The following is a 51,492-nucleotide window of genomic DNA, read 5'->3' as shown; positions in this document are numbered from 1 at the left end:
CGTCCACAGCATCCGCCCCGGCCTCCCACGCCGCCAGATACGTCGCCAACTGACCACCCGGAGTGTCGTGGGTGTGCACGTGCACCGGCAGATCGAAATTCTTCCGCAGCGCCGACACCAACGTCGCCGCCGCCGGCGCCCGAAGAAGCCCCGCCATGTCCTTGATCGCCAACACGTGCGCCCCCGCGTCGACGATCTGCTCCGCCAGCCGCAGGTAGTAGTCGAGGGTGTAGAGCTTCTCGTCGGGATTCGACAGGTCACCGGTGTACGACATCGCCACCTCGGCGATCGTCGTTCCCGTCTCGCGGACCGCGTCGATCGCCGGGCGCATCTGATCGACGTTGTTCAGCGCGTCGAAGATGCGGAAGATGTCGACACCCGTCGCCGCCGCTTCCTCGACGAACGCTGTCGTCACCCGCTCCGGGTACGGGGTGTACCCGACGGTGTTACGCCCGCGCAGCAACATCTGCAGGGCGATGTTCGGCACTGCCTCCCGCAGTGCCGCCAACCGCTCCCACGGATCCTCGTGCAGGAACCGCAACGCCACGTCGTACGTCGCACCGCCCCAGCACTCGATGGACAACAGTTCGGGGGTGGTGCGTGCGACGTAGGGGGCGACCATCAACAACCCGGACGTCCGCACGCGTGTCGCCAGCAGTGACTGGTGGGCGTCACGGAACGTGGTGTCGGTGACTCCCAACGCCTTTCGCTGACGCAGATCGCGGGCGAAGCCTTCCGGGCCGAGTTCGAGCAACCTTTGGCGTGATCCGTCGCGCGGTGCGACGGAAAGGTCGATGTCGGGGAGCTTGTCCTGCGGGTACACGGTGCTGGGGCGTTCACCGTGCGGCTTGTTCACCGTCACGTCCGCGAGGTAGGTGAGGATCTTGGTACCGCGATCGCCGGACGACCGCGCCGTCAACAGCTCTGGTCGCTCCTCGATGAACGACGTCGTGACGTTGCCCGCACGGAAGTCCTCGTCCTGCAGAAGTCCCTGCAGGAAGCCGATGTTCGTCGAGACACCGCGGATGCGGAACTCCGCCAACGCCCGCCGCGACCGCGCCACCGCATCTTCGAACGTGCGTCCACGACAGGTCAGCTTCACCAGCATCGAGTCGAAGTACGCCGACACCTCCGCACCCAGCGTGGTCCCGCCGTCGAGACGGATCCCGGCACCGCCCGGGGTCCGGTACGCGGTGATGCGGCCGGTGTCCGGGCGGAACCCGTTCGCCGGGTCTTCGGTCGTGATGCGGCACTGCATCGCCGCACCGCGGATTCGGATGTCTTCCTGCCGCAACCCGAGATCCTCGAGGGACTCCCCCGAGGCGATCCGCAACTGCGACTGCACCAGGTCGACATCGGTGATCTCCTCGGTCACCGTGTGCTCGACCTGGATCCGCGGATTCATCTCGATGAACACATGATTGCCGTCCCGGTCCACCAGGAACTCCACCGTGCCCGCACACGAGTACCCGATCTTCCGCGCGAACGCCACTGCGTCACTGCACAACCGGGCACGCAGTTCATCCGAGATGTTCGGCGCCGGCGCCAGCTCGACCACCTTCTGGTGACGCCGCTGCACCGAGCAGTCCCGCTCGAACAGATGCATCACGTTGCCGTGGGTGTCCGCGAGGATCTGCACCTCGATGTGGCGCGGCTCGACCACCGCCTGCTCCAGGAACACCGTCGCATCACCGAACGCCGACTCCGCCTCCCGCGCCGCCGCCTCGATCGCCTCTCGCAACCCCGACGGCTCCGCGACGCGCCGCATCCCGCGGCCACCGCCGCCGGCGACCGCTTTGACGAATACCGGGAACGTCATCGACTCCGACGCCGCCACCAACGCATCGACATCCGTCGACGGCTCCGAGGACGCCAACACCGGCAGCCCGGCATCCTTCGCCGCCGCGATCGCCCGCGCCTTGTTGCCCGTCAGCTCCAGCACCTGCGCCGACGGGCCCACGAACGTGATGCCCGCCTCCGCGCACGCCGCCGCCAACTCCGGATTCTCCGACAGGAACCCGTACCCCGGGTAGATCGCGTCGGCACCCGACCGCTTCGCCGCATCGACGATCAGATCCACCGAGAGGTAGTTGCGGACCGGATGGCCCGGCTCGCCGATCTCGTACGCCTCGTCGGCCTTGGTCCGGTGCACCGAATTGCGGTCCTCGAACGGGAACACCGCCACCGTCTGCGCCTCGAGTTCGTACGCCGCACGAAACGCTCGGATCGCGATCTCGCCGCGATTGGCCACCAACACCTTGGAGAACATTCCGGTAAACCTACCTTCAGGACGGCGCGGGAGAGGGTCATGACTTGTCCAGATATGAGACGCCGGGATCGTAGCGCCGATCACGGTCACGCCGCCCGTACCGGTCATGCAGATGTGTCAGGGACCTGATTCTCCGCGGACCGGCACATGAGTCGGGTTCGCGAGTCGGCGACGATCATCACGCCTTGTCCAGATACGACACACGGGTGGCATCGACGGCGGATCGCATCATCGCGGCGAGTCCGGGGTGCTCGACGAGTCCGGGATCGCGCTCGACGACATCGCGAGCGAACTCCTGCGCCGCCGTGATGATGTCCAGGTGGTCGAGCAGTGAGAGCAGCCTCAGCGTCGTCGTGGTTCCGGACTGCGCGGCGCCGAGCACATCGCCCTCTCGCCGTTGCCGCAGATCGAGCACGGCGAGCTCGAAACCGTCCGTCGTCGCGGCGACGGCGTCGAGTCGGGCGTAGGTCGGCGACGCCGGGCTCAGTTCGGTGAGCAGGATGCACAGACCCTGGTGCCCGCCTCGTCCGATGCGGCCGCGGAGCTGATGCAGCTGGCTGACGCCGAATCTGTCCGCGTCGACGATCACCATGACCGTGGCGTTGGGTACGTCGACACCGACTTCGACCACCGTCGTGCAGACGAGTACGTCGATGTCGCCGGCGTTGAATGCCGACATGACGGCGTCCTTCTCCTCCGTCGGCAAGCGGCCGTGGAGCAATCCGACCCGCACGTGGGACAACGCCCCGGCGCTCAACGCCTCGTAGACGTCCACCGCCGACGCGGTGTCCGGTGTGTCCTTGCCTGCGTCGTCGGGCTTCTCGTCGCCGATCCTCGAGCACACCACGTACGCCTGACGCCCCGCGGCGACCTCCTCGGAGATGCGACTCCACGCCCGGTCCACCCACGCCGGCTTGTCCTTGGCCGGCACGACGCTGGTGCGGATGGGAGCACGTCCGCGCGGGAGCTCACGAAGGGTGGACGTCTCGAGATCACCCAGCGTCGTCATGGCGATGGTCCGCGGGATCGGAGTGGCCGTCATGACGAGCAGGTGGGGACTCACACCGTCTCTCGCCTTGGCCCGCAACGCGTCTCGCTGCTCGACCCCGAAGCGGTGCTGCTCGTCCACGACCACCATGCCCAGATCGAAGAAGGACACGGTGTTCTGGATGAGGGCGTGCGTACCGATGACGATGCCGGCGTCCCCGGTGACGATCGCCAACAGTGCGGCACGTTTGGCAGCCGTGGACATCGACCCGGTGAGGAGGACGACACGGGTCGCCTTGTCCGGCGCACCCAGTTCGCCTTCCGTCGCCAGCGGCCCCAGCTGGGCGCTGATGGACCGGTAATGCTGTGCGGCAAGCACTTCGGTCGGAGCGAGAAGGGCGCACTGCAATCCGGCGTCGATCACCTGCAGCATCGCTCGCAGCGCCACGATCGTCTTGCCGGAGCCCACCTCGCCCTGCAGCAGCCGACTCATCGGACGCGACCGGGTGAGATCCTCTCCGATCTCCTGCGCGACATCCTTCTGGCCCTCGGTGAGCTCGAACGGCAGCATCGAGTCGAACGCGGCCGCCACGCCGTCGGCGACCGGTGGGCACGCCGGCGCGGTGCGGACGGACACCGAGTGACGTCGTTCCGCCATCACCAACTGCAGGGCCGTCGCTTCGTCGAAACGCAGCCGGTAGCGAGCGCGCTCGATGTCGTCCTCGGACTCGGGAAAGTGGACGATCCGCAGCGCCTCGTCCAGACCGGTCAAGCCGTGCTCGGTGCGCACCGACTCCGGAAGCGGATCCTCGACAGGGTCGAGTTGGTCGAGCACCTGCCGTGCACAGCGGAGGAAGGTCCAGCTCTCGACTTCCCGCGTCGCCGCGTACATGGGGAGGAACGGCAACGCGAGCATGGACATGTTGACGGCGCCGGAACTGTCCGTCGCGCCGCGGGCCATCCCTGCCAGCTGCCCACCGCCGTGGGTCGTGCCGACGAGGTCGTCCTCGTCGTCGGTCAGCATGAGGTAGCCGGGGTGGTTCAGCGACCAGGACGTCCTGAACCATTTGACGGTGCCGGAGAACATCGCGCGCGAGCCCGTGGTGATGTTGTGGCGCACCTTGTGACCGTTGAAGAAGGTGGCCGACACACTCTGGCCGTCGCAGTCGAGGACTACCTTGAGCATGTGGCCCTTGCGTTGACGCATCGGAACGAGATCGGCCTTGGCCACCGTTCCGACGACGGTGATGCGTTCACCGTCCTCCGGGTCCTTGCGCGCCAGTCCCTGCCCCTGGGTGACGTATCGGAACGGGTAGTGGCGCAGGAGATCCTCGACGGTCTGCAGCGAGAACGAGTCGGCGAGCGGTCCGGCTACCTTGGTTCCGAGTACGTGGTCCAGCCGGTCACCGAGTTGGACCACTGCATCGCTCCGTCCTGCCGTGCGCCCCACGCCGTGCGGGTGCCTACGATCCTTCCATCAGCCGGCGACAGACATGGCGTGCCGGACCGGTTTGGACTCACGGCACTCGGACCGCTAGTCTTGCAGGGTTGCGTCTGACGCGTCCGGCATGTCCGGAGGTGCCGGGCGCAGTTGTACGAAGATCTTGCCCTGCTCCAGACGCGGTCTCCATCGCGCTCTGGTTTCACCTCGAATACCAAGGAGTTCGCGACTATGGCTGCCGTCTGCGACGTATGCGCCAAGGGACCCGGCTTCGGTAAGTCGGTTTCGCACTCGCACCGCCGTACCAACCGTCGCTGGAACCCCAACATCCAGACCGTCCGCGCGCAGGTCGCGCCGGGTAACTCTCGTCGGCTCAATGTGTGCACCTCGTGCCTCAAGGCCGGCAAGGTGGTCCGGGGCTGACGTTCCCGCACGATTCATCTCTGCCTCGATGCCCCGGTACTTCGGTACCGGGGCATCGTCGTGTTCCGCGACTCTGTTCTATGGTCGGACGATGACCGATCCTTCTGCCACGCCCCCGCTCGTGTCTCTCGACGACGGCGTGTTGTCGATCCGCATAGCAACCCCTGCCGGAGGCAACGTCCTCGACGGGAACGCCATGAGCGAGGGCGCCGCAGCACTGGCAGACCTCGACGACTCGGTCGGTGCGGTGCTGCTCGTGGGAGCCGAGGCCAATTTCTGCGCCGGCGGGAACGTGCGCGCCTTCCATTCCGCACCCGACCGCAGTGCGTTCGTCCGGTCGCTGGCCGAGAGCTTCCACGACTTCGTCCGCGCGCTGACCGCAGTCCCCGTGCCCGTGATCGCAGGTGTCCCCGGGTGGGCCGCCGGCGCCGGCATGTCGCTGGTCTGCCACGTGGACATCGCCATCGGAGGACGGTCCACTCGACTTCGGCCCGCGTACCCCGCCCTCGGTTTCACACCCGACGGCGGTCTCACCTGGGCTCTGCCGCGCATCGTCGGTATCCGACGCGCACGGGACATCCTGCTGAACGACTCCGTCCTGGGGTCGGACGAGGCCTTCCGGCTCGGACTGCTCACGCGCCTGGTCGGCGACGACGTGATCGCCTCGGAAGCCGAACGGCTCGCCCGGTCGCTGGCCGCCGGCCCCACGAGCGTCACCCGAGCCACCAAGCGACTCCTCCTGGCATCGGATTCCGCGACGCTGTCCGATCAGCTCGACGCCGAGACCGACTCCATCTCCGCGATGGCGTCGACGCCGAACGGTATCGAAGGCGTCGACGCGTTCGTCGAGAAGCGGCGCCCGTCCTTCGGTCGGTGACCGTCAGTCCAGTCTCCAGTCGACGGGCTCCTCGCCCAACGCGACGAGGTTATCGTTCACCGAGCTGAACGGGCGCGATCCGAAGAAGCCCCGCGACGCCGACAGCGGAGACGGATGGACCGACTCCACCGTGGGAATCGATCCCAGCAACGGTTTCGCCGTGGCCGCGTCGCGGCCCCAGAGAACGGCCACCAACGGTTTTCCGGGGCGGTTCGCCAGTGCTGTGATCGCGTGCGCGGTCACCGCTTCCCACCCTTTGCGACGGTGCGATCCCGCCTGGCCCGGCTCCACGGTCAGCACCCTGTTCAGAAGGAGCACTCCCCGATCGGCCCACGGTGACAGGTCACCGGTGGACGGCGTCGGGAAGCCGAGGTCGGCGGTGTACTCGGTGAAGATGTTCACCAGGCTGCGCGGCACCGGCCGCACGTCGGGAGCGACCGAGAAGCTCAGTCCGACCGCGTGTCCCGGCGTCGGGTAGGGGTCCTGGCCGAGAACGAGGACGCGAACGTCCTCGAACGGCCGGGTGAAGGCTCGCAGGACGTCGGCGCCGTGCGGGAGATACCCACGCCCGGCGGCGTTCTCGGCGCGCAGGAAGTCGCCCATCCGGGCGATGTCGTCGGCGACGGGAGCGAGCGCGGCGGCCCAACCCGGATCTGCGACGGGCGCCGTCATCGAATCTCGCGGAGCGCGTCGCGGTAGTAGTCGGCGTTGGCGCGGTACATCGCGACGTTCCTCTCGACATGGCCCTCCGCCACCACATGTCCCTCCCGTACGCGGGCCGGAACACCCAGCGCCATGGCGCGTTCGGGCACCACGGCGTCGAACGGCACCACGGCGCCCGCCCCGACGACGGCACCTCGACCGACGGTCGCCCCGTTCAACACGACCGAGCCGGACGCGATGAGGCACGAGTCCTCGATGATCGCGCCCTCGACGTGTGCGTTGTGCCCGACGACGCAGCCCGCGCCGATGACGGTCGGGTGAATCGGCGTGCAGTGCACCACCGTGCCGTCCTGGATGTTCGTGTTCTCCCCCACGGAGATGGTTCCGTAGTCCCCGCGCAGCACGGCACCGGGCCATACCGACACGCCGGCCGCGAGAGTCACCGCTCCGATCACGACGGCGTCGGGATGGACGTAGGCGGTCTCGTGGATGTCGGGTTCGCGATCACCGAGTGCGTAGACGGTCATGACTGCCAGCATGACATCACCCGCGGCGACGGTGTCGTCAGCGGTGGAGTTCCTTGGCCATGCACACCGACTGGTCCTCGTCGCGGTACAACCCGAACTTCGGTACCAACGGCGTGTATCCACTGGAGGTGTACAGGCCGATGGCTTCCGGTTGGCGCAGTCCGGTTTCCAGGACGAGCCGTCGTCGTCCCGCGGTGGCCGCCGTCTGCTCGATGGCAGCGAGGACCGCCCTCGCGACGCCGAGCCCTCGCGCGTCGGCGCGGACGTACATGCGTTTGATCTCGGCATCGCCGGGGCGCAGGCCTACCGCCTCGGGACCCCCGCCCTCGTGCACTCGCCATCCACCCATTCCGACGACGGCCCCGTCCCGGACGGCTTTCAGGATCACTCCGGCGGGCGGGAGGAATTCCGCCACGTCGAGAGGCGTCTCGTCGGGACCGCCGTACCGACGCACGTACTCCTGCTGCACCTCGTCGATCATGGCGACGACGTCCTCGTCGTCCAGGCGTGTCGAAACGACGCTCAGAAACTGGTCCACGCGGACGACCCTTTCCACGTCTCGCCGTCGACCGTCACGCCCGATCCTGCGTGGACCGACCCGATGACGTGCCAACTCGCCGGAACATCGCCCGGAGCGAACGTCGCCAGGAGGACGTGGTCCTCGCCTCCGGACAGTGCCCACTCGACGGCGTCCTTGCCGAGCACCGTTGCTGCGCGGCGCATCTCGTCGGTGACGGGCATCGCCTCGGACCGGATGTCGAGGCGGACGGCGGAGGCGGAGGCAAGGTGCGCGGCATCACCGACGACGCCGTCGGACACGTCGCACATCGCGGACGCCCCTGCCCGTGCGGCGAGCGGGCCGTCTGCGGGATCGGCGGTCGGAACCCGATGCGCTGCACGGAGATCCGGGAAGTCGCCGTTGCCCGCACGATACGACGCCAGGCCCGCGGCCGACTGCCCGACGACTCCCGACAGTGCGAGCACGTCCCCGACGCGTGCGCCGGACCGAACGACCGCCGAGCGGCCTTCGAGATCGCCGAGTGCGGTGATCGACAGCACCAGACGTTCTCCCCCGGTCACGTCGCCGCCCACGATGGACGCGCCGACACGGCCGGCCTCCTGCCACAGCCCGTCGGTGAGTCGATCCAGATCTGCCACGGCCGTGTCCGACGGGCAGGACATCGACACCAGGAACCCGGTGCACCGAGCCCCCATGGCGGCGATGTCGGCTGCGTTCTGCGCGATCGCCTTCCGTCCCACGTCGTGGTGATCGGACCAGTCGAAACGGAAGTGTCGACCCTCCACGAGCATGTCGGTGGTGACCACGACTCTGCCGTCCGGAGCGTCGACGACGGCAGCGTCGTCACCCGGACCGATCGACACGGATGCAGGCCACGTGCGTCCCGCGGTGGCGCGGGCTATCAGGGCGAACTCTCCGATGGCCGCGACGGACGGTTCGTGGTCGGACAACTCGCACCTCTCGCTGGGAAACGGACACCGGCGCCGACGGAGCGCAGCGTGCTGCCGGAAAGCCTACGGCTACCGCGCGGGTAACGTTTTCCCGAGACCACCGTTCGCGGACAGATGCCACGAGATGAGGAACGACGCATGACGCAGGACCAACCGTCGGTGACCGACGAGTCGGCGACGGGCCTGCATCCGGCGCTCGTCGCGACCGCGATCGCACTCCCGGTCGCACTGGTCGTCGGCGTCCTGGTGGCAGCGGTGATGGCGAACAGCACTCCCGTCCGTGAGCCGGTTGCGGTCGGCGCCGTTCCCGCTCCACTGTCCGAGAGCACGCAGTGCGCGGATCTGCTGGGCGCGTTGCCGGACTCGTTCGACACGTTCTCGCGGGCCGAGATGGTCCAGCCAGCACCGCCGGGGGCAGCCGCGTGGCAGTCGGACGAGACGACGGAGCCGATCGTGCTCCGGTGCGGACTCGACAGGCCGCTCGAATTCGACCAGGCCGCACGACTCGACGTCGTGGACGGCGTCCAGTGGTTCCAGATCTCGGGCGCCGACCAGGGACTCACGGCGAGCACCTGGTACGTCGTCGACCGGGCTGTCTACGCGGCAGCCACGATCCCGGACGGAACGGGACCGACACCGATCCAGGCGTTGTCGGCCGCGGTCACCGCCGCGCTCCCCCAGACGCCCCTCGATCCCGCGCCGATCAACTAGCCTTTTACTAGCGCAGTCCGGTTCCGCGGGCGAGAGCGGTGTCGACGAGCGTGCCGACCAGGTCGGAGTACTCGACGCCGGTGGCTCCCCACATGCGCGGGTACATCGAGATGGCGGTGAACCCGGGCATCGTGTTGATCTCGTTGATCACCGGGCCGTCCTCGGTCACGAAGAAGTCGACGCGAGCCAGACCCTGCAGGTCCAGAGCGGCGAAGGCGCGGACGGCGATGTCGCGGATGCGATCGGCCACACCGGACTCCAGCCTCGCGGGAATGTCGAACTCGCAGACGTCGTCGAGGTACTTGCTGTCGAAGTCGTAGAACGCCGCCTCGGTACCGGCGTCCTCGGGCATCCGGATCTCGGCGATCGCGCTGGCGCGCACGGTGCCGTCCGGCATCTCGAGAACACCGCATTCCACCTCGCGCCCGACGATGCCGGACTCGATGACCACCTTCGGATCATGCTCCCGCGCAACGGCTACGGCGTGATCCAGTTGCTCCCAGTCGGTGATGCGGGTGATACCGATCGACGACCCGCCGCGTGCGGGTTTGACGAAGGCCGGGAGTCCGATGAGGGACCGCTCGTCGTCGGTGAGGGTCGACCGGTCCCGGCGCAGAACGATCTGGGTGCCTACCGGCAGGCCCTCGGCCGCGAGAAGCTTCTTCGTGAATTCCTTGTCCATCGCGGCCGCGCTCGCCAGGACGCCGGGTCCCACGTAGGGCACTCCCGCCACCTCGAACAGACCCTGGACGGTTCCGTCCTCGCCGTACGCACCGTGCAGGACGGGGAAGACGACATCGACGTCCGCGACGACCTCACCGGACTCCACCCGCGTGATCCGACCGGGACTGCGAGGGTCGACACCCAGTGCGAGCGGTGCGGCGTCGGCCACGCTGGGGAGTGTCCGGTCTCGGATGCGCAGGGACTCGAGGTCCGACGTGCCCTCCACCCAGGTGCCGTCCCGGGTGATACCGACGGGAATCACGTCGAAGCGGTCGGAGTCCAGTCGGTGCATGACGCTTCCGGCGGACACGCAGGACACGGAGTGTTCGTTGCTGCGTCCGCCGTACACCACGGCCACCTTGATGCGATCGTTCACGGGAGAACCGTACCGGCGACCCGATCGGTCGGCACGACGCGGATCGCCGACACTCACTCGGGCTTGTGTCGACGCCCCAGCAGCGAGTGCACCGCGTCGGGCACGGACAACCCCTCGTGGCAGACGCGGTGGACCGCGTCGGTCAGCGGCATTTCCACGTCGTACGCCTCGGCGAGCGCCCGAATCGATGTGCAGGACTTCACACCTTCGGCGACCTGACCGTGCGCCGCTTCCTGCGCGCTCTCCAGCGAACCACCGGATCCGAGACGTTCGCCGAAGGTGCGGTTCCGCGAGAGCGGTGACGAGCACGTGGCCACCAGGTCCCCCACTCCCGCGAGCCCGGCGAGCGTGGAGGGATTCGCGCCGAGAGCGACGCCGAGGCGAGTGACCTCGGCGAGCCCGCGGGTGATGATGCTCGCTACCGAGTTCTCCCCGAACCCGACGCCCGCCGCCATGCCGCAGGCGAGGGCAATCACGTTCTTGCACGCACCGCCGATCTCGCAGCCGATGACATCGGAGTTGGTGTACGGCCGGAAGTAACTCGTGGCACAGGCCGACTGGAGCGCGATCGCCCGATTCGAATCGGGGCACGCGATGACGGTGGCGGTCGGCTGCTCGGCGGCGATCTCCTTGGCCAGGTTGGGGCCCGACAACGTGCCGACGCGGCTGGGATCCGCGCCGGTCACCTGACAGATCACCTGCGACATGCGCATCAACGTCCCGGTCTCGATGCCCTTGGCGAGCGAGAGCAACGTGACGTCCGATCCCATCAGCGGCGCCCACTCGGCGAGGTTGGCGCGCAGGGCCTGGGACGGCACGGCGAGGATCACCGTGCACGCGCCGTCCAACGCTTCCGCGGCGTCGTGCGTCGCACGGATGGCCGGCGGCAGGTCCACGCCGGGCAGATAGTCCTCGTTGCGGTGCTTGCTGTCGATGGACCTCGCGAGTTCCTCGCGCCTGGCCCACATCGTCACCTCGGTGCCCGCATCGGCCAGAACCTTGGCGAATGCGGTTCCCCAGGAACCGGAACCGAGCACCGCTGCCTTCACCATGGCCGAGCCTTCCGTCGTTCGTCGTCACTGTGGGCCGCCCGGAACGTGTCCCGCCGCGGGCCCTGGCGGCTCACAGTAACCATGTCCGAGGCCCGCCGAACGAAGTCTGCAGTAATGCCGACTGGCAGGATCGACGCTCATGAGCACGCCCAGTCCCATCCCGACCGACATCGAGCCCCGGCCCGGTGTCCATCTGGTGCTCGCGGTCAAGAATCTGGTGGATGCCAAGAGCCGCCTGGCCACCACGTTTCCCGGACAGGAGCGCGCCGAGCTGGTTCTGGCGATGCTGCGGGACACCCTCGAGGCAGCATCGGCCGCGGAGGCGGTCACGGGCTGGTCGGTGGTGACTCCCGACGCCCGCGTCGCCCGCATCGCGGAATCGCTCGGCGGCCGCACCGTGTCCGAACCGGAGTCGGCGGGACGCACGACGGTCGAACGGCTCAACAGAGCACTGTCGGCCGCGGACGACGACGTGCGTCACGCCCACGGCGGTGACGTCATCGCGCTGCAGGCAGATCTTCCCGCCCTCACCACGGCCGAACTGGTGCAGGCGTACGCTGCCGCACCTCCCGACACCCGGTCGGTGGTCGTCGACCACACGGGAACAGGAACGTCCGCGCTGATCGTGCGTGGCCACCCCCGACGCCTCGAACCCCGGTTCGGGCCCGATTCCGCTACCCGCCACGTCGATTCGGGCGCCCTGCCGCTGGCCGGCGAGTGGCCCGGACTGCGACTCGACGTCGACACCGCCGACGATGTCCGCGCGGCGCTCGCACTCGGCGTGGGGCCACACACCACGCGAGTTCTCGCCGAGCTGGGGTGGCGGGGAGTGTGACGGCGGAACTCGCGTCCGGTCGACTACTCACCGGAGCCGCGAGTGGGGGATGATCGACGCGTGAACAACGAGGCGATCGAGAAACTCCCCCCGGCCACCGCGCCGGAGAAGACCACCGAGCCCGCCGCCGACGAGTCGAGCGTGCCGCACGACGGCCGTCGCCCGTCCGCACCCACCGCCCCACCGGCGGCGACGTCGGACACTCCGGTCCCCGTCGATCTCCTGCCGGAGGACCGTTACCTCAATCGCGAATTGAGTTGGCTGGACTTCAATTCTCGAGTTCTGGCCCTTGCCGAGGATTCCTCGCTTCCGCTTCTCGAGCGCGCGAAGTTCCTCGCGATCTTCGCCAGCAACCTCGACGAGTTCTACATGGTGCGTGTCGCCGGGCTCAAGCGTCGCGACGAGACCGGACTGTCCGTGCGCTCGGCGGACGGACTGTCTCCGCGCGAGCAACTCTCATTGATCGCCCGGCGCACCCAGGAGATCGCGGATCGCCACGCCCGCACCTTCATCGACCGCATCCTGCCGGAGCTGGCGAACGAGGGCATCTCGGTCATCCGGTGGTCGGAAGTGACCACCGACGAGCGGGCGCGGCTCACCCAGCACTTCACCGAGCAGGTGTTCCCGGTGTTGACACCGCTCGCCGTCGACCCCGCCCACCCGTTCCCGTACATCAGCGGCCTGAGCCTGAACCTTGCTGTCACGGTCAAGGATTCGACCACCGGCGGCGAGCACTTCGCTCGTGTCAAGGTGCCGGACAACGTCGATCGGTTCGTCCAGCTGCGACGCGGTGACGCACCGGCCATTCCGGCATTCCTCCCCATGGAGGAGCTCATCGCGGCTCACCTCGACGTTCTGTTCCCGGGACTGCAGATCGTGGAGCATCACGCGTTCCGCATCACCAGGAACGCCGATTTCGAGGTGGAGGAGGACCGCGACGAGGACCTGCTGCAGGCGCTCGAGCGCGAGCTCGCCCGACGCCGTTTCGGCTCCCCCGTGCGCCTCGAGGTCGCCGACGACATGACCGAGCACATGCTCGATCTCCTGCTCCGCGAACTCGACGTCGATCCGGGTGACGTGATCCAGGTGCCGGGACTGCTGGACCTGTCGTGCCTGTGGCAGATCTACGGCGTCGACAAGCCCGTACTGAAGGACGCACCGTTCGTCCCGGCCACGCACCCCGCTTTCGGCGAACGTGAGACTCCGCGCAGCATCTTCTCCACGGTGCGTGACGGCGACGTACTGCTGCACCATCCCTATGACTCGTTCTCCACCAGCGTCCAGCGATTCATCGAGCAGGCCGCCGCCGATCCCCATGTGTTGGCGATCAAGCAGACCCTCTACCGGACGTCCGGTGACTCCCCCATCGTGAACGCCCTGATCGCCGCCGCCGAGGCGGGCAAGCAGGTGGTGACGCTCGTGGAGATCAAGGCGCGCTTCGACGAGCAGGCCAACATCGCCTGGGCGCGCAAGCTCGAGCAGGCCGGGGTGCACGTCGTCTACGGCCTGGTCGGCCTCAAGACGCACTGCAAGACCTGCCTGGTCGTGCGCCGTGAAGGGTCGACCATCCGCCGCTACTGCCATATCGGCACCGGCAACTACAACCCCAAGACTGCGCGCCTGTACGAGGACGTAGGTCTGATCACCGCGTCCGACGAGATCGGCGCCGATCTGACGGACCTGTTCAACTCCCTCACCGGATACTCGCGCAAGGAGCACTACCGCAACCTCCTGGTGGCTCCGTTCGGCGTCCGGGCCGGCATCGTGGAGCGCATCGAGGCCGAGGTTCGTGCCCACCAGGAGGGCAAGGATGCACGCATCCGCCTGAAGGCCAACGCTCTCGTCGACGAACAGGTCATCGACGCGCTGTACTGGGCCTCCACCCAGGGCGTCCGCGTCGAGGTCATCGTGCGCGGCATCTGCGCCCTGAAGCCCGGTGTGCCGGGTCTGAGCGAGAACATCGAGGTCCGCTCCATCCTCGGACGGTTCCTCGAGCATTCGCGAGTGCTGCATTTCAAGGCTCTCGACGAATTCTGGATCGGCAGCGCGGACATGATGCACCGCAACCTCGATCGCCGCGTGGAAGTGATGGCCCAGGTGAAGGATCCGCGCCTGTCCGATCAGCTGAACTCGGTGCTCGATTCCGCCATGGACGTGACGACGCGGTGCTGGGTGTTGCAGTCCGACGGGGCGTGGACAGCGTCACCGGCCGGCGGTGAGAAAGTCCGCGACCACCAGGTGTCCCTGATGCGGCAGCGCCGCTACACCGGTTCGTGAGGGTGGGGCGATGAGCACGTCGCGTGGAGGCCGCGACATCGAACCGATCGCGGCGGCCGGTGCGGTGCTGTGGAGGGCGTCGGCCTCCGGCGACGAACCTGTCGTCGCGCTCGTGCACCGGCCGCGCTACGACGACTGGTCGTTGCCGAAGGGCAAGGTCGAGGCCGACGAGGTTCCGGCGGTCGCCGCGGTGCGAGAAGTACACGAGGAGACGGGTTTCCGCTGCGTTCTCGGCCACAGCCTCGGAAGTACCACCTACACGATTCCGCGATCGAAGAAGACGAAGCACGTGGACTACTGGGCCGCGCGCGTGACCGACGGCGAGTTCGCCGTCAACGACGAGGTCGACGAACTGCAGTGGCTCACCCCGGCCGAGGCTCGGGAACTGGCCACCTACGACGCCGATCGCGACGTCGTGGGCCGGTTCGCCCAGAACCCCGTACCCACCAGTACCGCTGTGCTGGTGCGTCATGCACGGGCCGGCAGCAAGGCGCGCTACAAGGGTGACGACGCCGAGCGGCCGCTCGACAGCGTCGGGGTGCGGCAGGCAGCTGCGCTGGTGCCGCTGATCCAGGCGTTCGGTGGCACGGACGGATTCACCGCCGAGCGGACCCGGTGTATCCAGACCATCGCCCCGTGGGCCGAGTCCGTCGGTGTGGACCTGACCCTCGAACCGACACTGACCGAGGAAGGCTACGCGCGCGACCCGGACAGAGGTCGCCGCCGCGCGAGGGAGATCGCGGGCGACGTGACCGGTGTCCCGGTGATCTGCAGTCAGGGCAAGGTCATTCCCGACCTCATGCAGTGGTGGGCCGACAGCGACGGAATCGAGCTCAGTCGGACCCGCTCGCGCAAGGCGAGCGTCTGGGTCCTGAGTTTCGTCGGAGGCGTTCTGGTGGCCGCCGACTACACCGACTCACCGCTCCCCCGCCGCACCGACTCCTAGCTGTCACGACCGCGACGAGCCCCGGTCCGTGAGGACCGGGGCTCGTCGGCGTATCGGGGTCGAGCGAAGGTTACTTGCGCGCAGTACGTTTCGCCGGAGCCTTCTTGGCCGGAGCCTTCTTCGCCGGTGCAGCCTTCTTCGCGGGAGTGGTCTTCTTGGCCGCGGTCTTCGCCGGAGCCTTCGTGGCCGTGGTCTTCTTCGCGGCCGCGGTGGTGGTCTTCTTCGCAGCGGTCTTGGCGGGCGCCTTGGCTGCCGTCGTCTTCTTGGCGGCGGTCTTGGCGGGCGCCTTGGCTGCCGTCGTCTTCTTCGCTGCAGTCTTGGCAGGGGCCTTGGCGGGAGTCTTGGCCGCGGTGGTCTTCTTCGCTGCGGCAGTGGACTTCGCCGGCGCCTTCGCGGGTGCCTTGGCCGGAGTCTTCTTGGCGGCTGCGGTCTTCTTCGCGGGAGCGGCGGATGCGCCACGCTTCACGGCGGGTCCGGTGGCGGACAGCTTCTGTCCACCGGCGATGACGGCCTTGAACTGAGCACCGGGACGGAAGGCGGGAACCGAGGTCGGCTTGACCTTGACGGTCTCACCCGTGCGCGGGTTGCGAGCGACGCGAGCAGCGCGACGACGCTGTTCGAAGACGCCGAATCCCGTGATGGTCACCGACTCCCCGCGGTGCACGGCACGCACGATGATGTCCACGATGTTCTCGACTGCGTCCGTGGCGGCGCGACGATCCGCACCGGTTTTCTCGGTCAACGCATCGATGAGTTCGGCCTTGTTCATCGGTATTTCCTCCGGTAACTGATTGGCCCGTCGTCGGACCGACTGAGTACCACGGTAAACCGGAAATGCCGAGTAGTCCACGAGCCACGCCAAATCGGTGTGTTAGCCGTAAACGTCGCGGACACAATGAGTGTCGCGCAACGGCCGCGGAGAGACCCGGAGAATTGCTAACGACCGGGGGCCGGAAGCGTCACCGGCTTCCATTCCGGGCGGGACTTCTCGAACTCGGAAATGGCCTCTACCTGGCGCAACGTCAGTGCGATGTCGTCCAGACCCTCGAGCAGACGCCACCGGGTGTAGTCGTCAATATCGAAGCGCACCACCAGGGTTCCGGCGCTGATCGTCTTCGTTTCCAGGTCGACCGTCAGTTCGAGACCGGGCTGCTCGTCGAGCAATTTCCACAGCAGTTCCACATCGGATTGCTCGACAACGGCGGCGAGAAGGCCCGCCTTTCCGGCGTTTCCGCGGAAGATATCGGCGAATCTGGAGGCGATGACGACCCGGAAACCGAAGTCCGAGAGCGCCCACACGGCGTGCTCGCGCGAGGACCCGGTACCGAAATCCGGACCCGCTACGAGAACCGAACCCCGGTCGAACGGAGCAACGTTGAGGATGAAGCCGGGGTCGGTGCGCCACCCGGCGAACAGACCGTCCTCGAAACCCGTTCGGGTGACTCGCTTGAGATAGACGGCCGGGATGATCTGATCGGTATCGACGTTGCTGCGACGCAACGGGACGCCGATTCCGGTGTGAGTGGTGAACGATTCCATGATGCGATCCTTTTCGGCAGCAGTACGCGAGAATGGTCGGGTCAGGTCAGATCCGCGGGAGCGGACAGACGTCCGCGTACCGCGGTCGCCGCGGCGACCGCGGGAGAGACGAGGTGGGTCCGACCACCTTTGCCCTGTCGCCCTTCGAAATTGCGGTTCGACGTCGACGCCGACCGCTCACCGGGGGCCAGTTGATCCGGGTTCATCCCGAGGCACATCGAGCACCCCGCCTGACGCCATTCCGCGCCTGCCGCGACGAAGATGTCGCCGAGCCCCTCGTCCTCGGCCTGTGCACGGACTCGCATGGATCCCGGAACGACGAGCATGCGCACCCCGTCGGCCACCGTGCGACCCTCCAGGATCTTCGCTGCGACGCGGAGATCCTCGATCCGGCCGTTGGTGCAGGAACCGAGGAAGACGGTGTCCACGGAGATCTCCCGCAACGGCGTTCCGGCGGTGAGACCCATGTAGGTGAGCGCCTTCTCGGCCGACTGGCTCTCACCCTCGTCGACGATGTCCGCCGGATCCGGCACCGAGGCGCTGAGCGGAGCGCCCTGCCCCGGATTGGTGCCCCAGGTGACGAACGGTGTCAGCGCCGACCCGTCGATACGAACTTCCTTGTCGAACACCGCGCCCTCGTCGGTCACCAACGTCGACCATTCCGCGACGGCGCGGTCCCACAGTTCACCCGTCGGCGCATGCGGTCGACCCTGGATGTAGTCGAAGGTGGTCTGGTCGGGGGCGATCATCCCGGCACGGGCGCCCGCTTCGATCGACATGTTGCAGATGGTCATCCGCGCTTCCATCGACAGCTTCTCGACGGCCTCGCCGCGATATTCGATGACGTAGCCCTGGCCACCGCCGGTACCGATCTGCGCGATGACGGCCAGGATGAGGTCCTTGCTGCCGACGTCGTCGCCCAGTTCACCGTCGACGGTGACCGACATGGTCTTGAACGGGCGCAGCGACAGGGTCTGCGTGGCCAGGACGTGTTCGACCTCGCTGGTGCCGATTCCCATTGCCAGAGCGCCGAATGCGCCGTGGGTCGAGGTGTGGCTGTCTCCGCAGACGACGGTCGTTCCCGGCTGGGTCAGTCCGAGCTGCGGTCCGATGATGTGCACGATGCCCTGATCGATGTCCCCCATCGAGTGCAGGCGGATACCGAATTCCTCGCAGTTGCGTCGCAACGTGTCCACCTGGGTGCGAGACACGAGATCGGCGATCGGCTGGTCGATGTCGACGGTCGGGACGTTGTGGTCCTCCGTGGCGATGGTCAGATCGGGCCGGCGGACCGGTCGGCCGGCCAGACGGAGTCCGTCGAACGCCTGGGGGCTGGTGACCTCGTGCACGAGGTGGAGGTCGATGTAGACGAGATCCGGCTTGGTCGCATCTCCTTCGCCGCCTCCGCGGACGACGACGTGCTGATCCCAGACCTTCTCTGCGAGCGTCTTCGGTGCCATGACTGCTACCTCTCCCGATACATCGAGCATCCGTGATACGTCGAGCAGCGATCCACACGCACCATCTCACGATGCGAGACGCTAGTATCGCTACATGGGACAGCATAGCGGCATCGGCGTTCTGGACAAAGCAGTGAGCGTGCTGCACGCGGTCTCGACGCAGCCCTGCAGCCTCGCCGACCTCTGCGCGCACACCGGTCTGCCCCGCGCGACCGCTCACCGGCTGGCGGTGGGACTCGAGATCCACCGGATGCTCGCCCGTGACAGCGACGGCCTGTGGCGACCCGGACCCGCCTTGGCGGAACTTGCCGACACCGCGGGCGATCCCGTCGTCGAGGCCGCGTCGACGGTGCTGCCCAGATTGCGCGAGATCACGGGCGAGAGCGTGCAGGTGTACCGGATCGACGGCACCGTCCGGGTGTGTGTGGCGGCCATGGAACCGCCGACGGGTCTGCGCGACACAGTGCTGGTGGGTGCCCGACTTCCGCTCACCGCGGGCTCCGGCGCCAAAGTCCTTCTCGCATGGGCCGACCCCGCCCTGCAGCGTGCCGTCCTTCCCGACGCCGCGTTCGGAGAGCGAGTCCTCGCGGACGTCCGCCGACGGGGATGGGCTCAGAGTGCCGCGGAGCGGGAAGCGGGTGTCGCGAGTGTCGCCGCTCCCATCCGTGGGCGCGACGACCGAGTGGTGGCAGCGATCTCGGTGTCGGGGCCGATCGACCGGATGGGGCGACGGCCGGGGGTCCGATGGGCGGAAGATCTCCTCAAGGCCGCGGACGCCGTGCACAAGCGCCTGTAGAGGCCGGAGCGAACACCCCTGCCACGTACCGCACACCCCCTGCGGCGTGCGGCGGAGGGTGTGCGCCCACCAGACGGGGTGTGCACTCCGCACACGTGGAACCCCGGAAACGACTCGAGGACCACTGCGCATCGCAGTGGTCCTCGAATACTCTGTAGCCCCGACGGGATTCGAACCCGCGCTACCGCCTTGAGAGGGCGGCGTCCTAGGCCGCTAGACGACGGGGCCAGGAACTTGCCGTGTTATTCATTTCTGTGGAGCAACCGGGAGAGCGTAACCGGCCGAGAGCATCCGACAAAATCGGGTGTTTCTCTGCTGGGGTACCAGGACTCGAACCTAGAATGGCGGTACCAGAAACCGCTGTGTTGCCAATTACACCATACCCCAATGGCCTGTTCCGGCATGCTTCTCCGGACCGTTTCGGGCCGTGGAGAACACTACCAAACACCATGCCCGAATCACCAAATCGGCTGGTCAGCGGGCTGGATCCGCCACCGGCTCGCCTCCGGGCTCACCGAAGGTCACGTCGATCTCCTCGAAACCCTTGCTCTTCTGCGCCTCGGCGGCCGCCGTGTATGCGTCGCGGTCGCCGTCGGTCAGCTCGACGTTGTCGGTGAACGGCGTCAGTAGCGACCGAGGGTGCAACCGGTCCGCCCGCACCACGTTCACCTCGATGCACAGCACCAGGACGATGGACGCGACGTACAGGAACGCCAGGAGGCCGAGCACGATGGCGAAGACTCCGTTGGTCGTGTCCGCTCCCCCGACCACACTCTGGACGTAGTACCCGCCGAAGGTCTGGAGTGCCTGCCACAACAACGCAGCGATCAGGGCGCCGGGGAGGACCTGCTTCACCGTCACCGCCCGCGGTGTTCCCAGCCGGAAGGCGACGACGAACGTGGCGGTGTTGAGCACGATCGCCGCAATGGTCACGAACACCTGGGCAATGGTTCCGAAGAAGCCCGCGGCGTTGAATCCGTTGAGCACTGTCACACCGATGACGGCGGTTCCCACGGTGACCAGGAGTCCGAGGCCCCGCACCCGGGCCCTGATCGGGTCGGGGCGCTCGTTCTTGGGCACCGACCACGCCACGTTCATGGCGTTCTGAGCTGCGACGGCAACACCGAGGCCGCCGTACAGCGACCCCAGGATGCCGATGACGATGGCGCTGGAGCCACCGCTGAGTTTGTCCGGCTGACCGAGTTGCTCACCGATCAACGGGATCTGACTCATCGCCGAGTCGATGATCCGCTGCTGCAACTCGGGATTGCCGACGAGCACGATGCCGAGCACCGTGGAGAAGAGCAGGAGCAAGGGGAACAGCGAGATGAACCCGAAGTAGGCGATCAGGGCCGCGAGGTAGCCGCCCTGATCGTCGAAGAACTTGTAGAAGACGGCCAACGGGAAGCCGACAGCGGGATGACGCTGCTGGAACCGGTCGATCCTGTCGGTGATGCTCATTGCCGATCCCTTTCGAGCCGGTCGAACCAGCCGAGCCCCGCCGGGCGCGGTCAGACGATCGACGTACGTGCCGACCGCAGCCGGGCCAGCGATGTCTCGCGCCCCAGCAACACCATCGACTCGTACAGAGGCGGGCTGATGTGTGACCCGGTTACCGCGACGCGAACCGGCGCAAACGCTTTGCGTGGCTTGAGTTCCATGCCGTCGATCAGCGCAGTCTTGAGTGCACTCTCGAGCGCCTCGGCGGTCCACTCCGGAAGCGACTCCGCAGCCGCCACGGTAGCGTCGAGGACCGGCCCTGCATCGGCACCGAGATTCTTCGACGCGGACGCCGGGTCGATCGAGAACTGGTCCGCCGGGGCAAGCAGGAACTTGAGCAACCCCCACGCATCCGACAGGACGACGATGCGGGTCTGCACCAGTTCTGCCGCCTCGGCGAACACCTCGTCGGTCACCTCGATCGGATGACCGTGGGTCTCGAGGTAGCCGCGCAACCGTGCAGCGAAGTCGGACGGCTCGAGCATCCGGATGTGCTCGGCGTTGATCGCGTCGGCCTTCTTCTGGTCGAAGCGCGCCGGATTGGAGTTGACGGAGGAGATGTCGAACGCCTGCACCATCTCCTCCAGCGAGAAGACGTCGCGGTCGTCGGAGAAACCCCATCCGAGCAGTGCGAGGTAGTTGAGCAGGCCCTCGGGAACGAATCCGCGCTCACGGTGCAGGAAGAGGTCCGCTTCGGGATCGCGCTTCGACAGCTTCTTGTTGCCCTGCCCCATCACGAACGGCAGATGTCCGAACTCGGGAATCCGATCGGCCACCCCGATGCGCACGAGTGCCTCGTACAGAGCGATCTGGCGGGGAGTCGAGGACAGCAGGTCCTCGCCGCGAAGCACGTGGGTGATCTTCATCAACGCGTCGTCGACGGGATTGACCAAGGTGTACAACGGGACACCGTTTCCGCGTGTCAGCGCGAAATCGGGAACCGTGCCCGCCCGGAATGTGGTCTCACCGCGGACGAGGTCGTTCCACGAAAGGTCGTGATCCGGCATCCGCAGGCGGACGACGGGCTTGCGCCCCTCCTCGCGGAAGGCGGCCCGCTGCTCGTCGGTCAACGTGCGATCGTGGTTGTCGAAGCCCAGCTTCGGATCTCGCCCCGCCGCGAGGTGTCGAGCCTCGACCTCCTCGGGGGTGGAGAAACTCTCGTACGCCTCGCCGGCATCGAGAAGCGACTGCACGACGGCGAGATGCTGATCGCGTCGCAAGGACTGACGGTAGGGCTCGTAGGGCCCGCCCACCTCGGGGCCCTCGTCCCACTCCAGACCCAACCACCGCAGCGCGTCGAGAAGTGCACGGTAGGAGTCCTCGGAGTCACGGGCCGCGTCGGTGTCCTCGATGCGGAAGACGAATGCACCGCCGTGGTGACGGGCGAACGCCCAGTTGAAGAGTGCGGTACGCACGAGACCTACGTGCGGAGTTCCGGTGGGAGACGGGCAGAACCGGACGCGGACATCCGACGTGATCGTCACTTGTCCACCACCGGGTTGCTCAGCGTGCCGATGCCCTCGATCTCGACGGAGACGGTCTGGCCGGCGACGATCGGACCCACACCTTCCGGCGTACCCGTGAGGATGACGTCGCCCGGGAGCAGCGTCATGACCGCGGAGATCCACTCGATGATCTCGGGAACCGTGTGCAGGAGGTCGGATGTACGACCGCTCTGCTTGACCTCCCCGTCGACCGTCGTGCTGATCGCGAGATCGGATGCGTCGAGCGAGGTCTCGATCCAGGGACCGAGAGGGCAGAAGGTGTCGTGACCCTTCGCGCGTGTCCACTGACCGTCGTGACGCTGGTGATCGCGAGCGGTGACGTCGTTCGCGACGGTGTACCCCAGGATGACGTCCGCGGCGCGCGCAGCGGGGACGTCCTTGCAGGGTCGGCCGATGACGACGGCGAGCTCGCCCTCGTAATGCACCTCGTTCGACGAGGCCGGGCGCACGATGTTGGCGCCGGGCCCGACGATCGAGGTGTTGGGCTTGATGAAGATGACCGGATCCTGCGGTGCTTCCGATCCCATCTCGGCGGCATGTGCCGCGTAGTTCTTGCCGATGCAGATCACCTTGCTCGCCAGGATGGGAGCCAGCAGGCGGACATCTGCGAGGGGCCAGCTCCGTCCGGTGAAGGTGGGTGTGCCGAAGGGATGTTCGGCGATCTCCCTCGCGGTCCGGTCGTCGCCGTCGCCTTCTATGGCGACGAAGGCGACACCGTCGGGACTTGCTACTCGACCTAGACGCATGTGCGAAGTCTATCGACCCCGCACTCGCCTGTAGCATCGGCACGAGATGTTCACCATGCAGGACGACAATCTCACATTATGAGATCGGAGAAGCTATGACCGGGAGCCGGTCGATCGTGCAGCGCTACAGCGCGTCCGCGACAGGACGCTGGACCATGCTGATCATCGGCATGCTCACGACCGCCTCGACCGCGCTGCTCCTGAACGGTGCGGCCTTCCTCATTCCCGCGCTCCGCGATCAACGGGGCATGAGCCTCACCGAGGCCGGCATCGTCGTCGCCATGCCGACGGCCGGCATCGTGCTGACCCTGTTCGCGTGGGGCGCGGTCGTCGACAGGATCGGCGAGCGTCGATCGTTGATCACCGGGTCCGCCCTGACAGCAGTAGCCGCGTTCTGCGCGGCCGCCACCGAGTCCACCGTCGCGCTCGCCGTCTTCCTCCTGCTCGGCGGCATGGCGGCGGCCAGCGTCAACTCCGCCACCGGCCGGGTCGTCGTGGGATGGTTCCCGCCGCACCGCCGTGGCCTCGCCATGGGTATCCGACAGATGTCCCTGCCCCTCGGAGTTGCCTTGTCCGCGTTGCTGATTCCCGGAATAGCGCGTGACCACGGAGTCAGCAGCGCCATGCTGCTACCCGCCGTCGCCTCCACCGTCGGCGCCATCGCCTGTGTGATCGGAGTCTTCGACCCCCCGAGACCATCGCGTACCGCGTCCTCCAGTGCGGAGTTGCTGGCAAACCCCTATCGGGGACGCCGCGACCTGTGGCGTATCCACGCGGCGTCGGTGGCGCTGGTGGTGCCCCAGTACGTGGTGTGGACGTTCTCGTTGGTGTGGCTGGTGGATCAGCGCGAGTGGTCCCCCGCTGCCGCCGGCATCCTGATCACCGTCGCCCAGGTACTCGGGGCGTTCGGCCGGATCGGGGTGGGCGCCGTCTCGGATCGGGTCGGAAGTCGACTCGGACCCATGCGCTGGGTAGCCGCGGCAGTGGTCACCGTCATGATCGTGCTGGCAATCGCCGACGCCGCGGGCTGGTCGGTCTCGGTCGTCGTGCTGGTGGTGGCATCGGTCGCCACCGTCTCCCCCAACGGCCTGGCGTTCACCGCCGTCGCCGAACGCGCCGGACCGTTCTGGAGCGGTCGAGCGCTGGGCGCGCAGAACACCAGCCAGTTCATCGCAGCATCGGCAGTGCCACCGTTGTTCGGGGCGTTGATCACCCACACGTCGTACCCGGTGGCTTTTGCGGTGTCGGCGATCGTGGCGGCCGCCGCGGTGCCCACCATTCCTCGTGAGCACCGCAGCCGGCTACACCAGTGAGGCGATGCGGTCGCCGATGACCGACGTGCGTCCGGGATCGCCCGCGGTGCGAGTCGAGAGATCCTGTGCCACAGCGGCTTCGACGCGTGCCGCGGCATCGTCCTGACCCAGATGCGCGAGCAACAACGACACGGACAGGATTGCCGCCGTCGGATCGGCGATGCCCTTGCCCGCGATGTCCGGGGCACTGCCGTGGACCGGTTCGAACATGCTCGGGTTGGTGCGGGTGGCGTCGATGTTGGCGCTCGCCGCCAGCCCGATGCCACCGGCGACCGCAGCGGCGAGGTCGGTGATGATGTCGCCGAACAGGTTGTCGGTCACGATGACGTCGAAGCGTCCAGGATCGGTCACCAGGTGGATCGTCGCCGCGTCGATGTGCTGGTAGGCGACCTCGACCTCGGGAAATTCGCCGGCCACCTCGTCGACGGTCCGCTGCCAGAGCGAGCCTGCGAACCCGAGCACGTTGGTCTTGTGCAACAGGGTCAGGTGCTTCCGACGACCCATCGCGCGCGCGAACCCGTCGCGGACCACACGCTCCACACCGAAGCGCGTGTTGAGGCTGACCTCGGTGGCCACCTCGTGCGGCGTACCGACGCGGATGGCGCCACCGTTGCCGGTGTACGGACCCTCGGTGCCTTCACGCACCACCACGATGTCGACCGGCTTGTTGCCCGCGAGCGGACCGACGACACCCGGGTACAGCTTGGACGGCCGCAGGTTGATGTGGTGATCCAGTGCGAAGCGCGCCGTCAGCAGCAGTCCCCGCTCGAGAACGCCACTGGGTACCGACGGGTCGCCGATGGCGCCCAGCAGGATCGCGTCGTGTCCGCGCAACTCCTCGAGCACCGACGGGGGAAGGATCTCCCCCGTCGCGTGATACCGGCGAGCGCCCAGGTCGTACTCGGTGATCTCGGCACCCGGTACGACGATGTCGAGAACCTTGAGAGCCTCGGCCACCACCTCGGGTCCGATACCGTCTCCGGCCACCACTCCCAGCTTCATCGAAGTCCCCTCGTTCGGCGTCGACATCAGGACAGGTCGACGAGCTCGATGGTCGTCGCGCCGACAGACGCGGCGATCGAGTCCCGGACGTCCTGCGAGACGTCGCGATCGACGCGCAGCAGGATGGTCGCGCTGCCGCCCTCGGCATCCTGGCTCAGCGCAGCGGCAGCGATGTCGATGCCCGCGTCACCGAGTGCGGTGCCGATACGTCCGAGCGAGCCCGGACGATCGCCGTACGTGACGATGAGATTCTTGCCCTCGGCGCGCAGATCGAAGTTGCGGCCGTTGATGTTGACGATCTTCTCCACGTGCTGCGGGCCCGTGAGGGTGCCCGCGACATTGATGACGCTCCCGTCGCCGTAGACGGCACGCACGTCGACGACGCTGCGGTGGTTCGGGCTCTCGCTGGCCGTGCTGACCTCGGCCGTGACGCCACGTTCCTGCGCCAACGACGGAGCGTTGACGAAGGTGACGGCGTCCTCGATGACGGCGGAGAACAATCCGCGCAGAGCCGACAGCTTCAGGATGTCGACGTCCTCGGACGCCAGTTCGCCCCGCACGTCCACCGACAGCGACGTCGGCAACTCGTCGGACAACGCGCCGACGAGGACGCCCTGCTTGCGCACGATGTCGAGCCAGGGAGCGACTTCCTCGCCGACGGATCCACCGGACACGTTGACGGCATCCGGGACGAATTCGCCTGCGAGAGCGAGCAGTACGGACTTCGCGACATCGGTTCCGGCGCGGTCCTGGGCCTCCGTGGTGGATGCACCGAGGTGGGGCGTGACGACGACCTGGGGAAGCTCGAACAGCGGGCTGTCCGTGCACGGCTCCGTGGCGTACACGTCGAGGCCGGCGGCGAACACGTGACCACTGACGATGGCGTCGGCGAGCGCCTGCTCGTCGACCAGGCCGCCGCGAGCGGCGTTGACGACGATGACGCCCTTCTTGGTCTTGGCCAGTGCTTCCTTGCCGATCAGACCCTTCGTCTCGGGGGTCTTCGGAAGGTGCACCGAGAACATGTCGGCGCGCTCGAGCAGCTCGTCCAGGGTGACCAGCTCGATGCCGAGCTGAGCCGCGCGAGCCGGGGAGACGTAAGGGTCGTACGCGATGATGTGGGTCTCGAACGCGGCGAGACGCTGTGCGAAGAGCTGACCGATACGGCCGAGTCCGACCACACCGACGGTCTTGCCGAAGATCTCGACACCGTTGAACTTGCTGCGCTTCCACTCGTGCTGACGCAGCGTGGCGTCGGCGGCGGGGATCTGGCGAGCAGCCGAGAGCAGCAGCGTCACCGCGTGCTCTGCGGCGGTGTGGATGTTGGACGTGGGGGCGTTGACGACGAGCACGCCGCGCTCGGTCGCTGCGGGGACGTCGACGTTGTCCAGGCCGACGCCGGCGCGGGCGACGATCTTGAGCTTGGTTCCGGCAGCGAGCACCTCGGCGTCGACCGTGGTCGCGGAGCGGACCAGGATGGCGTCGGCATCGGGGACCGCGGCGAGGAGAGCCGGACGATCCGGACCGTCCACCCACCGGACCTCGACTCCGTCGCCGAGTGCCTCGACGGTGGACTGCGCAAGTTTGTCGGCGATGAGGACGATGGGGCGGCCTGGCTGGCTCACGTGAAGAACTCCCTGATCAGGTGACGGAGAAGAGGTGTGGTTCCGGATTCGTGCGGGCGTCAGCCTAGTGGCCGAGCCGCGACCCGACGCAGGGCACCCGAGGTCGACGAACTCGACCGCGGGTGCCCCGTGTCAGAAATGCGAGAGTCAGGCCGTCTCGGTGATGGGACGGTCGACCCAGCTCATCAGGTCGCGCAGCTTCTTGCCGGTGACCTCGATGGGGTGCTCGGCGTTCTCCTTGCGGAGGCCTTCGAGCTCGGTGTTGCCGTTCTCGACGTTGGCGACGAGGCGGCGGGTGAACTCACCGGACTGGATGTCGGCGAGGATGGCCTTCATCCGCTCCTTGGTGCCGGCGTCGATGACGCGCGGTCCGGAGAGGTAGCCACCGAATTCCGCGGTGTCGGACACCGAGTAGTTCATGCGAGCGATGCCGCCCTCGTACATCAGGTCGACGATCAGCTTGAGCTCGTGCAGAACCTCGAAGTACGCCATCTCGGGCGCGTAGCCGGCCTCGACCATGACCTCGAAACCGGTCTTGACCAGTTCCTCGGTGCCGCCGCACAGCACGGCCTGCTCGCCGAAGAGGTCGGTCTCGGTCTCTTCCTTGAAGGTGGTCTTGATGACGCCGGCGCGGGTGCCGCCGATGCCGCGGGCGTAGGACAGCGCGAGCGCCTGCCCTTCACCCTTGGGGTCCTGATCGATGGCGATGAGCGCGGGAACGCCCTTGCCGTCGACGAACTGACGGCGCACGAGGTGGCCGGGCCCCTTGGGGGCGACCATGCCGACGGTGATGTTGGCCGGGGCCTCGATCAGCTTGAAGTGGATGTTGAGGCCGTGACCGAAGAACAGCGCGTCGCCGTCCTTGAGGTTCGGCTCGATGTCGTCCTTGAAGATCTGCGCCTGGGCGGTGTCCGGAGCGAGCAGCATGATGACGTCGGCCCACTCGGAGACCTCCGCCGGCGTACCCACACCGAGACCCTGCTCGGCAGCCTTGTCACGCGACTTGGAGCCTTCCTTGAGGCCGATGCGGACATCGACACCCGAGTCGCGCAGGCTCAGCGAGTGCGCGTGGCCCTGGCTTCCGTACCCGATCACAGCGACCTTGCGGCCCTGGATGATCGAGAGATCGGCATCGTCGTCGTAGAACATCTCGACTGCCACTGTGGTTTCCTCCTACATCTGTCCCGGTCGAATGTGACCGGGTACTCGAAACTACTGGGTTGGGTGTCTAGCGGGACGCGGTGATGGACTTGGGTCCGCGTCCGACGGCGACGACTCCGGACTGCACGATCTCTCGCACTCCGTACGGGTCGAGCATCCGCAGCAATGCCTCGAGCTTGGACCGGGTGCCCGTCGCCTCGACCGTGACCGCCTCCGGCGAGACGTCGATGACCTTGGCGCGGAACAGGTTCACCGTCTCGATGACCTCGCTGCGCACACTGGCGTCGGCACGCACCTTGATCAGCACCAGCTCGCGAGCGACCGACGAGTCGGCCTCCTGCTCGACGATCTTGATGACGTTGACCAGCTTGTTGAGCTGCTTGGTCACCTGCTCGAGGGGGAATTCGTCGACGGTGACCACGATGGTCATGCGGGAGATCTCGGGAATCTCGGTGCCGCCCACCGCCAACGAGGCGATGTTGAATCCGCGGCGCGAGAACAACGACGCGACGCGCGCGAGAACGCCCGGCTTGTCCTCCACGAGGACACTCAGGGTGTGACTGGTGCTCACAGGTCGATACCTTTCGCGTTCGCGCCCTGAGCCGCTTCGGTGACGTCGCCGACCGAACCGGGCTCCTGCGCGGCTTCCTCGTCGTTGTCGAACAGCGGGCGGATGCCGCGCGCGGCCATGATCTCGGAGTTGCCGGTGCCCGCGGCGACCATGGGCCACACCTGGGCATCCTTGCCGACGATGAAGTCGATGACCACCGGACGGTCGTTGATGGCACGAGCCTGGGCGATGACGGCGTCCACGTCTTCCTCACGCTCGCAGCGCAGTCCGACACAGCCCAGCGCCTCCGCCAGCTTGAGGAAGTCCGGGATGCGCACCGTTCCGTGCGTGCCCAGCTCGGTGTTGGAGTACCGCTCCTCGTAGAACAGCGTCTGCCACTGGCGGACCATGCCCAGGTTGCCGTTGTTGATGACGGCAACCTTGATCGGGATGCCCTCGACCGCGCAGGTCGCGAGTTCCTGGTTGGTCATCTGGAAGCAGCCGTCGCCGTCGATGGCCCACACCTCGGTGTCGGGCAGACCCATCTTGGCGCCCATGGCGGCGGGCACGGCGTAACCCATCGTGCCCAGTCCACCCGAGTTGAGCCACGTGCGCGGCTTCTCGTAGCTGATGAACTGTGCAGCCCACATCTGGTGCTGGCCGACGCCGGCGCAGTAGATCGCATCCGGTCCGGCGAACTTGCCGATGGACTGGATCACGAACTCCGGCGACATCGCACCGTCGGAAGGCCGGTCGTAACTCAACGGGTACGTACGACGCACGTTGTCGAGGTAGGTCCACCAGTCGGCGAGGTCCAGCGTGGTGCCGGTGGCCTGGTCCGCACGGATGGCCTCGATGAGCTCGACGATGACCTCGCGGCAGTCGCCCACGATCGGCACGTCGGCGAACCGGTTCTTGCCGATCTCGGCGGGATCGATGTCGGCGTGGACGACCTTCGCCTCGGGGGCGAAGGAATCGAGCTGTCCGGTCACGCGGTCGTCGAAGCGAGCACCGAGCGTGATCAGCAGATCACTCTTCTGCAGTGCGGCTACCGCGGCCACGGTGCCGTGCATGCCGGGCATACCGAGGTTCAGGTCGTGGCTGTCCGGGAAGACGCCGCGTGCCATCAGCGTCGTCACGACGGGGATGCCCGTGAGTTCCGCGAGCTCGAGCAGCTCCGGCGACGAGTTCGACTTGATGATGCCGCCGCCGCAGTACAGCACCGGCTTCTTCGCAGCCGCGATGAGTCGAGCTGCCTCGCGCACCTGCTTTCCGTGCGGCTTGGTCACTGGGCGGTAACCGGGCAGCTTCATCTCCGGCGGCCACGAGAACGTGGTCTGCGCCTGCAGCACGTCCTTGGGGATGTCGACAAGGACAGCACCCGGTCGACCGGACGACGCGAGGTAGAAGGCCTCGGCGATCATGCGAGGGATGTCGATCGGATCGGTGATCAGGAAGTTGTGCTTCGTGACCGGCATCGTGATGCCGGAGATGTCGGCTTCCTGGAATGCGTCGGTGCCGATCAGCGCGCGGCCGACCTGACCCGTGATCGCGACGATCGGGACCGAGTCCATCTGCGCGTCGGCAAGCGGGGTGACCAGGTTGGTGGCACCCGGACCGGACGTGGCGATGCAGACGCCGACCCGACCTGTGGCCTGGGCGTATCCGGTCGCAGCGTGTCCTGCACCCTGCTCGTGGCGCACCAGGACGTGCCGCACCTTCGTGGAATCGAGGAGCGGATCGTAGACGGGAAGAACGGCACCACCCGGAATGCCGAAGACGACATCTACATCGAGTTCTTCGAGCGCACGGACGACGGACTTGGCGCCCGTCACGCGCTCGGGGGGCAGGGGACGACGCGTCGGCGTCGCGGACGGCGTGGGGCGATCGGCGGCAGGCGTGACCTTGCGTGCTGCCGGGCCGGGCCGGGCGGTGGGTGCGCTCACTGGTGCTTCCTTAGATCTTCATCCGGGCAAGAAAAAACCCTCGCCAGCAGATGCTGTACGAGGGTGGCGCGTCATGGCTGAGCGTGAAGTGTTTCGGCTCAGGCGACGACGCGCCTGCCGATTACGAGGAACTCTTCATGCTTCACACACGTGACGTTAGGCGCGTGATGCTGTGCCAGTCAAACTTACCGAACCCGTGATCCCATTATGTGGGATGGCGTATGTGCAGTGCGAAGATGTAGGGGTGACGTCTTCGCAGCAGTCCGAACCACCGGTGACAGTCTCCCATACCGACGACCCCGCTCCCGACGCGTCCCCCGTCGCTCCCACGGTGTTCCGCGTCCCCGCGCTGGCACTGTCCGGAGTCGCCCTGTTCCTCTTCGGGGTGACGTTCCCCGTGGTCGGAGCGCCCGCGCTTTTCGGGTGGATGCTCGCGCTCCCCCTGCTCCTCGCGTACTGGATCCTGCGGGTCCGCACCACGGTCACGCCCGAGCACTTCGTCTCGCGGCGCGCCTTCGGGTCGACGACCGTCGAATGGTCGTCGGTCACGGGACTGCTGTTCCCCCGCCTCGGATGGGGCAAGGCGACGTTGGCGGACGGCTCCGCCGTGCGGATGCCCGGTGTGACGGTGGACAAGCTTCCGCAGCTGTCCGTCGCCAGCGGCGGCGCGGTCCCCGATCCCTCACCCGTCGAGACTCCTGCCGAGGACACCGACTCCGAGACCGGTGCCTGAGCGTCCACAACTCGGGTGAACAGACGGGATCCCGTCGATCCGGCCGAGTTGTGGACGACTGGTCACGGCTCAGGCGAAGGGGTCGGCGCCGTTCAGGAAGATCCACAGCGCAGCGGCGCCGCCGACTCCGATGGCCAGAGCCAGGAACGATCCGATGAACGGGCGACGGGCCCAACCACGACCACCGTCGACGGCGATGCGTCCCGGTCCCGTGAGGATGATGGCCGCCGCGGCGAGCACCAGCAGAGTCTCGTACTCGACGCCGGAGGGTGCGAAGAACTGCAGGCCGGGTTCCGCGACCTGACGGACCAGCCACGCGTTGATCATGACCGCGACCACGGCAGCGCCGGCCAGAGGTGTCGCGAGGCCGAGGATCAGCAGCGCTCCGCCGGCGACCTCACCGACCGCGCCCAGGATCGACAGCAACCGTGCCTGGTCGTATCCGGCACCGGCGACGATCTCCTGGAAGCCCGAGAGACCCGGTCCGTCGAACCACCCGGTCAGCTTCTGCAAGCCGTGCACCAGGACGATCGCACCGACGCTCACGCGCAGGATCAACAGGCCCAGGTCGAGGGTGCCGCGCTTCTCGGGGACGATGCGGGCCTCGGGCTCGACATCCACCGGGGCGGCCGATGCTCCCGCGACCGGGATCGCGCGGGTGGCGCTGTCGTCGTACGCGGGCTCACGGGTGGAGCCCGGTGCGGTGTAGGCGGGCGCCGTCTCGTAGGACGGCAGCTTTTCGGTGGGGTGCGCGGTGCGCGACGACCCGGCGTCGAGATCGTCGTCGGTGCGCGGGACGGACTGCCCGCCGGCGCCCTGTCCCAATCGCTCCGTCGGCTGGTCGTAGGGACTCGCGGCCGGCTCGTATCCGGACGTCGATCGGCCTGTGTCTTCGGGCTTGTCACTCACGGGCGTCAGCCTAGTTGCGGCAGCCCGCTTCTCGGCGCAGGCGCGACCCGTACCGTGGGATCTCATGACGGTGCGTGACATGTTCGGAGCATCAGGGCGCACGACGGCGATCGGGGCCGCGGTCCTCGCGGTGATCACCGTGTCCGCGGGCTGCGCACGATTCGACGACTCGGCGTCCACCCCGTTCTCACCGGAGCCGACGTTCGGGGCTGCCGACATCGAACCGGTCGAGCCGGGCGCTCCGGGATCCAGCACTCCTCCCCCGCCGTCGCCGGCCACCGGGCCGTGCATCGACCCGGATCCGAACGTCGTCGCGACGTGCCTCGACACGTTGTCCGGCCTGGTCGTGCTCCCCGGAGGCGCCGCTGCCCTCGTCGGTGAACGCCGCACCGGCACGATCTTCCAGGTGGCACCGGGACAGACCCCGCGACCCGTCGCCTCCGTCCCCGTCGACGGATCCGGCGGTGGCGGCCTTCTCGACGTCGCGCTGTCCCCGACGTACGACGAGGACCGACTTCTCTACGCCTACATCACCACCGCGTCGGACAATCGCGTCGTGCGAATCGCCGCGGGCGACGTGCCGAAGCCTGTCCTGACGGGCATCCCTCGCGGCAGCACCGAGAACTCGGGGGCGCTCGACTTCACCTCGCCGACGGAACTGCGCGTCATCACCGGAGACGCGGGCAGCCCGGCGTCGTCGTCCGACCCCTCGTCACTGGCCGGCAAGGTTCTGGCCATCGACAACCCTCGCGTCGACCCGCCGTCGCCGGTCGCACCGCGCATCGTCATGAGCGGCATCGGGCGCGCGGGAGATGTGTGCGTGGACGGCACCGGCAGCACTTGGGTCACCGACGCCACCGCCTCGGAGGACCGTCTGTCGCGTATCACCCCGGAGGGTGCCGTGGTGAGCCCGGTATGGACGTGGCCCGACAAGCCCGGCGTCGGCGGATGCGCCGCCGGGCCCGGATCGGTCTCGGTGTCCATGTCCGGTGCACGCGCCGTGAGCCTCGTTCCGGTGGATCCCGAGACGGGCGCCGTCACCACCCCGCCGACCCTGATCGCCCAGGACCGGTACGGCCGCCTGCGCGGCGCGTCGCTCGGCGCCGAAGGGCAGGTGTGGGTCAGCACCGTGAACAAGGACGGCGGTCAGCCCGTTCCGACCGACGACCGAGTGGTCATCGTTCCGGTGCCCTCCGGCGGCGGCGGTAGCGACTGACCGGCCGGCGGGCTAGCTGCAGGCGGCGATGACCAGTTCCTTGACTCGGGCCGGGTCTGCCTGACCCTTGGTGGCTTTCATGACCGCACCGACGATGGCTCCGGCGGCCTGGACCTTGCCGCCGCGGATCTTCTCCGCCACCGACGGGTTGGCGGCGAGTGCCTCGGTCACGGCTGCTTCCAGAGCCGAATCGTCCTGCACGACAGCGAGTCCGCGTGCTTCGACGACCGCGTCGGGGTCACCTTCACCGGCGAGTACACCGTCGACGACCTTGCGAGCGTTGGCGTTGGTCAGCGTGCGATCGGCGACGAGCGCCGCCACTCGCGCGACCTGGACCGGGGTGATGGGCAGGTCCGCGAGGGTGACCTCGCGTGCGTTGGCCTGCTGGGAGAGGTAGGCGACCCACCAGCTGCGGGCGGCGTCCGGGGTCGCGCCGGCGTCGACGGTGGCCGTGATGAGACCGAGCGCATCGGCGTTGACGACGTCGCGCATCACCAGATCCGACCAGCCCCAATCCTTCTGGATCCGGGCGCGCGTGATCCAGGGTGCCTCGGGGATGGTAGCGCGCAGTTCCTCGACCCACGCGGCATCGGGTGCGACGGGCTCGAGGTCCGGCTCCGGGAAGTACCGGTAGTCCTCGGCGGTCTCCTTCTTGCGGCCCGGAGACGTGCTGCCGTCCGCCTCCTGGAAGTGGCGCGTCTCCTGGGTGATCTCCCCGCCGTCGGCGAGAACCGCTGCCTGACGGCGCATCTCGTAGCGCACCGCGACCTCGACGCTCTTGAGGGAGTTGACGTTCTTGGTCTCGGTGCGCGTCCCGAATTCCGGCGCACCCTTCTCCATCAACGACACGTTCGCGTCGCACCGCAGCGATCCCTGGTCCATCCGGACGTCGGACACACCGAGTTCGCGGATCAACTCGCGCAGGGCGGTGACATAGGCGCGAGCGACCTCGGGGGCACGCTCTCCCGCGCCCTCGATCGTCTTGGTGACGATCTCGACGAGGGGCACTCCGGCTCGGTTGTAGTCGAGCAGCGAGTGGCTGGCCCCGTCGATCCGACCGGTGGCACCGCCGACGTGCAGCGACTTACCGGTGTCTTCCTCCATGTGCGCACGTTCGATGTCGACGCGCCAGGTCGATCCGTCGTCGAGCACGACGTCGAGGTACCCCTCGGTGGCGATGGGCTCGTCGTACTGCGAGATCTGATAGTTCTTGGGCTGATCCGGGTAGAAGTAGTTCTTGCGCGCGAACCTCCCCCACGGGGTGATCGAGCAGTTCAACGCCAGTCCGATGCGTATCGCCGACTCGACGGCCGCGGCGTTGACCACGGGCAGCGCACCCGGGAGTCCGAGGCACACCGGGCACACCTGCGTGTTGGGCTCGGCACCGAACTCGGTGGGGCACCCGCAGAACATCTTCGTCGCGGTGCCCAGCTCGACATGGACCTCCATGCCCAGAACGGGGTCGAACCGGGCGATCACCTCGTCGTAGTCCATCAGGCTCGTCGCGGAAGAGGTGGCTGCAGTCATGCGCCCAGTTTACGGCCGAAGTCAGCCGAAGAATGCGGCGGCGTCGCGGTACCGGCTCTCGGGTACACGCTTGAGCCGAGCCACGGCGTCCTCGAGCTCGACCAGACCGATCTCCGCGCCCTGGAGCGAGACCATCTTGCCTTTCTCCCCCGCGTGGACGGCGTCGGCAGCGTTGACGCCGAAGCGTGTCGCCAGGACCCTGTCGTACGGCGTCGGCTTGCCGCCGCGCTGCACATGGCCGAGGACCGTCGTGCGCACTTCCTTGTTGATGCGCCGTTCGATCTCGACACCCAGTTGCTGTGCGACGCCGGTGAATCGGATGTGACCGAACTCGTCGATGCCGCCGTCACGGATCTCCATCGACCCTTCCTTCGGCGTGGCACCCTCGGCGACGACGCAGATGAAGTGCGAGTCGCCGCGCTGGAAACGCTTCTTCACCAGATCGCAGACTTCCTGCACGTCGAAGGGCTGCTCCGGAATCAGCGTCATGTGCGCGCCCGACGCCAGACCCGAATGCAGCGCGATCCACCCCGCGTGGCGTCCCATGACCTCGACGAGCATGACGCGCTGGTGCGACTCCGCCGTGCTGTGGAGTCGGTCGATGGCGTCCGTCGCGATGGTCAGGGCGGTGTCGAACCCGAACGTGACGTCGGTGCGGTCGATGTCGTTGTCGATGGTCTTCGGAACGCCGATGACCGGCACGCCTTCCTGCGACAACCAGTGCGCCGCGGTCAGAGTGCCCTCGCCGCCGATGGGGATCAGCGCGTCGATTCCGTTGTCGTCCAACGTCTGCTTGATCTGGTCCAGTCCGGCGCGCAACTTGTCGGGATTGGTGCGGGCGGTTCCCAGGATCGTGCCGCCCTTGGTGAGGAGGCGATCGTTGCGGTCGTCGTTGCGGAGCTGGATGCGACGGTCCTCGAGCAGCCCTCGCCACCCGTCGAGGAAGCCGACCACGGAAGATCCGTATCGGGCGTCGGCCGTGCGTACGACGGCCCTGATGACCGCGTTGAGTCCCGGGCAGTCGCCGCCGCCGGTCAGTACTCCGATACGCATGGTCCGAAACCTCTCACTGTGCCGGTTCATCGCGAGCGGTGCCCGCTATGTGCTGGGCACCATCTTGCTACGCCCGGGCCGGATCGGTGCGGTCGGACTCACATATTCCGAGTGCGATCACCCGGGCGTGACGACGCCGCTCTCGTACGCCACGACGACGGCCTGCGCTCGATCCCGCAGACCGAGTTTGCCCAGAACCTTGCTGACGTGGGTCTTGACGGTCTGTTCGGCGAGGACGAGTCGCGCGGCGATCTCGGCGTCGGACGCAGCGATTGCCCTGTGCCACCGTGGTTTCCGGTGTTGTCATTCGCATCCGCGACTGTGGACCTGATCCTGGCGACCGACGCCCCTGCCGGGCACGGACACCGGTACGGGCCCGAGCAGGGAGCGGCGATCGTCGATCAGACGGCGGACGGGTGCGGGAACTCCCCGCGGGCCGCCTCGTAGGCGGCACCGACGCGGTAGAGCCTGTCGTCCGCCATGGCCGGAGCCATGATCTGCAATCCGACGGGCAGACCGTCCGCAAGACCCGACGGCACCGACATCGCGGGATGCCCCGCGAGGTTGATGGGGAGGGTGCACAGGTCGTACAGGTACATCGCGATGGGATCGTCGACCTTCTCGCCCAGCGCGAACGCCGTCGACGGGGTGGTCGGCGAGACCAGCACATCCACCTTCTCGTAGGCCCGGTCGAAATCCCGAGCGATGAGTGTGCGGATCTTGAGCGCCTGGCCGTAGTACGCGTCGTAGTAACCGGCCGACAGCGCATAGGTGCCGATCATGATGCGGCGCTTGACTTCCGCACCGAATCCGGCGGCACGGGACATCGCCATCACCTGGTCCGCGCTGTGCGTGCCGTCGTCGCCGACACGCAATCCGTACCGCATCGCGTCGAAACGCGCGAGGTTGGACGACACCTCAGACGGGAGGATCAGGTAGTAGGCCGCGAGCGCGTGCTCGAAGCTGGGGCACGAGACCTCGACGACCTCGGCTCCCAAGGACGTCAACACCTCGACAGCCGCGTCGAACGACGAGATGACCCCGGGCTGATAGGCATCGGAGTGCAATTCCTTGACGACGCCGACGCGGACACCCGTCAGATCGCCGCCCGCTCCGCGCAGAGCGGCCTCGACGACATCCGGCACCGCAGCGTCGACCGACGTCGAATCACGGGGGTCGTGGCCGGCGATGACCTGATGCAGGAGCGCCGTGTCGAGAACGGTGCGGCCGCACGGGCCGCCCTGGTCCAGCGACGAGGCGCACGCGATCAGACCGAAGCGTGAGACACCGCCGTACGTGGGCTTGCACCCGACGGTGCCGGTCACGGCGGCAGGCTGACGGATCGAGCCGCCGGTGTCAGTGCCGATGGCCAACGGTGCCTGGAACGACGCGAGGGCGGCAGCGGAACCGCCGCCCGATCCGCCGGGAACGCGGGTGGTGTCCCACGGGTTCAGCGTGGGGCCGTACGCACTGTTCTCGGTGGACGAACCCATGGCGAACTCGTCCATGTTCGTCTTGCCCAGCAACGGAATTCCCGCTGCGCGCAGACGTGCGGTCACCGTGGCGTCGTACGGCGAGACCCAGCCTTCGAGCATCTTCGAGCCCGCGGTGGTCGGCATGTCGGTCGTGGTGAAGACATCCTTGAGCGCCAACGGCACACCGGCGAGAGGAGACGCGGGAGCGTCTCCGGCGTCGAGGCTGACATCCACGGCCTCGGCCGCGGCGAGCGCCTCGTCGCCGGCGACGTGCAGGAACGCGTGCAGCGTGCCGTCGACCTCGGCGATGCGATCGAGGTGCGCACGAGTGACCTCGACGGCGGACACCTCACGGGTGCGGATCTTGGCAGCGAGGTCTGCGGCCGTGCTGCGGACGAGGTCGGTCATCCTTCTTCTCCCAGGATGCGCGGTACGGCGAAACGGCTCTGTTCGGAGGCGGGTGCCTCGGCGAGCGCGCTCTCCGGCTGCAGGCCAGGGACGATGACGTCAGGCCTGGTGACGTTGGTCACAGCCAACGGGCTGGCCGTCGCATCGACGTCCGTGACGTCGACCTCGGAGACCGCCTTCACGTGGTCGAGAATGGCGTCGAGCTGGCCGGCGAAGGCATCGAGCTCGTCGTCACCGAGTGCGAGGCGGGACAGTCGGGCGAGGTGAGCGACCTCGTCGCGGGATATGGCAGACACGTCCGTCAGGCCCCCTTAGTTTCGTAACGCATGGCACGAAGCCTAGTTCGTGGCGCGATACCGGCAGCGACGGCCTCGTCGGCGCTGCCCGTGTGAGTCGATAGTGGTGGCGACCAGTGCAAGGATGACCGCGTGTCCTATCTGTTGAGAGTCCAACTGCCCGATCGACCGGGCAGTCTCGGCGCGTTGGCCGTCGCGCTGGGATCGGTCGGGGCCGACATTCTCTCGCTCGACGTCATCGAACGTGGCGCCGGATTCGCCGTCGACGACCTGGTCGTCGATGTCGCGCAGGGCGCTCTTCCGGACACTCTCATCACCGCGGCCGAAAAGCTCGCCGACGTGCGTGTCGACTCCATCCGGCCGTACTCCGGCATCCTCGACACTCACCGAGAACTCGAACTGATCGATCGAGTCGCCACGGCGCACGACGACAGGTTCCAGGTCCTGGTCGACGGTGCACCGCGTGTTCTCCGTGTCGGCTGGAGCACGGTGGTGGGCATGACGGATCAGGGTCCGGCGATCATCGTCGGCAGTTCCGGGGCGCCGGAGTCGCGCCCCGCCGACATGCCGTGGATGCCGCTGACCAAGCCGGCAGTACTCGACGCCGAGGGCGACTGGGTGCCGAAGTCCTGGAAGGACATGGACACCACCCTCGCCGCCGCACCACTGGGCAGCTCGGGGGCCGTTCTGGTGCTCGGACGCCCCGGCGGTCCCGACTTCCGTCCGTCGGAGATCGCTCGACTGGGCTACCTAGCCGGAATCGTCGCTACCGTCCTCGCCTGACGCACCGTCGGCGGACTCGACCGTGGCTCGCGCCGCATCCGGGCCGTCGGCCAGCAGCACCCTGAATCCGTCCTCGTCGAGAACGGGGACCCCCAGCTCGAGTGCCTTGTCGTGCTTCGAACCGGGTGCCTCGCCGACGACGACGAACGCCGTCTTCTTCGACACCGACGACGCAGCTTTGCCCCCTCGGGCAAGGATGGCCTCCTTCGCGTCGTCGCGCGTGAAGGTGGCCAACGACCCGGTCACGACGATGGACATACCGTCCAACGTCCGCTCGATGCTCTCGTCGCGCTCGTCCTCCATGCGTACGCCCGCGGCCGACCACTTCTCCACGATCGCGCGGTGCCAGTCGACGTCGAACCACTCGACGACGGCGCGAGCGATGGTGGGACCCACTCCGTCCGCCGCAGCCAGTTCCTCTTCCGAGGCGGCCCTGATCGCGTCGAGGCTGCCGAACCGCGCCGCCAGCGCGCGGGCGGCCGTCGGACCGACATGGCGGATCGACAGGCCCACCAGGACGCGCCACAGCGGCTGGTCCTTGGCGCGTCCGAGGTTGTCCAACAGCCGACGGCCGTTCGCGGACAGCGCGCCCGCCTTGGTGCGGAAGAGTTCGGTGCGGGTGAGCTGCTCCTGTGTGAGATCGAACAGGTCGCCCTCGTCCTCGATCACCGACGCCGACAGCAGCGCCGTGGCTGCCTCGTACCCCAGCACCTCGATGTCGAACGCGCCGCGACCGGCGACGTGGAACACACGCTCCCGCAACTGCGCGGGGCACGACCGCGAGTTGGGGCAGCGGATGTCCGCATCACCCTCCTTGGCCGGAGCCAACTCGGTGCCGCACTCGGGGCAGTGTGTCGGCATGACGAACGCGCGCTCGTCACCGGTCCGCGCGTCCACCACGGGACCGAGCACTTCCGGAATCACTTCTCCGGCTTTACGAATGACGACGGTGTCCCCGATCAGAACACCCTTCCGGACGACCTCGGACGCGTTGTGCAGAGTTGCCAGCGACACGGTCGACCCGGCGACGAGGACGGGCTCCATGAAGGCGAACGGAGTCACGCGACCGGTTCGGCCGACGTTGACCCGGATGTCGAGAAGTGTCGTCGTCGCTTCCTCGGGCGGGTACTTGAACGCGATGGCCCACCGGGGAGCGCGGGACGTCGCGCCCAACCGGCGATGGAGCGACATCTCGTCGACCTTGACCACGAGACCGTCTATTTCGTGCTCCACCGCGTGCCGGTGCTCACCCCAGTACTCCATCCGCTCGACGACGGCGTCGACGCCCTGCACCAGCACGGTGTGGGTGGACACCGGCAGACCCCATGCGGCGAGCGCGTCGTACGCCACCGACTGGGCCGTTGGATCGAAGCCTTCCATCCGGCCGAAGCCGTGGCAGATCATGCCCAGGCGCCGGCGCGAGGTCACGGCGGGATTCTTCTGCCGCAGCGACCCGGCAGCGGAGTTGCGGGGATTGGCGAACGGCGGTTTGCCCTGTTCCACCAAGGACGCGTTGAGCGCCTGGAAGTCCTCGAGGCGGAAGAACACCTCGCCCCTCACCTCCAGCAGTGTGGGGACCGGGAACTCCTCGGTCGCGGTGAGGCGCTCAGGTATGTCGTCGATGGTGCGGGCGTTCAGCGTGACGTCCTCACCGGTACGACCGTCACCGCGGGTAGCGGCGCGGACGAGGCGTCCGTTCTCGTAGATCAGATTCAGAGCGACGCCGTCGATCTTGACCTCGCAGAGGTAGTGCAGGTTCTCGCCCGCCTCCACCTCTACGCGGCGGACCCAGGCACGTAGCTCGTCCGCGTCGAACACGTTGTCCAGAGACAACATTCGTTCGAGATGGTCGACCGCGGTGAAGTCGGTCTCGAAGCCACCGCCGACCAGTTGCGTCGGCGAATCCGGCGTCCGCAGGTCGGGGCGTTCCTCTTCCATGGCCTGCAGACGCTTCAACAGTTCGTCGAACTGACCGTCGGAGATGACCGGCGCATCGCGGACGTAGTACCGGAACTGGTGCCCGCGTACCTCCTCGGCGAGCTCGTCCCACTGCTGCTTCTGCTCCGCCGTCGCGGGGGTGAGCTCCTGAGGTGTCTCGACGTCGTCCACGTCCGCAGACTATCCGAGGGTGCCGACACCGAAACGTGCCCGCAGGACACGCAACGCCGACGTCTACAGCGAGTCCGGGTCCTCCGAGAAGGCGGCTCGGACGTCCCGGAGAACGGTCAGAGCATGGCGGGCCCACGGCATCGACGCGCCGGCCAGACCGCACGCGGGGGCGAGAGACACCCGCTCCGCGAGGTAGCGGCGCGGGAAGCCGAGCCGGTCGATCAATTCCACTGCCGGCGCGGCACTCTCGCGCCACCCGGGGAATGTCACCGGGTCCGTCCCCGGCACGACACCGAGAACAGGGACGCCACCGCTCTCGATGAAATCCCCGACGGCGTCGTATCGTGACGACTCGAGGAGCGACAGGTCGAAGGCGACGCCGTGCACACCGCTACGGGTGAACACCTCGAAGGGGACGTCGGCGGAGCAGGTGTGCACGATCACGGGGCGGCCCACCCTGGTGACCACCGCGCCGAGAAGGGTGGCGACGTCGGGAGCCGATACCGGGGCGATCTGCTCGATGCTGGTGACCCCCTGCAACCGACCGCCGAGTACGGCGGCGATGCGGGGCTCGTCGAGCTGCACGACGACGGAGACGCCCAGCCGACGCTCGACCTCGGCGGCATGTGCCGCCACACCCTCGGCCAGGGACTCCGTGATGTCCCGGAGCGCTCCCCGGTCCGTCAGCACCCTGTGCCCGTGCGAGAGCTCCACGTCGGCGGCCATCGTGAACGGTCCGGCAGCCTGCACTTTGACGGTGCGCCCGCTGCCGCGAAGACCGGCGAGTTCCCACTGTTCCTCGAGGACGTCGAGGTCCTCGGCGAGGAAGTCGCGTGCACGCCGACCGGTACCGCTGGGACGGGCGCTCACCCGGTAGCCGCTGGTGGCGGCATCGAGTTCGATGTCGACCAACAGGACACCGGTCCGGCCGATCATGTCCGCGCCCAGTCCGCGCGCAGGCAGTTCCACGACGTGGGGAAGATCGGGCAGCTCACCGATGACGGTGGTCACCGAATTCGCGATGTCCGTTCCCGGCCACGAGCCGAGGCCCGTCGCCAGTCCGGCGACCCGTGCAGCAAAATCGGCTCCCGGGCCGTCCTCGGAACGGCTCACGCGGTCTGCGGAGACCGTGCGGAGGTACCGGCGATGGTGCCACTGCCGATGACCTCGTCGCCGGCAGCATCCGGCCGGTACAGCACCGCGGCCTGTCCACGTGCGACACCCGTCAGCGGGGTGCGGAGGTCGATGTGGAGGACGTCACCCTCGACCCGTGCCACGGCGTCGGCCATCCCGCCGTGCGCCCGTACCTGCACGACGCAGTCGAACGATCCGTCCGGCACCGTTCCGGACGTCCAGACCGGACGAGCCGCGTCGATCGCATGGACGTCGAGGCGGTCGGCCGAACCCACACGCACCGTGCCGGTCTCGGGCTCGATGGACGTGACGTACCGCGGCTTGCCGTCGGCGGCCGGTCCCTCGACACCGAGGCCCTTGCGCTGACCGACGGTGAAACCGTGAACACCGTCGTGCTCGGCCAGGACGGCGCCGGAGTCGGCATCGACGACCGCGCCCGGACGGATACCGATGCGGGCCCCCAGGAATGCCCGCGTGTCACCGGACGGGATGAAGCAGATGTCGTGACTGTCGGGCTTGTCGGCGACGGCCAGACCGCGCCGTGCGGCCTCGTCGCGCACCTCGGCCTTCGGGGTGTCTCCGATGGGGAACATGGCCCGCGACAGCTGGCGCGAGGTCAGGACCCCGAGGACGTAGCTCTGGTCCTTGTCGGCGTCGACCGCGCGACGCAGCACGCCGTCCTCGAGTCGGGCGTAGTGGCCGGTAGCCACCGCGTCGAAACCGAGCGCTTCCGCACGGTCGGCGAGGGCGGCGAACTTGATCTTCTCGTTGCACCGCAGGCAGGGATTGGGGGTCTCGCCCGCCGCGTAGGACGCGACGAAGTCGTCGATCACGTCCTCCTTGAAGCGGTCCGCGAAATCCCAGACGTAGAACGGGATCCCGAGAACGTCGGCGGCACGCCGCGCATCGCCGGCATCCTCCTTGGAGCAGCAACCACGTGATCCGGTGCGCAGTGCGCCGGGGGCGGTGGACAGCGCGAGATGCACGCCCACCACGTCGTGCCCCGCGTCCACGGCTCGCGCCGCCGCGACGGCAGAATCGACTCCGCCACTCATGGCAGCAAGAACTCGCATGTCTTCTTTCCTTCTATCTCGAGGTGGACGCCATGCCGGCGGCGTGTGCGCGTTCGACGACGCGCGGCAGTGCCTCCAGCAGGGCATCGACGTCGGCGTCGGTGCTGGTGTGGCCGAGGGAGAATCGCAGGGATCCCCGTGCGTCGTCCGGATCGACTCCCATGGCGAGCAGGACGTGACTCGCACGCGCGACGCCTGCCGTGCAGGCCGACCCCGTCGAGCACTCGATGCCCGACGCGTCGAGAAGCATCAGCAACGAGTCACCCTCGCACCCGGGGAAGGTGACGTGCACGTTGCCCGGAAGACGGTCGGCGCCGCGGGCACCGTTGACCGTCGCGCTGGGGACGGCCTCGACGATGCCGTCGATCATCCGGTCCCGCAGCGCGGCCAGCCGGATCTCGGTGTCGGCGCGGGACGAGACGGCGACGTCGAGCGCGGCGGCCATGCCGACCGCTCCGGCCGTGTCCGGCGTTCCGGAGCGCACGTCGCGCTCCTGTCCCCCACCGTGCAACAAGGACTCGCACGGCACGGACCGGCCGAGCAGCAGCACACCCACACCGTGGGGTCCACCGAACTTGTGGGCGGCGATGGACAACGCCGACAGCCCGCTGGCCGCGAAGTCGACGTCCCGCACCCCGACCACCTGCACGGCGTCACTGTGCATCGGAATGCCGAACTCCGCCGACACGGCAGCGAGTTCGGCGATCGGCATGACAGTGCCGACCTCGTTGTTGGCCCACATGATCGACACCACCGCGACCTCGTCGGCGTGGAGTTCGAGTTCGCGCCGCAACGTGGACGGAGCCACGCGACCCTCGGAGTCGACGGGCAGCCACGTGACGACGGCACCCTCGTGCCGTTCGAGCCACTCCACCGCGTCGAGGACCGCATGGTGCTCGACCGCGCTGGTGATGACGCGCACACGCCGGGGATCGTTCGCACGACGAGCCCAGAAGATGCCCTTGACGGCGAGGTTGTCGCTCTCCGTACCCCCGGAGGTGAAGATGACTTCGGACGGTCGCGCACCCAGACCCGCGGCGATGGACTCGCGCGATTCCTCGATGCGGCGACGAGCCTGGCGACCCGACCCGTGCAAGGACGACGCGTTCCCGACGGTGCGGAACACGTCGGTCATCGCCTCGACGGCCGCGTCCACCATGGGAGTGGTCGCAGCATGATCGAGGTACACCGGCTCCGCCGGCACGCGTATGGGCTGGGGCATGACGGTGTCCAGGATAACCGGTCCGGCTGGTGGTCCACCGCGCCCCGCGGGAACGCGTCCTCGGCAGAGAGTCAGCTCACCCGACCGGACTCGCGACAGCGGCTTCGAGCCGACCCGTGGTCCGAGAATTCGAGTCGACGGTGCGCAGCGGTGGGACGGTCAGGACGTCCGCCTGTCGACGGACCGCCAGCTCGGCACAGCGGGCCAGCAGTCGTCGATCGTTCATCGGGGCGATGTCCTCGCAGATGCGAACCTCGGCGCGGAGGCCTTTCAGCCTCAGAATCCGCGCCATCGAGTCACCGATGCCCTCGTCTCCGACGAAGGCCGTCGCCGTCGTCGGCGAACCGTCGCCGTCGCGATAGGAGATGCCGACGGGACGCACCACGGCGCCCGCGTCGACAGCCGCCTGGAAGAGAGCGGGACGGAACGAGCCGTAGGCCGTGCCGCACCAGGTCGTGCCTTCGGGGAAGACGACGACGGTGGCTCCACCGCGCAGCGCGTCGGTCACGTCACCGACCGTTGCGGGAAGTGTGCGCAGTCGTTCCCGCGCGATGGGCACGACGCGGACGATGCGCGCCAGGATCCCCAGTACCGGCCAGTCGACCAGGTCGGCGCGCGCCACGAATCGGCACGGGAAGCACGCGGCGAGCACCAGCACGTCGGTCCAGGACATGTGGTTCGCGACCACGAGCGTGCCTGTCGACGTCGAGGATCCGGGCTCGGGCGCGCCGTGCACCGACAAACCTATCCCGAGGGCACCCAGCAGGCCGCGTGCCCCGGATCGGGCCACCGCTCGGCGCCCGGCGGTGGGCAGCAGTCGTCCGGCAGCCAGCACGGGAACCAAGAGGAGGATCACCGCGACGAGAACGCAGCGCAGCACGACCCGGACGGTGCCGACGGTGGCCGACCGAGCCGGATGACACCCCGTGCCGCACGGGCTGTGCGGCATCCAGGCGTGCGTCGTCACGAACGCGACTCCGCCGTCTCCGCGGCCGACCGCAGGCGGTCGAGGTAGCGGACGTTGGCGTCCTTCATGTGCAGGAGTGCGACGAAGTCGGCGACACCGAAGTCCGCGTCGTGAGCGGGGTCTCCGCAGATGGACGCGCCCATGCGCAGGTATCCGCGCAGCAGCGCCGGAACCGATGTCCTGGACGGGGCGGCGATGTCGGCGAGATCCACCCCGTCGACTCGGACGGGTGTGCGCGGATAGGCGCGGACGTCGGAACGGTGACGCTTCTCGACCAGATCGTGCACACCCTTGACGTGCGCCCCGACAGGTTCGCCGTCTCCGATGCTCATGGGTACGGACACGCAGCCCATGACGCGGTCGTACCCGCCCAGATCGATGTACTTCAGGATGCCCGACCACATGAGGGCGAGTACCGATCCGGACCGATGGCCGTCCAGCACGCAGGCCCGGCCCATCTCGACAGTGCGCAGTTCGTGGGCTCGCAGCTCACTGATGTCGAACTCGGTGGCGGTGTAGTACCCGCCCGCTTGCTCGGCGCCGTCGGGAGTGAGCATGCGGTAGCAACCGACGATGTCGCCGCTGCGGTTGTCGACGACCAGGAGGTGATCGCAGTGGGCGTCGAAGCGGTCCGCGTCGAGGTCGTTCTCGAAGGAGGCGGACCGGAAGCCGTCCTCACCGCGGAAGACGGTCGCGCGCAGTCGTTGTGCCGCGAGCACGTGCTGCGGTGTTGATCCGAGGATCAGAGAGTGATGCTTGTCGGCGACGAGCACCTGTTCGTGCTCGAGAGTGGAGTACGAGGTCATGACCGAAGGTGTCATGCGACATGTGTAGCGAGCCGATACGACGTCGCCCACAACGTCACATGACCGGAAGGTGCACGAACGGAAAAGGCCCCGCTACTCCGACGACTGTCGGGGTGGCGGGGCCTTTCGGTGATGTCCGGGTATCAGCCCTTGCGCTTCTTCACTGCCTCGGCGAGCTGAGGCGTGACTGCGAAGAGGTCACCGACGACGCCGAAGTCGGCGATCTCGAAGATCGGCGCTTCCTCGTCCTTGTTGACGGCGACGATGGTCTTCGACGTCTGCATGCCCGCGCGGTGCTGGATGGCGCCGGAGATGCCGAGTGCGACGTACAGCTGTGGGGAAACGGTCTTGCCCGTCTGACCCACCTGGAACTGTCCGGGGTAGTACCCGGAGTCGACGGCTGCGCGCGAGGCACCGACAGCGGCACCCAGCGAGTCGGCCAGATCCTCGACGACGGAGAACTTGTCGGCGCTGCCGACGCCACGTCCACCGGACACGACGACCGATGCCTCGGTGAGCTCGGGACGGTCGCCACCGGCGACCGGCTCACGCGACGTCACCTTGACGACGGCGTCTTCCTGGGCGGGAACCTCGACGTCGACACGTTCGCCGGCGCCTGCCTGCGGCTCCGCCTCGATGGCGCCGGGGCGCAGCGAGATGACCGGAACGTCGCCGTTGGTCTTCGCCTCGACGGTGAACGCTCCACCGAAGATCGAGTAGGTGGCGGACTTGTCGGCGTTGATCGCGACGACGTCCTGGTGCAGTCCGGCGCCGAGACGCGCGGCCAGACGACCGGCGACCTCTTTGCCCTCGATACCGCCGGACGTGAGGATCGCGGCGGGCGAGACGGACTCCGCCAGCGACGACAGCACGTCGACCTTCGGCGTGACCAGGAAGCCGTCGACGTCCGCGGACTCGGCGACGTAGATCTTCGCGGCGCCGGCCTCGGTCAGTGCGGCGGCGATCGCGTCGGTGGTGCCGGGCGCACCGGTGACGACTGCGGACGGCTCACCGAGGACGCGAGCCGCGGTGATCAGTTCGCTGGTGACCTTCTTCAATGCCCCGTCGGCGTGCTCGACGAGTACGAGTACCTCTGCCATGGTGCTTCTCCCTGAGATGCTTCGTGCGGAAAGGATGTATGCCGGTGACGGGGATCTAGATGATCTTCTGCGCGACCAGGTACTCGGCGACCTTGGTGCCGCCGTCTCCCTCGTCGTTGACGCGCTCACCGGCGGTCTTCGGGGGCTTGGGGGTGACCGTCGTGACCGTGGTGCCGGCGTTGGCGACGCCGACCGTCTCCGGGTCCACGCCGATGTCGGCCAGGGTCAGAACCTGCACCGTCTTCTTCTTGGCGGCCATGATGCCCTTGAAGGACGGGAAGCGCGGCTCGTTGATCTTCTCGGTGACGCTCACGATGGCCGGGAGTTCCGCCTCGAGGCCGAACACACCCTCGTCGGTCTCGCGCTCTCCGCTGACCTTGCCGTCGGCGACGACGAGCTTGCGCAGCTGCGTGAGCTGCGGGATGCCCAGGTACTCGGCGATGATCGCTGGAACGGCGCCGATACGACCGTCCGTCGCCTCGTTGCCGGCGATGACCAGGTCGGCCGCTTCGCCGTTCTCGAACTCCACCTGTCCGAGTGCGGCTGCGAGAGCCCACGCGGTCTGGATTGCGTCGGAACCGTGCATGGCGGGGTCGTTGACGTGCACTGCGCTGTCCGCACCCATGGAGAGGGCCTTGCGGATGGCTTCGGTGGCGCGGTCGGGACCGGCGGAGAGGACCTTGACCTCGCCTCCGTCACGCTCCTTGATGAGGAGTGCTTCCTCGACGGCCCGCTCGTTGATCTCGTCGAGCACGGCGTCGGCCGCGTCGCGGTCGAGCGTGTAGTCGCCGTCGGAGAGCTTGCGCTCGGACCACGTGTCGGGAACCTGCTTGATCAGAACGACGATGTTCGTCATGGTCTTCGTCTTCCTCCTGTGTACCGGTGTCGGTGAATCAGGTCATGCGCTGTCGTGCTTGTCGTGCAGTTCGTGCTTGTCGTGAATTCGTAGCGCGGACCCGAAGCGGACCTCGGGTCCGTCGTGTCGTGGACGTTACCCCATTCGTGGTTACTGATGGGTAACTTACTCCTTCCGCGCGGGAAAAGCACCCCCCGTCAGCACGTCCTTCGCCGATCGGGTGTCGCGCACGCCGGCCGCGGACCGATTTCCCGGCCGCCCCCGGCGGGAACTACTCTCGCCCGGATGAGCGACGCTACCCGGGCAGCACTCCCCCTCACCGGTGAACGCACGGTCCCCGGCATCGACGAGGAGAACTACTGGTTCCGTCGCCACGAGGTCGTCTACCGGCACTTCGCCCCGTCCTGCTCCGGCGAGGTCGTGCTCGAGGCCGGTTCCGGCGAGGGCTACGGCGCCGCGATGATCGCGGAGTCGGCGACGCAGGTGATCGGACTCGATTACGACCGCAGCGCGGCCGAGCACGTGGACCGGCGCTACCCGTCCGTCGCCATGACGCGGGGCAACCTCGCGTCCCTTCCACTGCGGACCGGCAGCGTCGACGCCGTGGTGAACTTCCAGGTGATCGAGCACCTGTGGGACCAGGCGCAGTTCCTCCGCGAGTGCTTCCGAGTGCTCGTACCGGGTGGCCGACTCCTGATCTCCACCCCGAACCGCATCACCTTCTCCCCCGGCCGCGACACGCCGCTCAACCCGTTCCACACGCGCGAGTTGAACGACCGGGAACTCCGAGAGTTGTTGCACGACGCCGGGTTCGACATCGACGCGGTCACCGGTGTGCATCACGGCGCGCGGCTTCGCGAGCTCGACCGGGCACACGGCGGGTCCTTCATCGACGCGCAGATCGAGCGCGCCCTCGCTGGGGAACCCTGGCCGGACGCGCTCGTGCGGGACGTCGCCGGGATCACCTCGGACGACTTCGACCTGCGGGCCGAGGACATCGACGACAGCCTCGATCTCGTCGCCGTCGCACGGAAGCCGTCAGGCACGACTGCGTGACCGGATCAGGCACGACCGAACCGGGCATGTTCGCCCTCGTGCTGCATTCCCACCTGCCGTGGCTCGCGCACCAGGGACGCTGGCCGGTCGGCGAGGAATGGCTGTACCAGTCCTGGGCCGACTCCTATCTGCCCGTCGTCCGCGAACTCCGGACCCTGGCGGACGAGGGACGGACCGAGTTGCTGACGCTCGGGGTGACCCCCGTACTCGCCGCACAGCTCGACGACTCGCACAGCCTCGACGGAATGCACCACTGGCTGGGCAACTGGCAGCTCAGAGCCGACGAGGCCGCGGCGTCCCGTGACCCCGACCGCCGCGCGCTGGGGCACCGCGAGCACCGGCGCGCCGCGGACGCACTCCGCGACTTCGAGACCCACTGGCGTCACGGTGGATCACCACTGCTGCGCGGACTCGCCGACGACGGCGCGGTCGAACTGCTCGGCGGCCCGTCGATGCATCCGTTCCAGCCACTCCTCGACCCACGTCTGCGCACCTTCGCCCTGCGCGAGGGACGGGCGGACGCGGCACGTCGGTGGGGCCGGGCAACCGACGGCATCTGGGCGCCCGAATGCGCCTTCACCTCCGGTATGGAGAACGACTACGCACGCGCAGGAATCGGGCACTTCATGGTCGACGGCCCGGCGCTGCACGGTGATACGTCCGCGGGACGGCCGGTCGGCACCTCGGACGTCGTCGCCTTCGGCCGGGACCTGTCGGTCAGCTACCGGGTGTGGTCGCCGAAGTCCGGCTACCCGGGTCACGCCGCCTACCGGGACTTCCACACCTACGACCACGCGACCGGACTCAAGCCGGCGCGCGTCACGGGACGCCACGTCGACGGTCCGGACAAGGCTCCCTACGACCCCGCCCTGGCCGCCGCGGCCGTGCGCGGACACGTCGACGATTTCGTCGACGTCGTCCGTGATCGACTGCGCTCCGAGCGCGATCGCACCGGTGCACCGGCGCTCGTCGTCGCCGCATTCGACACGGAACTGTTCGGGCACTGGTGGCACGAGGGTCCCGCGTGGCTAGCCGGGGTGCTGCGCGCACTTCCCGAGGCGGGAATCCGCATCGGGACATTGAATCGGGCACGCCGGGACGGCTTCGTCGGAACACCGGTGGAGCTCCCCGACACCTCCTGGGGGTCCGGGAAGGACTGGCGCGTCTGGGCCGGCGAACCCGTGCACGACCTCGTCGACCTCAATGCCGAGGTCACCGCGACGGCACTCGCCGCCGTGGATGCCGGCGGCGGCACGGGTCTGCGCGACCGCGTCGCCGATCAGATCCTGCGCGAGACGATGCTGACGCTCTCGAGCGACTGGGCATTCATGGTGAGCAAGGATTCGGCCGCGCACTACGCGCGGGAACGGGCGCACAAGCACGCTCATGCGGTCCGGGAGATCGCCGAGGCCAGGATCCGCGGGCACCACGACCGCGCGGCTGCTCTTGCGTCGGGGTGGAACCAGGCGGACGATCTGTTTCCTGACCTCGATGCGCGTCGACTGCGAGCCTCGAATACCGGCAGCGGGAAGGCATCGGCATGAAGGTCCTGATGGTGTCGTGGGAGTACCCACCCGTCGTCGTGGGCGGACTGGGCAGGCACGTCCACCACCTGGCCACCGAACTCGCCGCCGCCGGCCACGAGGTCGTGGTCCTCTCCCGCCGACCCACCGGAACGGATGCCGCCACGCACCCCACCGTCGGGCATGTCGCCGAGGGTGTCCTGGTCGTCGCGGTCGCGGAGGATCCCGCGCACTTCACGTTCGGCGTCGACATGATCGAGTGGACGTTGGCCATGGGTCACGCCATGGTCCGTGCCGGACTCGCCCTGTCCAAGCCGGGAATCGGCGACGGTTGGGTTCCCGACGTCGTGCACGCGCACGACTGGCTGGTGGCACACCCTGCGATCGCGCTGGCCGAGTTCTACGACGTGCCCCTGGTGTCGACGATCCACGCGACCGAGGCGGGGCGACACAGCGGCTGGGTATCCGGTCGCGTGAACCGTCAGGTCCATTCGATCGAATGGTGGCTCGCGCGCGACTCCGACGCCGT

General features: G+C 67.9%; 46 protein-coding genes, 2 tRNA genes and 1 pseudogene (1 of these 49 only partly in view). 14 read left to right on the top strand and 35 right to left on the bottom strand.

What is annotated here, in order from left to right; all coding sequences use genetic code 11:
* Positions 1-2,269: pyruvate carboxylase (locus RU01_RS20990; protein ID WP_042576519.1), on the bottom strand; the 2,269-nt coding region annotated here is incomplete at its 3' end.
* A 178-nt stretch (positions 2,270-2,447) separates the two neighbouring features.
* Entirely contained in the window at positions 2,448-4,676 is a 2,229-nt protein-coding gene (recG, locus tag RU01_RS20985; protein ID WP_042576518.1) for an ATP-dependent DNA helicase RecG, read from the bottom strand.
* Positions 4,677-4,928: 252 nt separating this feature from the next.
* Between recG and rpmB the strand changes: the two genes are divergently transcribed.
* Positions 4,929-5,120, top strand: coding sequence for a 50S ribosomal protein L28 (gene rpmB, locus RU01_RS20980; RefSeq protein WP_042576517.1), 192 nt, complete (start codon positions 4,929-4,931; stop codon positions 5,118-5,120).
* Positions 5,121-5,211: 91 nt separating this feature from the next.
* The gene (locus tag RU01_RS20975; RefSeq protein ID WP_042576547.1) at positions 5,212-5,997 is read left to right on the top strand and encodes an enoyl-CoA hydratase/isomerase family protein; all 786 of its coding nucleotides are present in this window, start codon (positions 5,212-5,214) and stop codon (positions 5,995-5,997) included.
* Positions 5,998-6,000: 3 nt separating this feature from the next.
* Here the strand turns inward: RU01_RS20975 and RU01_RS20970 are convergent, their stop codons facing one another.
* From RU01_RS20970 to RU01_RS20955, 4 genes are read right to left on the bottom strand one after another with little or no spacing between them, the layout of a single operon-like run.
* Positions 6,001-6,669: a uracil-DNA glycosylase gene (locus tag RU01_RS20970; protein WP_042576516.1), complete on the bottom strand. Its 669-nt coding sequence runs from the start codon at positions 6,667-6,669 to the stop codon at positions 6,001-6,003.
* Positions 6,666-7,187, bottom strand: coding sequence for a gamma carbonic anhydrase family protein (locus RU01_RS20965; protein ID WP_042576546.1), 522 nt, complete (start codon positions 7,185-7,187; stop codon positions 6,666-6,668). Before RU01_RS20965 ends, RU01_RS20970 begins: the two co-directional genes overlap by 4 nt.
* A gap of 37 nt (positions 7,188-7,224) precedes the next feature.
* Positions 7,225-7,725 (bottom strand): GNAT family N-acetyltransferase, encoded by a 501-nt coding sequence (locus tag RU01_RS20960; protein WP_231568795.1) that lies wholly within the window; start codon positions 7,723-7,725, stop codon positions 7,225-7,227.
* Positions 7,710-8,657, bottom strand: coding sequence for a thiamine-phosphate kinase (locus RU01_RS20955; protein WP_042576515.1), 948 nt, complete (start codon positions 8,655-8,657; stop codon positions 7,710-7,712). The genes RU01_RS20960 and RU01_RS20955 overlap by 16 nt, the downstream gene beginning before the upstream one ends.
* Before the next feature lie 138 nt (positions 8,658-8,795).
* Here RU01_RS20955 and RU01_RS20950 point away from each other — a divergent pair, with 138 nt between their 5' ends.
* Positions 8,796-9,368: a DUF3515 domain-containing protein gene (locus RU01_RS20950; RefSeq protein ID WP_042576514.1), complete on the top strand. Its 573-nt coding sequence runs from the start codon at positions 8,796-8,798 to the stop codon at positions 9,366-9,368.
* A 7-nt stretch (positions 9,369-9,375) separates the two neighbouring features.
* Here the strand turns inward: RU01_RS20950 and RU01_RS20945 are convergent, their stop codons facing one another.
* On the bottom strand, positions 9,376-10,467 hold the full coding sequence (locus tag RU01_RS20945; RefSeq protein WP_231568794.1) for a D-alanine--D-alanine ligase family protein: 1,092 nt from the start codon (positions 10,465-10,467) through the stop codon (positions 9,376-9,378).
* A gap of 53 nt (positions 10,468-10,520) precedes the next feature.
* Entirely contained in the window at positions 10,521-11,519 is a 999-nt protein-coding gene (locus RU01_RS20940; RefSeq protein WP_042576513.1) for an NAD(P)H-dependent glycerol-3-phosphate dehydrogenase, read from the bottom strand.
* A gap of 139 nt (positions 11,520-11,658) precedes the next feature.
* Between RU01_RS20940 and cofC the strand changes: the two genes are divergently transcribed.
* Genes cofC through RU01_RS20925 form a run of 3 tightly spaced genes read left to right on the top strand, consistent with a single transcriptional unit; the run spans position 11,659 to position 15,577 of the window.
* Positions 11,659-12,354, top strand: a complete 696-nt coding sequence (cofC, locus tag RU01_RS20935) for a 2-phospho-L-lactate guanylyltransferase (protein WP_042576512.1) — start codon at positions 11,659-11,661, stop codon at positions 12,352-12,354.
* Between the two features lie 42 nt (positions 12,355-12,396).
* Positions 12,397-14,631 (top strand): RNA degradosome polyphosphate kinase, encoded by a 2,235-nt coding sequence (locus RU01_RS20930; RefSeq protein WP_442970580.1) that lies wholly within the window; start codon positions 12,397-12,399, stop codon positions 14,629-14,631.
* Between the two features lie 10 nt (positions 14,632-14,641).
* Positions 14,642-15,577: an NUDIX hydrolase gene (locus tag RU01_RS20925; RefSeq protein WP_042576511.1), complete on the top strand. Its 936-nt coding sequence runs from the start codon at positions 14,642-14,644 to the stop codon at positions 15,575-15,577.
* 70 nt (positions 15,578-15,647) lie between these two features.
* Here the strand turns inward: RU01_RS20925 and RU01_RS20920 are convergent, their stop codons facing one another.
* The 3 genes from RU01_RS20920 to leuC all read right to left on the bottom strand — a co-directional run bounded on the left by RU01_RS20920 (position 15,648) and on the right by leuC (position 18,576).
* On the bottom strand, positions 15,648-16,346 hold the full coding sequence (locus RU01_RS20920; RefSeq protein ID WP_042576510.1) for an HU family DNA-binding protein: 699 nt from the start codon (positions 16,344-16,346) through the stop codon (positions 15,648-15,650).
* 167 nt (positions 16,347-16,513) lie between these two features.
* On the bottom strand, positions 16,514-17,116 hold the full coding sequence (gene leuD, locus RU01_RS20915) for a 3-isopropylmalate dehydratase small subunit (protein WP_042576509.1): 603 nt from the start codon (positions 17,114-17,116) through the stop codon (positions 16,514-16,516).
* A 41-nt stretch (positions 17,117-17,157) separates the two neighbouring features.
* Positions 17,158-18,576 (bottom strand): 3-isopropylmalate dehydratase large subunit, encoded by a 1,419-nt coding sequence (gene leuC / locus RU01_RS20910; RefSeq protein ID WP_042576508.1) that lies wholly within the window; start codon positions 18,574-18,576, stop codon positions 17,158-17,160.
* Positions 18,577-18,670: 94 nt separating this feature from the next.
* Between leuC and RU01_RS20905 the strand changes: the two genes are divergently transcribed.
* Complete coding sequence (locus RU01_RS20905; RefSeq protein WP_042576507.1) at positions 18,671-19,372, top strand: IclR family transcriptional regulator; 702 nt, start codon at positions 18,671-18,673, stop codon at positions 19,370-19,372.
* A 155-nt stretch (positions 19,373-19,527) separates the two neighbouring features.
* Here the strand turns inward: RU01_RS20905 and RU01_RS20900 are convergent.
* The 5 genes from RU01_RS20900 to RU01_RS20880 form a co-directional block, all read right to left on the bottom strand.
* Positions 19,528-19,600, bottom strand: a tRNA-Glu gene (locus tag RU01_RS20900).
* Between the two features lie 87 nt (positions 19,601-19,687).
* Positions 19,688-19,759: transfer RNA gene (locus RU01_RS20895), tRNA-Gln, on the bottom strand.
* An 87-nt stretch (positions 19,760-19,846) separates the two neighbouring features.
* A complete protein-coding gene (locus tag RU01_RS20890; protein WP_042576506.1) occupies positions 19,847-20,833 on the bottom strand; it encodes a YihY/virulence factor BrkB family protein in 987 nt (328 codons plus the stop codon).
* 50 nt (positions 20,834-20,883) lie between these two features.
* A complete protein-coding gene (gene gltX, locus RU01_RS20885; RefSeq protein ID WP_082043291.1) occupies positions 20,884-22,356 on the bottom strand; it encodes a glutamate--tRNA ligase in 1,473 nt (490 codons plus the stop codon).
* Positions 22,353-23,123, bottom strand: coding sequence for a fumarylacetoacetate hydrolase family protein (locus RU01_RS20880; protein ID WP_042576505.1), 771 nt, complete (start codon positions 23,121-23,123; stop codon positions 22,353-22,355). Before RU01_RS20880 ends, gltX begins: the two co-directional genes overlap by 4 nt.
* Positions 23,124-23,218: 95 nt before the next feature.
* On the opposite strand from RU01_RS20880, the gene RU01_RS20875 reads away from it, so the two are divergent.
* Complete coding sequence (locus RU01_RS20875) at positions 23,219-24,436, top strand: MFS transporter (RefSeq protein ID WP_042576504.1); 1,218 nt, start codon at positions 23,219-23,221, stop codon at positions 24,434-24,436.
* On the opposite strand, the gene RU01_RS20870 is transcribed toward RU01_RS20875, so the two are convergent.
* The 5 genes from RU01_RS20870 to RU01_RS20850 all read right to left on the bottom strand — a co-directional run bounded on the left by RU01_RS20870 (position 24,425) and on the right by RU01_RS20850 (position 30,717).
* Positions 24,425-25,438, bottom strand: coding sequence for a 3-isopropylmalate dehydrogenase (locus RU01_RS20870; protein ID WP_042576541.1), 1,014 nt, complete (start codon positions 25,436-25,438; stop codon positions 24,425-24,427). The genes RU01_RS20875 and RU01_RS20870 overlap by 12 nt on opposite strands.
* Before the next feature lie 26 nt (positions 25,439-25,464).
* Complete coding sequence (serA, locus tag RU01_RS20865) at positions 25,465-27,060, bottom strand: phosphoglycerate dehydrogenase (protein WP_042576503.1); 1,596 nt, start codon at positions 27,058-27,060, stop codon at positions 25,465-25,467.
* 147 nt (positions 27,061-27,207) lie between these two features.
* Complete coding sequence (gene ilvC / locus RU01_RS20860) at positions 27,208-28,209, bottom strand: ketol-acid reductoisomerase (RefSeq protein WP_197074845.1); 1,002 nt, start codon at positions 28,207-28,209, stop codon at positions 27,208-27,210.
* 79 nt (positions 28,210-28,288) lie between these two features.
* The gene (ilvN, locus tag RU01_RS20855) at positions 28,289-28,792 is read right to left on the bottom strand and encodes an acetolactate synthase small subunit (RefSeq protein WP_042576501.1); all 504 of its coding nucleotides are present in this window, start codon (positions 28,790-28,792) and stop codon (positions 28,289-28,291) included.
* The gene (locus RU01_RS20850) at positions 28,789-30,717 is read right to left on the bottom strand and encodes an acetolactate synthase large subunit (protein WP_042576500.1); all 1,929 of its coding nucleotides are present in this window, start codon (positions 30,715-30,717) and stop codon (positions 28,789-28,791) included. The genes ilvN and RU01_RS20850 overlap by 4 nt, the downstream gene beginning before the upstream one ends.
* 244 nt (positions 30,718-30,961) lie before the next feature.
* On the opposite strand from RU01_RS20850, the gene RU01_RS20845 reads away from it, so the two are divergent.
* Entirely contained in the window at positions 30,962-31,450 is a 489-nt protein-coding gene (locus RU01_RS20845; RefSeq protein WP_197074844.1) for a PH domain-containing protein, read from the top strand.
* Positions 31,451-31,519: 69 nt separating this feature from the next.
* Here RU01_RS20845 and RU01_RS20840 read toward each other — a convergent pair whose 3' ends face one another.
* Positions 31,520-32,359, bottom strand: coding sequence for a DoxX family protein (locus tag RU01_RS20840; protein ID WP_042576499.1), 840 nt, complete (start codon positions 32,357-32,359; stop codon positions 31,520-31,522).
* Between the two features lie 64 nt (positions 32,360-32,423).
* Between RU01_RS20840 and RU01_RS20835 the strand changes: the two genes are divergently transcribed.
* Positions 32,424-33,575 carry a PQQ-dependent sugar dehydrogenase gene (locus RU01_RS20835; RefSeq protein WP_082043289.1) on the top strand — a complete coding sequence of 384 codons (1,152 nt, stop codon included), beginning with the start codon at positions 32,424-32,426 and terminating at the stop codon, positions 33,573-33,575.
* 12 nt (positions 33,576-33,587) lie between these two features.
* Here RU01_RS20835 and gatB read toward each other — a convergent pair whose 3' ends face one another.
* From gatB to gatC, 5 genes and pseudogenes are all read right to left on the bottom strand, one after another.
* Entirely contained in the window at positions 33,588-35,102 is a 1,515-nt protein-coding gene (gatB, locus tag RU01_RS20830; RefSeq protein ID WP_042576498.1) for an Asp-tRNA(Asn)/Glu-tRNA(Gln) amidotransferase subunit GatB, read from the bottom strand.
* Between the two features lie 21 nt (positions 35,103-35,123).
* Positions 35,124-36,155, bottom strand: a complete 1,032-nt coding sequence (locus RU01_RS20825) for an ATP-dependent 6-phosphofructokinase (RefSeq protein WP_042576497.1) — start codon at positions 36,153-36,155, stop codon at positions 35,124-35,126.
* 117 nt (positions 36,156-36,272) lie between these two features.
* A pseudogene (locus RU01_RS22640) lies at positions 36,273-36,419 on the bottom strand (LuxR C-terminal-related transcriptional regulator); the annotation flags it as partial.
* Between the two features lie 137 nt (positions 36,420-36,556).
* Entirely contained in the window at positions 36,557-38,038 is a 1,482-nt protein-coding gene (gatA, locus tag RU01_RS20815) for an Asp-tRNA(Asn)/Glu-tRNA(Gln) amidotransferase subunit GatA (protein ID WP_042576495.1), read from the bottom strand.
* Positions 38,035-38,334: an Asp-tRNA(Asn)/Glu-tRNA(Gln) amidotransferase subunit GatC gene (gene gatC, locus RU01_RS20810; RefSeq protein ID WP_042576494.1), complete on the bottom strand. Its 300-nt coding sequence runs from the start codon at positions 38,332-38,334 to the stop codon at positions 38,035-38,037. Before gatC ends, gatA begins: the two co-directional genes overlap by 4 nt.
* A 132-nt stretch (positions 38,335-38,466) precedes the next feature.
* Here gatC and RU01_RS20805 point away from each other — a divergent pair, with 132 nt between their 5' ends.
* Positions 38,467-39,117 carry an ACT domain-containing protein gene (locus tag RU01_RS20805; protein ID WP_042576493.1) on the top strand — a complete coding sequence of 217 codons (651 nt, stop codon included), beginning with the start codon at positions 38,467-38,469 and terminating at the stop codon, positions 39,115-39,117.
* Here the strand turns inward: RU01_RS20805 and ligA are convergent.
* From ligA to RU01_RS20765, 8 genes are all read right to left on the bottom strand, one after another.
* Positions 39,085-41,226 carry an NAD-dependent DNA ligase LigA gene (gene ligA / locus RU01_RS20800; protein WP_042576492.1) on the bottom strand — a complete coding sequence of 714 codons (2,142 nt, stop codon included), beginning with the start codon at positions 41,224-41,226 and terminating at the stop codon, positions 39,085-39,087. The genes RU01_RS20805 and ligA overlap by 33 nt on opposite strands.
* 63 nt (positions 41,227-41,289) lie before the next feature.
* On the bottom strand, positions 41,290-42,339 hold the full coding sequence (locus RU01_RS20795) for a methionine synthase (RefSeq protein WP_042576491.1): 1,050 nt from the start codon (positions 42,337-42,339) through the stop codon (positions 41,290-41,292).
* Positions 42,336-43,433 (bottom strand): tRNA 2-thiouridine(34) synthase MnmA, encoded by a 1,098-nt coding sequence (mnmA, locus tag RU01_RS20790; protein WP_042576490.1) that lies wholly within the window; start codon positions 43,431-43,433, stop codon positions 42,336-42,338. Before mnmA ends, RU01_RS20795 begins: the two co-directional genes overlap by 4 nt.
* 13 nt (positions 43,434-43,446) lie before the next feature.
* Entirely contained in the window at positions 43,447-44,655 is a 1,209-nt protein-coding gene (locus RU01_RS20785; protein WP_042576489.1) for a cysteine desulfurase family protein, read from the bottom strand.
* Between the two features lie 76 nt (positions 44,656-44,731).
* Entirely contained in the window at positions 44,732-45,622 is an 891-nt protein-coding gene (locus tag RU01_RS20780) for a lysophospholipid acyltransferase family protein (RefSeq protein WP_156149030.1), read from the bottom strand.
* Positions 45,619-46,428: a GNAT family N-acetyltransferase gene (locus tag RU01_RS20775; RefSeq protein WP_042576488.1), complete on the bottom strand. Its 810-nt coding sequence runs from the start codon at positions 46,426-46,428 to the stop codon at positions 45,619-45,621. Before RU01_RS20775 ends, RU01_RS20780 begins: the two co-directional genes overlap by 4 nt.
* A 143-nt stretch (positions 46,429-46,571) precedes the next feature.
* On the bottom strand, positions 46,572-47,528 hold the full coding sequence (locus tag RU01_RS20770; protein ID WP_042576487.1) for an electron transfer flavoprotein subunit alpha/FixB family protein: 957 nt from the start codon (positions 47,526-47,528) through the stop codon (positions 46,572-46,574).
* A gap of 55 nt (positions 47,529-47,583) precedes the next feature.
* Entirely contained in the window at positions 47,584-48,384 is an 801-nt protein-coding gene (locus RU01_RS20765; RefSeq protein WP_042576486.1) for an electron transfer flavoprotein subunit beta/FixA family protein, read from the bottom strand.
* A 285-nt stretch (positions 48,385-48,669) separates the two neighbouring features.
* Here RU01_RS20765 and RU01_RS20760 point away from each other — a divergent pair, with 285 nt between their 5' ends.
* The 3 genes in view from RU01_RS20760 to RU01_RS20750 are tightly spaced (at most 26 nt apart) and all read left to right on the top strand, a layout consistent with a single transcriptional unit that may run on beyond the window.
* Positions 48,670-49,440: a class I SAM-dependent methyltransferase gene (locus tag RU01_RS20760; protein WP_042576485.1), complete on the top strand. Its 771-nt coding sequence runs from the start codon at positions 48,670-48,672 to the stop codon at positions 49,438-49,440.
* A 26-nt stretch (positions 49,441-49,466) separates the two neighbouring features.
* Complete coding sequence (locus RU01_RS20755; protein ID WP_042576537.1) at positions 49,467-50,984, top strand: 1,4-alpha-glucan branching protein domain-containing protein; 1,518 nt, start codon at positions 49,467-49,469, stop codon at positions 50,982-50,984.
* Positions 50,981-51,492, top strand: partial view of a glycosyltransferase family 4 protein gene (locus RU01_RS20750; protein ID WP_042576484.1) — the beginning only. The gene runs 736 nt beyond the window's last position; only the first 512 of its 1,248 coding nucleotides appear in the window; the start codon lies at positions 50,981-50,983; its stop codon lies beyond the right edge, outside the window. The genes RU01_RS20755 and RU01_RS20750 overlap by 4 nt, the downstream gene beginning before the upstream one ends.

Origin of the sequence: Rhodococcus sp. MEB064 (genome assembly GCF_000834565.1) — a bacterium.
Lineage (GTDB): Bacteria > Actinomycetota > Actinomycetes > Mycobacteriales > Mycobacteriaceae > Rhodococcoides.
This window is presented reverse-complemented; position numbering and strand designations above follow the sequence as displayed.

Bases quoted from the DNA above. Each gene is read 5' to 3' on its own strand.
- rpmB (WP_042576517.1), top strand. From the start codon at position 4,929: ATGGCTGCCGTCTGCGACGTATGCGCCAAGGGACCCGGCTTCGGTAAG.
- RU01_RS20975 (WP_042576547.1), top strand. From the start codon at position 5,212: ATGACCGATCCTTCTGCCACGCCCCCGCTCGTGTCTCTCGACGACGGC.
- RU01_RS20970 (WP_042576516.1), bottom strand. From the start codon at position 6,669: ATGACGGCGCCCGTCGCAGATCCGGGTTGGGCCGCCGCGCTCGCTCCC.
- RU01_RS20965 (WP_042576546.1), bottom strand. From the start codon at position 7,187: ATGACCGTCTACGCACTCGGTGATCGCGAACCCGACATCCACGAGACC.
- RU01_RS20950 (WP_042576514.1), top strand. From the start codon at position 8,796: ATGACGCAGGACCAACCGTCGGTGACCGACGAGTCGGCGACGGGCCTG.
- RU01_RS20940 (WP_042576513.1), bottom strand. From the start codon at position 11,519: ATGGTGAAGGCAGCGGTGCTCGGTTCCGGTTCCTGGGGAACCGCATTC.
- cofC (WP_042576512.1), top strand. From the start codon at position 11,659: ATGAGCACGCCCAGTCCCATCCCGACCGACATCGAGCCCCGGCCCGGT.
- RU01_RS20925 (WP_042576511.1), top strand. From the start codon at position 14,642: ATGAGCACGTCGCGTGGAGGCCGCGACATCGAACCGATCGCGGCGGCC.
- RU01_RS20920 (WP_042576510.1), bottom strand. From the start codon at position 16,346: ATGAACAAGGCCGAACTCATCGATGCGTTGACCGAGAAAACCGGTGCG.
- leuD (WP_042576509.1), bottom strand. From the start codon at position 17,116: ATGGAATCGTTCACCACTCACACCGGAATCGGCGTCCCGTTGCGTCGC.
- leuC (WP_042576508.1), bottom strand. From the start codon at position 18,576: ATGGCACCGAAGACGCTCGCAGAGAAGGTCTGGGATCAGCACGTCGTC.
- RU01_RS20905 (WP_042576507.1), top strand. From the start codon at position 18,671: ATGGGACAGCATAGCGGCATCGGCGTTCTGGACAAAGCAGTGAGCGTG.
- RU01_RS20890 (WP_042576506.1), bottom strand. From the start codon at position 20,833: ATGAGCATCACCGACAGGATCGACCGGTTCCAGCAGCGTCATCCCGCT.
- RU01_RS20880 (WP_042576505.1), bottom strand. From the start codon at position 23,123: ATGCGTCTAGGTCGAGTAGCAAGTCCCGACGGTGTCGCCTTCGTCGCC.
- RU01_RS20875 (WP_042576504.1), top strand. From the start codon at position 23,219: ATGACCGGGAGCCGGTCGATCGTGCAGCGCTACAGCGCGTCCGCGACA.
- RU01_RS20870 (WP_042576541.1), bottom strand. From the start codon at position 25,438: ATGAAGCTGGGAGTGGTGGCCGGAGACGGTATCGGACCCGAGGTGGTG.
- ilvC (WP_197074845.1), bottom strand. From the start codon at position 28,209: ATGTTCTACGACGACGATGCCGATCTCTCGATCATCCAGGGCCGCAAG.
- RU01_RS20835 (WP_082043289.1), top strand. From the start codon at position 32,424: ATGACGGTGCGTGACATGTTCGGAGCATCAGGGCGCACGACGGCGATC.
- gatB (WP_042576498.1), bottom strand. From the start codon at position 35,102: ATGACTGCAGCCACCTCTTCCGCGACGAGCCTGATGGACTACGACGAG.
- RU01_RS20825 (WP_042576497.1), bottom strand. From the start codon at position 36,155: ATGCGTATCGGAGTACTGACCGGCGGCGGCGACTGCCCGGGACTCAAC.
- gatA (WP_042576495.1), bottom strand. From the start codon at position 38,038: ATGACCGACCTCGTCCGCAGCACGGCCGCAGACCTCGCTGCCAAGATC.
- mnmA (WP_042576490.1), bottom strand. From the start codon at position 43,433: ATGCGAGTTCTTGCTGCCATGAGTGGCGGAGTCGATTCTGCCGTCGCG.
- RU01_RS20785 (WP_042576489.1), bottom strand. From the start codon at position 44,655: ATGCCCCAGCCCATACGCGTGCCGGCGGAGCCGGTGTACCTCGATCAT.
- RU01_RS20775 (WP_042576488.1), bottom strand. From the start codon at position 46,428: ATGACCTCGTACTCCACTCTCGAGCACGAACAGGTGCTCGTCGCCGAC.
- RU01_RS20770 (WP_042576487.1), bottom strand. From the start codon at position 47,528: ATGGCAGAGGTACTCGTACTCGTCGAGCACGCCGACGGGGCATTGAAG.
- RU01_RS20765 (WP_042576486.1), bottom strand. From the start codon at position 48,384: ATGACGAACATCGTCGTTCTGATCAAGCAGGTTCCCGACACGTGGTCC.
- RU01_RS20760 (WP_042576485.1), top strand. From the start codon at position 48,670: ATGAGCGACGCTACCCGGGCAGCACTCCCCCTCACCGGTGAACGCACG.
- RU01_RS20755 (WP_042576537.1), top strand. From the start codon at position 49,467: ATGTTCGCCCTCGTGCTGCATTCCCACCTGCCGTGGCTCGCGCACCAG.